This is a genomic window from Brevundimonas sp. (genome assembly GCF_032055285.1).
GTDB lineage: Bacteria > Pseudomonadota > Alphaproteobacteria > Caulobacterales > Caulobacteraceae > Brevundimonas.
The window spans coordinates 55611-108365 of sequence record NZ_DAMBRE010000007.1 but is presented as its reverse complement, the minus strand read 5'-3'; the positions used below and the strand labels follow the sequence as shown (position 1 = coordinate 108365).

The following is a 52755-nucleotide window of genomic DNA, read 5'->3' as shown; positions in this document are numbered from 1 at the left end:
GTCTGAAAGTTCGAGATGACATGGTGCCAGCACCCAAAACGTGAAGCTTGAACGAATTGGCTACTGAAACCTAGCCCGGCCGAGGCGACGCATCCGGCGCCGGACAGTCCAGGCCCTTCATCCCCATCTCGTCGAAGAAACGGCACAGCCGCCCGACCTGGGCCCATCCAGCCTCGCCCCAGGCTTCGACGGCGTTGTCGTGCAACTCGCCCGCGATCCGGCTGGTCAGCACCTCGTCCGATGGCTCCGGCTTAGGCTGGACCCTCAGGTCCTCGACAGGCGGGAGGGATGCGCCCAGTGTCCCGCAACTGGCGACAGCGGCGCCGCAGCTCACGATCATCAGGCATGCTGTCAGGAAGCGCTTCAGCGGCATGGTCTCTCTCCATTTTCCGGTTGGTGATGGTGGTGGTGTCGCTAAGGCGCTCGCCAGCGGCCGTTTCCCGCGCGCTGGAGGCCTTCGCCTCGATCTTGGCTTGCTCGGCAGCCTGCCGGTCTCGGACGCCATCAGCGCCCCGGTGTGAGCAGTAGGCGCCGAAGATCAGAAAGGCGCCGAGGACGGCCAGCGCCAGCCAGGCGGTCGGCGTGAGGGCCCGTCCGATACGCTGGATGAATGCGAGGACGATCATCGGTCAATCCTCGTCATCCGGCGCGGCCAGGAACCGTCCGATCGGGTTGCGGGGCTTGTCGTGACACTCGTTGGCGAACGTGCGCGGCTGGAATTTGAAGTCGACCGGAACCCCCGCTTTGTCCGTCAGCCACTTCGATAGGGCGCAAGTCAGGATCAACCACTTGGGTGTCAGTTCCCACGCCGCGCTGTGCAGTGGAGCGCCCGGGAACTCAGCCTCAAAAGCTTCATCCGGCATGATCATGACAAGGTCGACATCGCGCCAGTCGGGACGCTCACGAGAGCTGCCGACATGGTAGATCGTGTGATTTCCGTAGGCGCGGGTGAGAAGATTGCAGGCCAGCGACAGTTCGAATATCGCGGGGACGCCGACGTAGCTTGTCTTAGTCCGCTTCGGCTCAACGTCGGTCATCGCGCCCACTCCCCGGTCTTCTTGTGCAGCCAGGTCAGGAACTGGCCGACCGTCTTCCCTTTCAGGATCGCCGGATTGGCCTTGGTCGCCTCGGGACCAGCGATCAGATCTGCGCGAACATTCACGTCGGCGCCGATGACCTTGGCGGCCATGCCGGCTCCGAAGAAGTGCGCGGCGTAGAGCGACGCCCGGTTGATGGGGATGCCCTTGGCCTTCAGCACCGCTGCGTTTTTGGCGGTGAAGGTCTTGGCGCGGGCCAGTTGCTCTTCTGGCGAGGGCTTCAGGCCTCCGAACGCAGGGCGCAGTGTCGGACCCCAGGTCCCGCCCTCACCAATCCACGTCGAGCGGATGAACTGATACAGGCCAGAGGCGCTGGACGATTCCGCTTGGATATAGGGCCGGTCGCCACTCTCGATGCGCGACAGCATGGGCCAGTAGTCGGCAGGGATATCGCTGGCCGGGACGGTCGGGGCCACGACGCCTGCGAGGGCTGCCAGTTCGCGAACCTTGGCCTCGGTGTCTCGCCCGGCCCAGCCGTCTTCGGTCAGGCCAAAGGTGCGCTGGAACAGGCGCACGAAGTCGTCGTCGCTCATGATGCTCATGGCGAGGTCTCCAGCTCAATTTGTGAGGGTGAGTAATTTTATTTATGACCAGCGGCGGTCGTCGAGACACGGCTTTGGGAGGGGTCGCGCCAATGAAAACCGCCGTAATTCTACGCTTGGTGTCAGAGGCTCGGGGAGGAGACCAGCGGACCTGGTATGAGTTTGCGCCACTCGTGAACGGTCGCCCCCGGCGCCGACCCGATCACATGATGGCGTCGGCTGAGAGCGCTGCTAGGCGGGCTCGAGCCCATGGATTTGCGATCGATGGCGAGGTGATCGACTACCGAATTCGCTAACCTATCTGGGACTTCTCCTTGGTTATCTCGATTTTGGGCGCTGGCCGTGCACAGCGTCGAACAGGGCCTTTCGGTCCATGTCGGTCTCCATTTCAGATTGTGGGGGTTGGGGCCCGTGCGCTTAATTCCGCAGGGCCGGAGTTAGTCTTCAGCCGAGCGCACCGCTCTATGGAGAATTGCCGTGACCGACTTCACTGACATCCAACGTCGAATGCACGACCTGAACATCGACTATGCCCGCCGTGAGCCGAAAGATCCGACCCAGTGGGCGGCGCGCTATGAGGCAGTCGCCACCGAAGCGCGGACAGCCGGAATGCCTGAGGCGATAGTGTCAGATTTCGAACTGTACGAGCGGAAGAACTTCTTCGTCAGCTAGTCCGCCTCGGACTTCGCCTTGGCTATCTCGACCTCGGCTCCCTGCTTGCCGGTCTTGATCTGCTCCCACGACTTGAAGCCGTAGATGCCGCCGACAAGGACAGCGACGGCGCCGAGATAGATGGCGCCGTCGTTTCCATTCTCAACCACCCAGGCGACGCGGACGATGCCAATCGCTGCGGCACCGGACGTGGCGTAGATCGCGAACGGCCGGGCCAGATCTCCGATGAAGGCCTTCACATGGTCGAGCCGGCCGACCGGCGGCGAGATAGGGGTATCGGTCATGTCGTGGCCCTCGCATGGGCGTCGATCACGGCCTTGAGCTGCCGAACCTCGCCCTCCTTCTGTGTGACGGACGCCAGGGCAGCGTCGCGCTCGGTGCGCAGGCGGACAACATCGGCGTGGGAGATGTCGAGTTGTGCCCGCAGGTCTGCCACCAACCGCGCCTGGTCGGCCTCCCGCGCCACGGCGGCCCGAACCTCGGCTTCGGCTTCGGCCACGCGCTGGCGAAACTCGTTCAGCGTGTCCTGCATCCGCTCGATCTCTTCGCGGAGCGAGGCGGTCGTTCCGGTGAAGGCGCTGGCGATGGACGCGATGACGGCGGCCTCGCCGGTCGCTTCGTCCTTGGCGGCCGTGGCGTTCACCGCACGCTGTGAAGGCCTCTGGGCCAGGGCGGTCAGAACCCCGCCTAGACCAAGGGCGCCAATCAGGGCGGCTATGCCCTCCCACGACGCGAAGGGCACGGTGATGTGGTGGCCTGCTGACATGCGGGCTCCTACGCGAGGGATTGTGATGGTGTCCCGGCGCGAACCGGGTTCGTCAGGTCAGGCCCCGAAGGCCTTGCCCGGTCGGCGGGTGCGGACGGCCAGCCAGAAGAGGCCCGCCTCCAGGGCGGACACGCCAGACGCGCGCAGTGCGCCCATGAAGAGCCAGTCGATCACCCATTTCGGATGCTCTGCTGCGTCCAGAAGGCGGTCATGCAGCAGGGCGGCGGCGCGGTAGTCGTAGACGGTCTTGTCCATCGCGACCGGGACCTGACCCGACAGCGACCGGTGGACCGGGTTATTGGTATCCGACGCCACGCGGCTCAGGTGGGCCATGGTGCCGATGTTCACCGGCTTGGCCAGGGCCATAAGGTCGGCCATGAACGGCTGGCCGCCATCATCCCGCATCACGCGGGTGGTGATGGTGTCCAGTTCCAGCCAGGCGTCGCGCGGCAGGATCGCCGAGGGCATCCGACTGGCGACCGTTGGCGGCGAGCGTTTGGATTTCGCCGATCAGGCCATAGGCCGCGTCGGCGGTGCACAGCACCTCGACCGACAAGGGAAGGTGGGGCGATGACAGGGCGGCCATGTCAGGCGGCCTCGGCGGAAGACTGGTCGTCGTTGGCGGCCTCGGCCCGGAAGCGCTCGATGAGCGCGATGTCGGGGTTCAGGTCGGCCGCTTTGATCCGGCCACCAGAGAGGCGTTCGATTTGGAGCGCGACGCGGACGCTGGCCACGCCCGTCCGTTCGAGGGTGCTGACGTGACCCTTGCTCTTGAGCCCCACGCGCGGCGCGAAGGCTTCCTGCGAGAGGCCGAGTTCTTTGCGAAGGGCGGTGATGTCCATGCGCGAATGTTTGCATATGCCGAACATTTCAGCAAGGCAGATGTTCGGCATATGCGGACTGACGGCTTAAGCCTGTGTTTGCATACTCCGAACATGAGCACCAAGCCCCGGAAGTCGCGCCCAGCAGAGGTCTATGAGGACTATCGCTCGCGAAGCGGATGGTATCTGGCGGCATGGAGGGACTATGCCGGGCTCACCCTTGAGGATCTTGCGGCAGAGCTGGGCAGGTCGAAGGGCTATATTTCTGACCTGGAGACTGGCGCCGTGCGGACGGGACGCCCTGCTACTCGATTCAATCGCGACCTGATTGAGCAGGTCGCAGGGGTTGTCGGTACGACCGGAGGGCGACTGATCGACGTGAACCCGTTCAACCTTAATGACCAGATGGAGCGGCTTAGCTCCGTCATCGCTCGCTTAGACGAGGCTGGTCAGCAGGCGGTGTTGAGCATGGCCGAATCCTGGGCCGCGCGCACAGGCACGGACGGATAACCCATCCACTGGCTGAACCTCGGGGGAGGGGTGAATGAACGTAGCCGTTAGCGCCGGCGCCAACGCCGCGATTATCGCCAGCTTGGCGCGCAGCAAGGTCATCGAGCATTTCGAGAAGGCTGGGGCGCTGGAGCGCGAAACGGCTGTTCTGCTGCCGGCCAAGAGCCCGCGCTACACGGTCGAGGCCCTGATCAAGCACAAGGTGCTCATCCCGGCAGGCGAGGGGCTGTTCTACGTGGATCTCGACGCCAACAAGCGGTGGCTGCGTGAGCAGGGCAACGTGGCGGTCGGGGTGATCGTCGTCATGCTGCTCCTGCTGGGGATCGTGATCATCGGAGTGGCAGCGACAAGATAGTCTCGGGGAGGGGGGCTGTGAGCGATCAGTATCGAAAACGGCCTCTAAGCAGGCGGAGAGCGCGTCGCGAACGGGTGGACGCTTGGTTCGTCCGCATCTCCTGGATTGTCTCTGCCTTGTTCCTGGCCTGGATGCTGCAGCAGGCGTTCACAATGAGGCCAGTTGAGGAGCCCGTGATAGTGAGGGCGGTGGGATGATCGGAACGCTGACCGAGGCCGAACTCTGGAAGCTGGCCGCCCAGCCAGCGATCTTCGCGATCGCCATGCTGGCGTTCCTGAAAGCGTCTTGGCGGGTGCGTTTGATCGCGGCGGCAGTTGGAGCCGCAGCAGGGCTGGCTATCGGCCTGGTCGCGCTTTGGGCCCAGCGATCTGGCGCGCCCTGGTGGCTGGGTTGGGCATTTGCGGTGCCGCTGATCGCCTTGGCGGCGTGGCGTATCTATCGACGGCGTAGCCGGAGCTAACGGATAATCTGGGGGAGGGGTGATGATTGCAGAAGCCGTATTGAGCTTAAGTCTTGTATGCGATGTCACCTTCACCGTGACGGAAACTACGAGCTCGAACACGCGCCTGGACTACGGGTCTCCGTCGATTTCCACGCAGACAGAGACGCCGCGTCGGGTCACGGATCGTCTTTTCGTCGAACTGGGCGCGAATGCGAACCGGATTCGCCTGCCTAGGCAGTTGTCCCGACCCAATGAAGAAGGCTGGCGGGACCTGAAGGATTTGGACGTGGCCGATGGGGCAATAGACGCGAAGTTCACGTTCTATCCGACGGTCGGCGGGGCGGTCACTATCAACCGCATGACCGGCGAGATCCGTGCAAGGTGGGGCAACCTGCTGTTTGGCAGCAATAGTCTCGCGGGTGACTGCCGGCCGTACGAGGCGCCGACGACGCGGATGTTCTGATGGGCGGGGAGGCGGAAGCCTTCCTTGGGGGTTAGGTGGCGGCGCGAGCCGTCTCAACGTATGGGCTAGACCCCGCGGCGAGGCGTTCGCGCTTTGTCTGTCACGCTCGCCAAACAGTACGTAGCGGTTCGCCAGCGTACGCGTGAAAGGAACCGCCCCAGCGTTGACACCTTTTCTTGTCAACTGCAGGGTGAAAGTACAAACCGGCTCGGGTTCGAAATTCGTCCGCCGGTCTGGAGGACATGATGTTTAAGACATTGCGCTGTTTCGCGCGCGGGTACGACGGCAAGTACGAGGCGATTTGCATCGATCTCGACATTTCCGTTGTGGCTGGATCTCTTCAGGAAGCTCAACGCTGCCTCAACGAGGCGGTCGAGATGTACGTGCACGCCGCCATCGAAGAGCGGCCTGAGGTCGCAAAGAAGCTGCTGTCGCGGCGCGCCCCCTGGCACGTGCGGATGGGTTGGATTTGGTCCTTTGCTCTGCACATGATGATTTCTCGGCCTGCCGGCCATGACCGGACCATGCACGCTGGCTACGAGATGGCTTGCCCCGCTTAAACTGCACATTTGCTCAGGTTCTGGAGATTCTGCTTCGCAACGGTTTCGCGCTGCACAGGCAGGGGTCCGGGAGTCACCAGATTTATAGACGAGAGCTGGGCGCTAAGGTCTGGCTCGTGACTGTGGCCTGCCACAGGGCCAGTGATGACGTGCCTATCGGCACCCTCAAATCCATCATTCGGGATAGCGGGCTAAGCCAGAAGCTGTTCCGCAGATAATCAGCTCCGCACCCTCACCGGGCGGGGTTTTTGCTGTCAGTCGTCGTCCTCTTCGTCGTCGTCCGCGTCCAGATCAGCGAACACGAGCTGCATTTCGACCCGCACCTCTTCCATGGTCTGCTGGGCCCAGGCGTGAAGGGCTCGGACGGTCTTCTCTGCCGACATGGCGTCTGGTGAGAACAGGCGCTCCATGACGTCGGTCAGCGTCTGGTTTCGTCCCATGAGGACGCCAGCGCGGTAGATCGGATCGTCGGAGGGGTCGATGTCGTCTTCGTCCATGGGGCGAGGCTATCACACGACCTCGCCCTGTCACGCCGCCTCTTCGCCAGCCTCATCCTCCTGCTCAGCCAGCGGATCGATCTGGGTCCAGGTGTCGCCGTGGTCGGTGCAGTCGATCTTGAAGTATGCGGTGTCATCAAGCCAAGGGTCCCGGCCGTCGGGGTCGATCCCGGTCGCTGCACGCGGGACTGACCCGTGCTGGGCCAGCACCTCGACCTCTCCGAACAGGTCCAGGTCGGTGTCAGCCCATTGCTGATAGACCAGCACTCCATCGGCTGAGCGCGCGAGGATCTCGCCGCCTTCTTCTGCGTCCACAGCACACACGAACTCGTATCGCTGGGCTGGCTCCCGGCGATGTTCCCAGAACGGTTGCGCGTAGTAGTGCAGCCGGCGCGGCATGCCTGATCCCTCCAGAAGTTAACGTCCCAATCGCCACGCCGAACAGCGTTGAGTCAATGCGGCCAGGCTGCGGGTGCGTCCGATAGTGACGCCTGTGTGTTCGGCATATGCAAACTTTTCTCTTGCGGTCATGTTCGGCATATGCAAACTTTCTTCCATCACCGGGAGACGAACCATGTCACTCAAGACCGAAACCACTGCCCAGAAGACGGCTGCCGCTCACGTCACCTATGTGGCGTCGAAGGACCACACGTCGCAGATCGCGACCGTCCTGAACGACGAGCTGCACCGCCTTTGCTGGGGCCGCCTACACACCAGCAACCGCCCGCATGAGGGCCTGCCTGTCGTCGATGCTGACGCCGCGACCTGGATTATGGCTGAGCGGGTGAAGCTGCCCGTCGTTCGCCCGATTGATCCCGCCAACCCCTATGCGGTGTCGGGCACGATCTTGGCGGAGGCGGCCTGATGCGCCACGTCTCCAACATTCTCCCCGGCGTCATGGCCGGGATCGCCGCCGCCGCCAACGTGGAGCTGTCGCTGGTCCCGCCGTCGCGCCAGCCAATCTTTGTGGTCGAGGGCGCCAAGGTTCTGGACCGCCGCACCCGGCGTTGGATGACCGTCGATCAGGCCACGCAGGAAATGCTGCGCCTCGCCATCGAACTGGCTGCTGCCGAAGACCCCGGCCTGCTGATCCCGGTCGTCAATGCGCTGGCGTGGGCCATTCGGGACGCTCGGGAAGCCGAGAACGACCCGCTGCCGCCTGCCAGCATGGCCCGCGCGGCATGACCATGGCCGAACTTCGCACCATCCCCTCGCATCCGTGGGAGGCCGTGCGCGAACGCTATCGCGACCTGGCCGCCCAGGTGCGTCCCGGCGATCCGCGCGCCGTCCCTTTCGAGCCGCGTCGTCGGCGCTTCGCGGTCCGCACCGCCATCCAGTTTGCCGCCTGCGCGCTCTTCACCGCCGCAGTCTGGCTGATCCTTCTCAACGCCTGAACCAACCCCATTCGGAGGAGCCCACCGTGGCCCAAGCTCTGCGCTCTGTTGAAGACGAAACGCCGCAGACCGCGCTTGTCGCGCAGGTCAACGCTAACCCCGGCCTCGTCCTGTTGGACAAGGAGCGGTTCAACCAGTTCTACGAGGCCATCAAAGAGGAGACCGACAAGCTGGTCCCCGACACGACGACCGAGAAGGGGCGCAAAGAGATCGCCTCCATGGCCTTTAAGGTGGCGAAGACCAAGACCGCCATCGACGCCGCCGGCAAGCTGCTGAACGAGGAGGCGAGGGCAAAGATCAACATCGTCGACGCCGCGCGCCGCGACATCCGCGACAAGCTGGATGCCCTGAAGGACGAGGTGCGCCGCCCGTTGACCGAATGGGAGGCCAAGGAAGAGCAGCGCGTCGACGCCTGCAACGCGGCCATCGCGCGCTTCAAGTCGGCCGCTATCGTGACGCTGGAAGATACGGCCGCATCCGTCCAGGCGCGTTACACCGAGATCAAGAACACGGCGCTGGACGACGGGCAGTTCAAAGACCTGCTGCCCTCCGCTGAGCACTTCAAGGGGGCGGCCGAATTTGCTCTCGATGCAGCATTCGCCCGGCTGACCAAGGAGGAGGCGGACCGGGCCGAACTGGATCGGTTGCGCGCCGAGGCCGCAGAGCGCGCCGAACGTGAGCGCGCCGAGGCAGAAGCCAAGGCAGCCACCGAAGCTGCTGAACGCGCCCAGAAAGAAGCCGAGGCCCGCGCCGCTCGCGCCGCCGAGGAGGAGCGGGCCCGCATCGACGCCGCCGCGCAACGGGCAGAGGAAAACGCTCGCGCCGCTGAGCAGCGCAAGGCCGAGGAGGAGCGAGCCGCTGCTGAGCGCGCCCACGCCGAAGCCCTCGCCGCCGAGAAGCGCCGCGCCGATGAAGCCGAGGCCGCCCGACAGGCCGAGGCCGACCGGATCGCCCGCGAGACTGCTGCGCGTGAAGCCGATGAGAAGGCCGCTGCCGACGCAGCCGCCGCCCGCGCCGCTGACATCGAGCACCGCTCCAAGATCATGGGCGCCGCCAAGGTCGCAATCATGGGCATGGGCGTCGGCGAACAGGCCGCAATCAGCATCGTCCGCGCCATCGCCGCAGGCGACGTGCCGAACGTCAGCATCAAGTTCTGAGGCCGCTATGACCCTGCACAACCCCCTGCCCATGCCCCTGTCGGGCAAGATCAGCGAGCCGGGCATCTATGCCCTGCCCATCGAGGTCTATCACGGCCAGCCGACGGTCGGCCCGTCGATCAGCTCGTCCGGCCTGCGCACAATCTGGGCCCAGAGCCCGGCGCACTATTTCGTGGACAGCGCTCTGAACCCGAAGCGGGCGCCGCAGCCGGATCGCCCGGCCTTCGCCCTGGGCCGTCTCGCGCACAAGCTGTTGCTGGAAGGCTCGGACGGTCTGGCCGACGAGTTCGTCACCCGGCCCGAGCAATGGTCGGACTGGCGGACCAAGGCCGCGCAGGAGTGGCGCGACGGGCAGATCGCGGCGGGCAAGACAGTCATCACCGATGCCGACCTCGCCGCCGTCACCGGCATGGCCGAGAGCCTGGCGCGGCATCCGCTGGTCGATGCAGGCATCCTTGACGGCTTCGTGGAGCGGTCGCTGCTCTGGAAGGACGCCCAGACCGGTGTCTGGCTCAAGAGCCGCCCCGACGTGGTGCCGCGCGCCTCCGGCCTGTTCTCCGACCTGAAGACGACCAACAGCGTCGCGGACAGCGATCTGGAGCGGTCCCTCTCGGACTACGGCTATCACATGCAGGCTGCCCTGGTCGGCATGGCCTCCGAAGCCGTCCTCGGCCGGCCGATGGAAGAGTTCGCTCTCGTCTGGGTGGAGAAGGCGCCGCCGCACTGCGTCCGCGTCACCGTCCTGACCGGGGAAGATCTCGACCGGGGCCGCCAGCAACTGCGCCGCGCCATCGACCAGTTCGCCGAGTGCGTGGCGACCGGCGAGTGGCCGGGGCCGGGCGGATCGCGCCGTGACGCCGAGTACCTGACCCTCCCGCCGTGGGCGGCGAAGCAGATCGACCAGCGTCTCGAGGTCATCGCCGCCGAAGCCAACGACAACCATCCCCAAACTGAGGCCGCTTGAGCATGAACGCCGTCGCCACCACCCAACCGCGCCCGCAGATCATGGCGGGCGGCTCCGTCGCTGCGCTGGTCCCTCAGTCGCTCGACGAAGCCTTCCGCGTGGCACAGGCCATTGCGTCCTCCGGTCTGGCCCCGCGTGGTCTCGACAAGCCCGAGCAGGTCATGGTCGCGATCATGGCGGGCGCCGAGCTGGGCCTCGCTCCGTTCCAGGCGCTTCAATCGTTCGCCATCGTGAACAACCGCCCGACCCTCTGGGGCGACGGCCTGATGGCTGTGGCGCGCGCACAGGGCATCAAGGCGAAGGAATGGATCGACGGGGAGGGCGACACCGCTGTTGCCCATTGTGAGGTCACGCGCCCCGATACCGGCGAGACCATCGCCCGATCGTTCTCCGTCGCTGACGCTAAGAAGGCCAGCCTCTGGAACAAGCAGGGGCCGTGGCAGCAGTACCCGAAGCGGATGCTCCAGATGCGCGCCCGTGCCTGGGCCCTGCGCGATGGCTGCGCGGACATGCTGCGCGGCTTCCAGGTCCGTGAAGAGGTCGAGGACTATCAGCCCGTCCGCGACGTCACGGCCCGGCCGGCGCCCAACCTGACCGCCCGCCTGTCGGCGCCGGTCGGCGGCGCGGCAGATGCCCCGCGCGAGGGTTTCAGCGCCGTCCACGGCCTCGACCCCAACGACACGATTCCAGATTTCGACGCGGAGACCCCCTCCGACACCGCGTCGAATGAGCCCGCGTCCGATGGCTTCCCCCCGCCGCGTACGGACGCGGGCGACCCTTTCCCCGGCGACACCCCCCAAGCCGGAGAAACGACAGCCAGCGGCCCTGAGGCGGATGCCGATGAAGAGAAGTCGCTGGCTGTCGACGTCATTGCTTGGGCGGACAAGCTGATCGACGACCTGCCGTTCCTGCGGCCGGAGCAGATCGGTGCCCTCGAAACCGACCGGAAGGAGCTGGCCAAGTTTGCCGTCCTGAAGGCGACGGACATGGCGAAGGCGCGTGAGCTGGAAGCCGCCATCAAGACCGCGAAGGAGGGCTGACCGATGCCGTCAGTTCCCCGGCTGCGGCGTGGTGGTCGTCACGACAGCGGTGCCGTTGGTCGGCGGCGTGACGACGGTCTGCCGCTCGACGACGACCGGCGCCGTAACGCGCGCTTCGGCAGCCCGGGCCTCGGCCTGGGCGCGGATCGCTTCAGCGCGTGCCGTAGCGGTCTGAGCCTGAGCGATGGCGACGTCATCGCGGGTGCTGCTGATCTGGTTCTGGGTAAGCGCCGCCTCGGCCGTCTGCCTGGCGCTTTCAGCAGCAGCTTCTGCCTGTGCGACCCGAAGCTCGGAGAGGGTGGGGTCTTCCGCTGGACGGCTCAGGAAGTAGATCAGCCCGAACACGACGGCAGCCAGGAGGATGCCTACCACCCACCAAAGGGCCGTGTTGCTTTCCCGCTCGACGATGATCGTCTCGGGCGCACGGCGCACCGTGCTGCCGATGGGTGGGATCACGTTCGGGTCGTCGCGCTTGAAGTCGTCCATGGCTCTTCCTCCTCATTGCTGGGCTCAAATGGCGCAGCCCGAGCAATGGTTCCGCTTGGCCAAGCGAGGGCAGCATGAGCCGGTCCCTGTTCCAGATCGAGGCCGAGATGAAGCGGCTGCGCGACGAGCGCCGGGCGGTGAAGCGCAAGCACTTCGCCCCGGGCCACGTCCGCACCCGCTCGTTCCGCCCTGAAGGCCCCGGCCAGCGTCAGCCGCGGGAGCGCGACAACCGGCATTTGGCCTTCATCCGCCGGCTGCCCTGCGCCGCCTGCGGGATCGCCGGGCCCTGCGACGCCGCGCACCTGAGGGCAGGGGACATCACCATCGGCAAGCGCCACACCGGCAAGGCCGAGAAGCCCTCCGACCGCTGGACCACGCCCCTCTGTCGCGACTGCCATGCCCGGCAGCACGCCGGCGCCGAGCTGACCTACTGGTCCGCCCTCGACATCGACCCCTTCGACCTGTGCCAGGCCCTCTACGCCGTCTCCGGCGACACCGCCGCCGGCGAACAGATCCTCCGCAACCACCGCCCCCAGGAGTTCCAGCCATGACCACCCCAACGGAAGTGCTGGAGGCGGGGGCTGACGAGTGGTCCGCGCTCGAAAGGCTGGCTGAAGCTGCGACGCCGGGGCCTTGGTCCTATCGCGACATGACGCCGAACACCTACGGACCGGCATTTGTCGATTCCGCCGAGGTCCAAAGCTTGGCGATCTGCGGAGAGGCTGTTGGCTTTAGTGAAACGCACGGCTTCTGCCTTCAGGTAGATAGCGAGGTGCGCATGGCAAACGCCGCCTTCATTGCAGCCGCCAATCCCGAGACTATCAAACGTCTGATTGATGCTGCTCGCCAAGCCTCCCGCCGTGGGGGTGAGGCATGAGCGGGGTGAAGCATACGCCGGGGCCTTGGAGCGTGATGTTCCAGAACAGCCGCGAGCGTCGCTATTCCTGTCGGCAGCAACCCTTCTGGGAGACTCCAGTGCAAGTCGGAGAGGGCGCGACAGCAGGCAATGCGATCTGCATCGTGTACATGGGCGGTCCAGGCGCAACGGGGTCCACCCAAGAGGCCGTGGAGGCCAACGCCCGCCTGATCGCCGCCGCGCCTGATCTGCTGGAGGCGCTAGAAGCTCACCAAGGCGTTTCTCAGCTCCTCGCAGAGCTTGAGTTCTGCCTCGATGAAGAGCGAGGGGAAATCGAGCGGCAACTTCGAGACATCGAAGAGCAGGCCCGAGCCGCCATTACCCGCGCCACAGGTGACCGCCCCGAGAAGGGAGAACAACAATGACCCGCCCCGCCCCTACAGTGACCGTGCCGGTTGAGCCGACACCGGAGATGCTTCGTGCCGGCTTCCACGCCGACAATCTCGCCACAGCTTGGGCGCTCATGCTCGCAGCTGCCCCCGCCGCTCCCCAAGCCGCCGTGGTGGGGAAGCGTGATTATCCGGCCGAGTTCGAGGCGTGGTGGGCTACTTATCGTCATCGCAACCGCGACGTGGCGGACTACTCCGTCAAAAAGCAGATCGCCTTCGATGCCTTCTATTACGCCTCTCTTCGCGCCCCATCGGGCGAGCCGGAAGGCGGGGCGGTGTTGTTTGAGGTGCTGCCAGACGAGATCGACCTGTTCCGCATCATGCGCGCCGCTGGCCGCACGAACGCAGAGAAGGCCAGGGCCGTTGCAGCACATCTGCCCGCCCTCGCTACCCGCGAGGAAGCCCCGGCAGAGGCGGGGGAAGACGACGGCCTGTTCTTGCTGATGAAGCGAGACCTCTACTATCGCCCCAACGCGATGGGCTACACCGGGATCAAGGATCACGCCGGTCGCTACACCAAGGCCGAAGCGGAGAGCCACGCGGACGCCCTTTCCGGCGTCACGGCCATTGCGGCAATCGACGCGCCCGATTTCTCACCAGCCTGCTTCGACGATCTGGCGCGCGCACATCTAGCCGGAAAGCTAGAGCAGGCCACTCGCGAACTATCCGCCCTCCGCGCCCAGCCGTCAGCCCGCGACAACCGCATCTGTAGAATCTGTGATGGCGGACCAGGCAACGAAGGAGTCTGCTTGTGCGGCGAGGAGGCGTGGGAGCAGCCGCAAGCCCGCGAGGACGCGCAGCGGGTTCCGTTTGTCGTCGGTAACCAGTATCGGACACAAGGCGGCGACATGGTGCGCTTCGTTAGCGTCCACAGGGCCGGAACGTCTTACGAAACGATGGCCGACGAAGACGGCGTCCACCGCTACACCATGCGGGATTTCGGCCGCGTGACAGGCACGGACCACGACTACAGTGACCCGCGCAATACGCCGCCTCTCTACGCCCGCCCCGCCCCCGACGCGCTGCGGGTAGCGGTGGAGGCGTTGGAGGCGGCGCGTGAAGTATTGCCGGTTCGGTCGAGCCGCAGCCGTAACGTCGAGGCGAGGGCTAAGATCGACCAAGCCCTCGCCGCCCTGCAAGCCGAACAGAAAGGCGGTGCGTGATGGCCGGAAGTATCCGAGACGATCTCCAGCGCCGTGCGGAAGAGGTGGCGCAGCGCCAGAGCAACGCCGAGCACGACATTCGCGTCCTTGAGGCGATGCTAGACCGTACCGCCGCCGCGCGCGACCGTTTGGATGACGAGGCGCAGGAGCTGGTGAAGGTGGCCCAGGCTCTGGGCATGACCTTCAAAAAACCAAGCCTATACAGCTACCCTATAAACGAGCTGACTGGTGAGGATTGGAAATGACCCCTCCCATGACCCCGCGCGAGAAGGTTCGGCAGGCGATACTGGCGCACGTTCAGGGCGTCGATTCTTCGGGACGCGTTGTCGCTCGCATTGAGGGTGTTGACGAATCCACAGACGCTATCCTCACCGCCCTCGCATCCGGCTCTGGCGATCAGATTCCCGGCCCCGACGACGTGACCGCTCCGTCTCAAATGGGGTTTCTTAGCGCGCTAGGGGAGGCCGCGTGGGAACAGCCTCCCCACACCGGCTCCGGCGACCATGTGAACCATTCCGGTGACGCCACCGATATGGTCGATCATGCGGAACTGGCGAGGCTGGTTGACGATCCAGCGATGGATTTCGGCGGCTTCGGTCGATCCCGCGTTTCAGCCCTCCTCGCAGAGAACGCGGCGCTGCGGGCTGCGTGTTCCAAAAGCAATGACGAAATCAGCCAAACGCTTGGCAAGGCCCTTGGTTATCCTTGGTTCAAGGACGACCAGATCAACTTCCCCGGCGCGACCGCAGAGAATGGCGTCTGCGTTGGCGACCATGTTGCAGAAAGCCTAGCCGACGAAGCTGCACGTCGCATCACCGAAGCAGAGCGCAAGCTGGCTGAGGCGGTGGGGCTGAACGAACGCGCCGCCGATCTGATGCGGATGTGCACCGACCCTGAGCGGTTCGAGGGCGCCAGCACGCTCAACGTCTATGCGAACATGAGGTCGTGGCTCTCTGACCTCCCTCCAGCACCAGGAGCAGAAGCATGACGGCGGCGAACGACAACCGCTTCACCGTCGCCGATGTCCGGCGCGCCATCAAAGCGGCCGAGGCTGTGGGTAAGTCGGTCGCTGCCGTGGACTTTCCGAAGGAGGGCGGCTTCCGCCTCTTGCTCGGAGAGCCTGTTGCGCTCGACCTGCCTATCAGGAGCGGCGTGAACGAATGGGATGATGTTCTCGCCTCATGAAGGGCATGGCGAAGATCGATCTGAAGTACGTGAAGGTCTACAAGGATCGGCACGGACGGCTGCGTCACTATTACCGTCGGAAGGGCTTCTCCAGCGTTACGCTTCCGGGCGTTCCTGGATCTGCAGAGTTCATGGCAGCCTACGCCGAGGCCGAAGGCAGGGCGCCGCGCCAGGCTTCTCCTAAGCCGCGATCGCAGCCCCGTTCGGTTAGCGCGCTCATCATCGAGTATTACAAATCAGCCTCGTTCCTGACCCTTCGTGACAGCACGAAGCGGGGTTATCGCAACATCCTCGACCGGTTCCGGGCCAAGTATGGCGACCGCGGCGCCGCGAGCATCGAAACGCACCACCTTGAGGCCATCTTCCACGGCATGGCCGCGACGCCGGGCGCGGTGCGAAACCTGCGCAAGCGCCTGCGCAAGGTCTTCGGCCTAGCCGTTCGCTTGGGCTGGCGGCAGGACAATCCGGTCACCGAGACCGAAGGCGTCAAGACCAAGACCGAGGGCTTCACCGCCTGGAGCGAAGAGGACATCGCCGCGTTCGAGAGGCATTGGCCGTCTGGATCGCGCGAACGGCTGGCCCTGGCCCTGCTGCTTTACACCGGTCAAAGGCGGTCAGATGTTGTGACGATGGGCGGCCAGCATGTCGCCAACGGGCGTATCAGCGTGCGTCAGTTGAAGACCGATGCGCGCCTCAAGGTCCGACTTCATCCGGCGCTGCGAAACGAGATCGACGCCCACCCGGTCAGCATGACCTTCCTGACGACGCAGTACGGGGCGCCCTTCAGCGCGGCCGGCTTCACACAGTGGTTCAGGGAGAGGGCAGAGCAGGCGGGGCTTGTCGGCCGAACGCCGCACGGACTGCGAAAGGCGGCGGGGCGCCGATTGGCAGAGGCAGGCTGCACAGCCAAGGAGATCGCCGCCGTGCTGGGCCACACGACTCTGACAGAGGTAGAGCGATACACGCGCTCAGCGGATCAGGAAAAGCTGTCCGACGCCGCGATGGATCGGCTTGAAAAGTCCGAAACGGGAACGGGTGCTGTCTAACCGTCTCTGTCTAACCTTCTAACCACATTGTTTCTAAACAACAAAATAGGGGAGGTGGTAGGCCCGGAGGGACTCGAACCCCCAACCAGACCGTTATGAGCGGTCGGCTCTAACCATTGAGCTACAGGCCCCCGAAGCAGGGAGAATGTGCCTAGCAGGGGATGCGCCCGCTGCAAAGCCGCCCCGGACCTGTCGTGCTTTTCATGCCGATGAACGGAACCTGCACAGGGGGTTTTTGCGTTCGTTCAGCTTGAAACGGCCAAGGTAGGGTCGTGGCTGGCGAAGACGCCTGGCCGATGTATTTCGACGGAGACGATGATGACCCGCACCGCACGCGCCCTGATGCTGGGCACGGCCCTGATGACCCTGGCGGTTCCCGCCGTCGCCTCCGCCCAGGCTACGGGCGCTTCTCCGATGCAGGTGCACGCCATGGCGCAACAACCCGCCCTCAATCTGTCGGCCTTCGGCGAGGTCAAGGTTGCGCCGGATCAGGCGACGATCAACTTCGGCGTCGTCACCGAGGCCGCCACGGCCCAGGAGGCCATGACCCGAAACGCCCAGCAGATGAACCGCGTCGTCGCCGCCCTGCGCCGCGCCGGCATTGCTGAACGCGATATCCAGACCTCGGGTCTGAACATGTCGGCGCAGTACGACTATCAGCAGAACGAACCGCCCAAGCTGCGCGGCTATCAGGCGATGAACCGCGTCACCGTGGTTATCAACGACCTGACCAAGGTCGGAACGACCGCCGACGCCGTGGTCGCGGCGGGCGTCAACCAGATCGACGGCATCGCCTTCGGTCTGAAGGACGCCAAGGCGGCCGAGGATCAGGCGCGCCAGCTGGCCGTGCGCGCCCTGCAGGACAAGGCGCGGCTCTACGCCCAGGCCCTGGGCGTCCAGTTGGGCGGGGTACGCACCCTGACCGAGGGCGGCGGCTATATGCCCGAACCGCCGCGCCCGATGTACGCTCGCGCCATGGCCATGGACGCCGGCGGAGCCTCGACCCCGGTCTCCGCGGGCGAACTGACGGTCCGCATCGACATCAGCGGGACCTACGACATCGGCCGCTGATCGGCTGAAACCAAGACGAGGGGAGGGCCTGCCGGCGACGGCGGGCCCTTTTCCGTTTCCATTACGGCGGCTTCATTTGACGCGGGTCGCTTGCGCCCTATGCTCGCGGCAGGCCGCGCGTGGCCACTGACGGGACGGCCGCCTTTATTCATGAAACAGTTCTTCCTGACCATGCTCGGCGTCTTCGCCGGGCTCGTGGCCTTCTTCATCGTCCTGCCGATCGCGGCCCTTCTGTTCTTCGCCGCCGCCGCGGGCGCGTCCAAGCCGACCACGCCGGCCAATTCGGTGCTGGAGTTGGACCTGCGCGAGGGTTTGACCGACCAGGCCCCGACCAATCCCTTCGCCGCCTTCGGCGGGGGCGGCCTATCGGTGGTCCATATCGTCGACACCCTGGCCCAGGCCGAGAAGGATGACAGCGTCAAGGTTCTGCTGGTCCGCGCGCCCGAGACCGGCATGACCCCCGCCGCTGCCGACGAAGTGCGTCAGGCGATCAACCGTTTCCGCGCCTCGGGCAAGACCGTCATCGCCCACAGCCAGGGCTTCATGCCGATCGGCGCGGTGGTCTCCAGCTATATGGTCGCGGCTAGCGCCGACCAGCTGTGGATGCAGAACACCGCCAACTTCCAGGCGACCGGCCTGGCCAGCGACAGTCTGTTCCTAGGGCGCGCCTTCCAGAAATACGGTGTGCAGGCCGAGTTCGAGCAGCGCTACGAGTACAAGAACGCCGTCAACGAATACACCCAGAGCGACTACACTGGCCCGCACCGCGAGGCGATGGTCGCCTGGATGACCTCCATCTACGACAGCGCTCTGGCCAATACGGCGCGCGACCGCAAGACCACGCCTGAGGCGCTGAAGGCGACTATCGAGGCCGGTCCCTATTCGGCGGAGCAGGCCCTGTCGCTGAAGCTGGTCGACAAGATCGGCCAGGTCGAGGAAGCCGAGGCCGCCGCCAAGGCCAAGGCCGGCAAGGACGCCAAGATCATTAGCTTCGGCGACTACGCCTCGATGCAGGGTGCGCGCAACGGCTCGGGCAAGTCGGCCATCGCCATCGTCGGCGCAGAGGGCGCGATCACCACCGGGCGCGGCCAGAACGCCTCGCCCTTCGGCTCGGGCTCGGACATCCGCTCGGACGACACCGCCAAGGCCATCTATGACGCCATCGAGGACAAGGCGGTGAAGGCCATCGTCTTCCGCGTCTCGTCGCCGGGCGGCTCGCCGGAGGCCTCCGAGCAGATCCTGGCCGCCGTGCGCGCGGCCAAGGCGGCGGGCAAGCCGGTGGTGGTCTCCATGGGCGCCTATGCGGCCTCGGGCGGCTACTGGATCAGTTCGGAAGCCGACTGGATCGTGGCCCAGCCCTCGACCCTGACCGGCTCCATCGGCGTCTTCGGCGGCAAGTTCGTTCTGGCCGACGCCCTCGGCCGTTTCGGCCTGGACATGCGCGGCCTGTCGGTCGGCGGCGACTACGCCGACGCCTTCTCGCCGGTGCAGGGCTTCGATCAGGGCCAGCGCGCCGCCTTCGCCGCCTCGATGGACCGGGTCTACGAAGAGTTCGTCGCCCGCGTCTCGACGGGCCGCAAGCTGCCGGTCGAGCGCGTGCGCGAGATCGCCAAGGGCCGGGTCTGGACCGGAGCCCAGGCCAAGGGTCTGGGGCTGGTTGATGAACTCGGCGGTCTGAACGAGGCCGTCATCAAGGCCCGCAAACTGGCCAATATCCCAACCAGCGAGTCGGTGCGCTTCAAGCGCTTCCCCACGCCGCAGTCGCCGTGGGAGGCTCTGGCCTCGGCCTTCGGCGCCTCGGGTCAGGCGGCGGACGCCATGATCTCGGTCGGGCGCGTGATGGGCGATCCGGCCGCCCAGGCCATGCTGAACCGGGTCGAAGCCGAGCGTCTGCGCAGCCGCGGCGCTGTGGTGCTGGCCGACCAGCCGGCGTTTTGATGGCCGCAACCGCAAAAAGACCCTGACTGATGCGTGATGTCGCAGTCCATTGACCGTTCAGGTCGATGGACCGACATTGGGTTTCAGGCGTTCCTTCATCGGCGCGCCGCGAAAGGCAGTTCCATGATCCAGTCCGACCCCTTTGTTCAGATCGGCCTCAACGCCCGACGTGGCACCGGCGGCGGCCTGCTGGCGCCCTTCGTCTGGCTCGGCGGGTTGATCGCCACGGCTCTGGCCGTGACCGTGGGCGCCGTGCTGGCCGTCCTGACCGCGGCCGCCGTGGCCGTGATCGCCCTGATCGCCGGGGTGGTGGTCTTCTTCGCCGGTTTCGCCTTCCGCGCCCGTCGCGCCCGCGCCGCCACGGCCCGCCGCGACGAGGGCGTGATCGACGCCCAGAAGGTCGGCGACACCTGGGTCGCCTACGGCTGGGAACGCGAAGGGCGCTGATCGGGCGCCATGCTGAGCTTCATCGACGCCCCATCGCCTAATTTCAACGCCCGGCGCGGTCCGCCGGACATGCTGGTCCTGCACTACACCGGGATGAAGACGGCGGACGAAGCCGTCGCCCGGCTGCGCGATCCGGCGGCCGAGGTCTCGGCCCACTATGTCGTCAACGAGAACGGCGTCATCCTGCGGCTTGTGCCGGAAGAGCGCCGCGCCTGGCATGCCGGTCGCGGGGCCTGGCAGGGCGAGACCGACGTCAACGCCGCCTCGATCGGCGTCGAGATCGTCAATCCGGGCCACGAGTTCGGCTATCGCGCCTTTCCGGAGGCTCAGGTTCAGGCGGTGATCGCCCTGGTCGCCGACATTCGCTCGCGCTGGACCATCCCCGATGTTCGCATCGTGGGCCATTCCGACACCGCCCCGGATCGCAAGCAGGATCCGGGCGAGCTTTTCCCGTGGAAGCGTCTGGCCGAAGCCGGGCACGGCCTGTGGTTCGACCCCGCGCCCGAACGCGTCGCCGCCCTCGGCGCCGACCTGTCGCCGGGCGACGAGGGGCTGGGCGTCATCGTCCTGCGTTCCGGCCTGCACCGGCTGGGCTACGGCCTGAAGCCGGGCGGCGACTACGACGACGAAACCCGCCTGACCGTCGAGGCCTTCCAGCGTCACTGGCGGCCCGACCGCATCGACGGGATCGCCGACGGCGAGACCCGCGCCCGCCTGGTTGGCCTGTTGCAACTGGCCTCGGCCGAGAGCGTGACGGGCGTGCTGGATTGAGCGGCGCGCCGGACCCGGTCGCGGTGCACAAGGCGGCGGTGCGGGCCGAAGTCGAGCGGCGCGGCCTGGCCTCCTTCATGAATGCGACGAAATGGGCCGAACTGAAGCGGGCGGTCATGATTGAACTGCCCTTTGTTCCCGCCGCCCAACGCCAGGACGTGCTCAAACCGCCGGAGCGGCTCGCTGGCGTTCATGACTGTTGGCAGGGCCATCATTGGGATCACGAGACGATCCAGCCCTTTTACTCGATCGAATGGTTGCGACTCATTCCTCGCTATTACGAGTTCACCGGTGCTCTGACGCCGTATCGGGTCGCGGGCGATTGCACCGACCAGTTGCGCGCTATTCTGGAGCGGCTGAACATTCCCTTTCGGGAGGATCGCGAACGCACCTTCTGGCTTTACGGCTACGCTTCCGCCGATCCGGCGACATTGACGCCGCCGTCCGAAACGCGCACTTAGCCCCCGCCAGACGGCCGGGCGGTCGCGGCGAGAGCTTGCTCTTGTCGAGGAAAGTCCGGGCTCCACGGTGAAGAGGCGGCGGGTAACTCCCGCCCGGGGCGACCCGAGGGATAGCGCCACAGAAAGCAAACCGCCTGGGCTCCGGCCCGGGGAAGGGTGAAAGGGTGGGGTAAGAGCCCACCGCGTCGGCGGCAACGTCGGCGGCATGGCAAGCCCCGCCTGGAGCAAGACCGAATAGGGACGTCGCGCGGTTTCGGCCGCAGGGTTCACCGCCCGAGGCGTCCGGGTAGGTCGCGAGAACCGTCCAGCAATGGGCGGTCCAGAGGAATGATCGTCACCGCCTTTCGGGGCGGAACAGAACCCGGCTTACAGGCCGTCTGGCATATTCTCTTGGGCCTATCGGCCTTCGGCCTGCTTGAGGCCCGTTAAGCTTCTCCCTCTCCCGGCGGGAGAGGGCTTGAGCCTCCAAGAGCGAAGCGATTGGAAAGGCGAAAGGGTGAGGGGCTACGTTGTCATTCGGCGTTAGCCGTAGTGCCACGGCTCACGCCGACGGCAGCCAGGAAACCCTCATCCGGTCCTGCGGACCACCTTCTCCCATCGGGAGAAGGGATGAGGCGTTGCGCCATTAACCCCTGCGTTGAAAACATGGCGGAAAAAGCCGTCCACAGGTTGTGAATACTCTTGATGTTGCTTGTATGTTCTCATTTTACACTTGGTTTCGGGTTCGGCGAACTGCAAATTTGGTTAAAGGGTGTCAACTAATCCCATTGAGGCCCATCTGATCCCATGCTATCCCACAACCTCATGAGTAGGGGCTGTGGCCCGACGCGTGGTGTCATCAACGGATTTCAGGGACGGGCCGAGGGGCTCGATTGGGGCAGGGCGTGTTTCTCTCGACCTACGAGAAGCAGCTGGACGGCAAGCGCCGTCTCCTGATCCCCCAGGAATTCCGCACGGCTGAAAACGGCGCCGAGCACGGCGTCTTCTGCTTCCCCTCCATCGAAGCCGACTGCCTGGAAGCGGGCGGCGACAAGCTGTTCGCCGAATATCGCGCCGTCATCGAAAGCCTGCCCTTCGGCGATCCCTATCGCTCGGCGCTGGAGGCCTCGATCTTCGGCGAGCAGAAGCCGCTGTCCTATGACTCGGCGGGCCGCATTACCCTGCCGGAGCACCTGTGCGCCGAGGTCGACCTGTCCGACACGGTCGTCATCTATGGCGTCGGCGAACGTTTCCAGATCTGGAACAAGGACAAGTGGGCCGCGCACCGCGCCGAGCAGCGCCGCATGGCGCGCGAGGGTCTGAAGCAGTTCGGTGAAATGCGCCGTCAGGCTTCGGCGGTGAAGATCGGGGGCGCGGCATGACGTCTCCGCACGCCCCTGTCCTTTTGGCCGAGGTCCTTGAGGCGCTGAATCCGCAGCCGGGCGACGTGATCATCGACGCCACCTTCGGCGCCGGCGGCTACACCCGCGCCATTTTGGATCGCGGGGCTCAGGTCATCGGTCTGGATCGCGATCCGACCGTCCAGCCACACGCCGACGCGGTCGCCGCCGCCTATCCGGGCCAGTTCCAGCTGATCCGCACCCCCTTCGCCGGTCTGGCCGAGGCCTTCGCCGAGAGCGGCGAGGCCCAGCTGAACGGCGCCGTCTTCGACATCGGCGTCTCGTCGATGCAGCTGGATCAGGCCGAGCGCGGCTTCTCCTTCATGCGCGACGGGCCGCTGGACATGCGCATGGGCGATACGGGCGCGACCGCCGCCGACATCGTCAACACCTGGGATCACGGGCCGCTGGCCCATATCTTCAAGCAGTACGGCGACGAGCGTCAGTCGGGCCGGGTGGCGACCGCCATCCTGCGCCGCCGCGTCGAGCAGCCGTTCAGCCGCACCCTGGATCTGGCCGAGGTGGTCGAAAAGGCTCTGGGCGGTCGTCGTGGCGCGGCCATCCATCCGGCCACCCGGGTGTTTCAGGCCCTGCGCATCGCCGTCAACGATGAGCTGGGTCAGCTGGAGCGCGGTCTGGAAGCCGCCGAGGCGACCCTGGCACCGGGCGGCCGTCTGGTCGTCGTCACCTTCCACTCGCTGGAAGACCGCATCGTCAAGGCATTCCTGACCGAACGCACCGGCAATGCGCCGGGCGGTTCGCGTCATGCGCCCGTCGCGGTCGAGACCCGCAAGCCCAGCTTCGACCTGATGTTCAAGGGGGCGAAGGAGGCGGGCGAGGCCGAGCTGGCCGCCAATCCGCGCGCCCGTTCCGCCCGGTTGCGCGCCGCTGTCCGCACCGAGGCTCCGGCCTGGGGCAGGATCGGGGGAGGGCGTTCATGATCGCTGTTCCCGTTCCGGTGAAGCGCCTGTTCGACTGGAAGGTCCGCGGCGTGCGCTGCGTCGAGATCATCGGCGTGGTCTGCGTCGCCGCCCTGGTCTTCTCGGTCTACATCGCCAAGGCCGCCGCCGCCCGCGAAAGCGCCGAGATCAGCCGCATCGAGAGCGAGATCCGCGAGAACCGCCAGCGCGTCCGCCTGCTGCGCGCCGAGGCGACCCGCCTGGAGCAGCCTGCGCGGCTGGAGGCCCTGTCGCGTGAAATCGGCCTGGGGCCGGTTGATGTGAAGAAGCAGGCGGTCGAGACCGGTCTGCCCGCCATCGCGCCGCCTCCGCCGGTCGTCGCGGCGCCCGCGCCTGTGGCGGCTGCGCCCGCCGCGCCTGCTGCTGAACCCGTCGCCGTGGAGAGCCTGCATTGAGCGTGCATGATCACCACGGCATGGACTATCGCCGCCCTGCGCCCGGTCGGCCTCAACCTCGTCCGCAAGGCCCGTCGGTGGGGGGGCTGTTCGCCGCCTGGGGCCGCTGGGTCGCCAACTGCGTCTGGTGGATGGAGCACTCGTTCGAGCGCGCCCGCGCCGACGGCCGTCCCGAAGAAGACACCCGCGTCCGCATCTTCCTGATCCTGGCGGTCTTTTCGGCTGTCTTCGCCTGCCTGGCTCTGGGCGCGGCCCACGCCGCCCTGTTCGCGCCGCGCGGCGCGGCGGGCGCGGGCTTCAATCCGAACGCTCTGACGCGCGCCGATCTGGTGGACCGCAACGGCCAGCTTCTGGCCACCAACATCACCCACTACGGCCTCTACATCGACCCGCGCGAGATCTGGGATCCGGCTTCCGCCAAGGCCCAGCTGCGTCGCGCCCTGCCGCGCGTCTCGGCTAATCGTCTGGACCGCGTTCTGGGCGGCGAGCGTCGCCTGTTGGTCCTGAACGGCCTGACCCCGTCCGAGCGCAGCGCGGTGCACGCCCTGGCTCTGGGCGGCGTCTCGTTCGAGCCCGAAGACCGCCGCGTCTATCCGCTGGGGACCTCGGCTGCCCACCTGATCGGCCGCGCCGACACGGGCGGCGAGGGCGTGTCCGGCACGGAGCTGGCCTTCAATCAGGAAATCCGTGCCGCGGGCGCCGCGGGCGAGGACTTCCAGCTGTCGATCGATCTGCGCGTCCAGGGCGTGGTCGAGAACGAACTGGCCATCGCCGCCGAGGAGCATAAGGCCAAGGGCGCGGTCGCCGTGGTGGCCGACGCCCAGACCGGCGAGATTCTGGCCATGGCCAGCTGGCCGACCTACGACGCCAATCGCCGCAACAGCGCGCCTGAAGAGGCCCTGCTGAATCGCGTCACCTCGGCCCACTATGAAATGGGCTCGGTGTTCAAGAGCTTCACCGTCGCCGCCGGCATCGACACCGGTCGGGCCGACATGAACACCCTGTTCGACGCCTCGCAGGCCCTGCAGATCGGCAAGCGTCGCATCACCGACTTCCACGCCACCAACAAGGTGCTGACGCTGGAGGAGGTCTATCTGCACTCGTCCAACATCGGCACCTCGCGCCTGGCGGTCGAGATGGGCGGCGATGTGATGCGCGACTACTTCCGTCGTCTGGGCCTGCTGGACGCCGCCCCGATCGAGCTGAAGGAATCGGCCAGCCCGCCTCGGGTGCGCAAGTGGGACGACACCACCCTGGCCTCGCTGTCCTTCGGCTACGGCATCATGATCACGCCGATCCAGTATGTGGCGGCCTATGGCGCGCTCGTGAACGGCGGCCGCTATGTCCAGCCGACCCTGCGCAAGGGCGGGCGTCCCAATGCGCCGACCCATCAGGTTGTCTCGCCCGAGACCTCGGCCACTATGCTGGACCTGATGCGCCGCAACGTGACGCGCGGCTCGGGCCGCTTTGCTGATGCGCCGGGCCTGCGGGTCGGCGGCAAGACCGGCTCGGCCAACAAGCTGGTCAATGGCCGCTATAATCCCGCCGTCGCCGTCGGGTCCTTCGCCGGGGTCTTCCCCGCTGACGGCCCGGTGACGGCCAAGCGTTACACCGTCTTTGTGCTGATGGACGAGCCGGGCGTCTTCCCGCGCACCGGCGGTTATGTGGCGGCGCCCGCCGTGGGCCGCATCGCCGACCGCATCGCTCCCTTCCTGGACGTTCAGCGCAAGGCTGACCGCTGGTCCACCGCCCTTGGGGAAAAGATCCCCGAGTTCGAGGACGTCGAAGGGGACGGCCGATGAGCGCCCTTCGTCTGTCAGAACTGCTGCGCCGCGACGTCGCCTCGGACCCCGAGATCACGGCCGTCACGGCCGACAGCCGCAAGGTGGTCCCCGGCGCCCTGTTCGTGGCCCTGCCGGGCGCCTCGGCCGACGGCCGCGCCTTCATTCCGCAGGCCCTGGCCAAGGGCGCCGCCGCCATCCTGGCGCCCGCCGACACACCGGCCGGCGCCGCGCCCCTGCTGGTCGCCTCGGGCGACGTGCACCGTGCCTATGCCCTGGCCGCGCGCAGCTTCTACGGCTCCCAGCCCAAGACCTGCGTCGCCATCACCGGCACCAACGGCAAGACCTCGGTCGCCAACTTCTGCCGTCAGATCTGGGCCGGTCTGGGCCTGAAGTCCGCCAGCATGGGCACGCTGGGCGTTGTCGGTCAGAAGGGCGACAGGACCTACGCCCTGACCGGCCCAGGCCTGACCAGCCCCGACGCCGCCGACGCCGCCCGCCTGCTGGCCGAACTGGCCGCCAAGGAGGTGACCCACCTGGCGCTGGAGGGCTCGTCGCACGGCATCGAGCAGCGCCGTCTGGACGGGGTGGCGATCCGCGCCGCCGGTTTCACCAACCTGACCCAGGACCACCTCGACTATCACGGCACGATGGAGGCCTACCGCGCCGCCAAGCTGCGCCTGTTTGAGGCCCTGCTGCCGCGCGGCCGCACCGCCGTCCTGAACGCGGACTCGGACGCCTATTCGGCCTTCGCCTCGGCCTCGATCATGGCCGGTCTGGGTGTCATGGGCGTGGGCGAGCGCGGGCGCGACCTGAGCCTGCTGGCGCGCCGGGCCACGCCGGAAGGCCAGCGCCTGACCATCGACGCGCGCGGCCGGATCCACGACATCCTGCTGCCCCTGGCCGGCGCCTTCCAGGCCTCGAACGCCCTGGTGGCGGCGGGGCTGTGCATCGCGGGCGGCGAAGACCCGGACCGGGTCATCCCGGCCATGGAGTTCATTCGCGGCGCCCAGGGCCGTCTGCAACGCATCCCCGGCGAAGGCGCGCGCGGCGGCGAGGTCTATATTGACTACGCCCACACTCCCGACGGTCTGGAGACCGTGCTCAACGCCCTGCGCCCGCACGCCACGGGCCGTCTGATCGTCGTCTTCGGCGCCGGCGGCGACCGCGACCGCGCCAAGCGGCCGATGATGGGCGAGATCGCCGGGCGTCTGGCCGACGTGGCCATCGTCACCGACGACAATCCGCGCTCGGAAGACCCCGCCGCCATCCGCGCCCAGGTCCGCGCCGGCTGCCCCGACGCGCTGGAGATCGGCGACCGCCGCGAGGCCATCCGCCACGCCGTATCGCTGATGCGCGAAGGAGATGTGGTGGTGATCGCCGGAAAAGGGCATGAACAGGGACAGATCGTCGCCGGGGTCGTGCATCCCTTCGACGACGCCACCGAAGCGACCGAAGCCCTGCGCGATCATGCCTGACACCCAAACGCCGCTCTGGACCGCCGAAGCCATCGCCTCGGCGACCGGCGGCCAGCTCCACGGACCCGATGCTGATGTTTCGGGCCTGACCTACAATAGCCGTGAAATCCAGCCGGGCGACCTCTTCCTGGCCCTGCACGGCGCGCGCGACGGGCACGAGTTCGCCGGGGCCGCTTTTGCGGCGGGCGCCACGCTTGCTCTGGTCGACCGTCCGGTCGAGGGCGGACCCTATGTTCTGGTCCCCGACACCCTGAAGGGGCTGGAGGCCTTGGGCGTCGCCGCCCGCGATCGCGCCCGCCTGCGCGGCGCCGTCACCGGCAGCGTCGGCAAGACCAGCGTGACCCAGGCCATCAAGGCGGGCCTCGATCTGGCGGGATCAAGCCACGCCTCGATCAAGAGCTACAACAACCACATCGGCGTGCCCCTGACGCTGGCGCGGATGCCGCAGGGCACGGATCGCGCCGTGTTCGAGATCGGCATGAACCATCCGGGCGAGATCGGGCCGCTGTCGGCCTTTGTCCGTCCGCACGCCGCCTGCGTCACCACCGTCGGCCCGGTCCATATCGAAGCCTTCGCCGACGGCGAGGCGGGCGTGGCGCGCGAAAAGGCCGCCATCTTCCAGGGGCTGATCCCCGGCGGCGTGGCCGTGGTCAACGCCGCCGACGCTCATGCCGACATCGTGCGTCAAGGCGCGCTGGACGCCGGAGCCAAGCTGCGCACCTTCGGTCGCGACGCGGGCTGCGACGCCCGCCTGCTGGACTTCGTTCCCGACAGCGAGGGCGCGACGGTCGTCGCCGAACTGGACGGCCGGCGCATCGAATATCGCCTGGCCCAGTCGGGCGTGCACTGGGGTCTGAACAGCCTGTGCGTCATCCTGATGCTGCAGGCGCTGGACGTGTCGCTGGATACCGCCTTGCAGGCCCTGGCCGGCTTCCAGCCCCTGGCCGGGCGCGGGCAGATGAAGACGGTCGCCATCCCCGGCGGCGCCTTCACCCTGATCGACGAGAGCTACAACGCCAATCCCCTGTCGATGAAGGCGGGCTTCGTCAGCCTCGGCGCCAAGCCCGTGGGGCAGGGCGGCCGCCGCGTCGTCGTCCTGAGCGACATGCTGGAACTGGGCGACCACAGCCGCGCCCTGCACGAAGGTCTGGTCCCGGCTATCGCTGCGGCGGGTCTGGATGTGGTTCATGCGGCCGGACCGCAGATGCGCCAGCTTTACGACATCCTTCCGCCCTCGCTGCGGGGCCAATGGCGCGAAACCGCCGCCGAACTGGCCGCCGAGGCCGCCGATCTGGTCCAGCCCGGCGACGTGGTCATGGTCAAGGGATCGAACGGGTCGAAGGCCGCCCTGGTCGCGGCCGCGCTTGCAAAACTCGGCGTCGCCGAACAAGAGGCGCGCGTCGCCGTCGAGGCCCAAGGGAAGCCTGCCTGATGTTCTACCTGCTCTATCTCTATTATGCGGACATCGCGCAGGAATATCCGCTGCTGCACCTGATCCAGTATCAGACTGTGCGCGTCGCCCTGGCCATGGCCACGGCCATGATCGTCGCGGTCGCCATGGGCAGCCGCTTCATCAACTGGATCCGCGCCAAGCAGGGCCGGGGCCAGCCGATCCGCGAGGACGGCCCGGTGTCCCACCTGTCCAAGGTCGGCACGCCCACCATGGGCGGTCTGATGATCCTGGCGGGCATCGGCGTGGCCGTGCTGCTGTGGGGCGACCTGACCAACCCCTATATCTGGATCGTCTCGGGCGTGACGGCGGCGTTTGGCGTGCTGGGCTTCATCGACGACTACGCCAAGGTGACCAAGCAGACCTCGGCGGGCCTGACCTCGAAACAGAAGCTGGCGGCCCAGGCCGTGGTGGCCGTGATCGCGGGCGTGCTGACCGTCGTCTGGATGACCTATTCGCCGACCTCGCCGGGGCTGGAAACCTCGATCGCCTTCCCCTTCCTGAAAGCCATTCTGCTGAACATCGGCTGGTTCTATGTGGCCTTTGCGGCCTTCACCATCATCGGCTTCTCCAACGCCGTGAACCTGACCGATGGTCTGGACGGCCTGGCCATCGTGCCGGTGATGATGGCGGCGGGCGCCTTCGGAATCATCTCCTATCTGGTCGGCAACTTCCTGTTCGCCGACTATCTGCAGGTTCACCACGTGCCCGGCGCGGGCGAGCTGGCCATATTCTGCGCCGCCATGATCGGCGGCGGCATGGGCTTCCTCTGGTACAACGCCCCGCCGGCCAAGATCTTCATGGGCGACACCGGTTCGCTGGCCCTCGGCGGCGCCCTGGGCTCCATCGCCGTGGCCACCAAGCACGAACTGGTGTTGGGCATCGTCGGCGGCCTGTTCGTGGTCGAGGCGGCCTCGGTGATGATCCAGGTCGGCTACTTCAAGCTGACCGGCAAGCGCATCTTCCTGATGGCGCCGATCCACCACCACTTCGAGAAGATGGGCTGGCCGGAATCGACCGTCGTCATCCGCTTCTGGATCGTCGCCGCCATGCTGGCCCTGGCCGGTCTGGCCACGCTGAAACTGCGCTGATCCCATGATCCCGGTTCCCGGCTTCGAGGGGCGTCGTGTCGCGGTCTTCGGCCTGGGCCGGTCCGGGATCACCGCCGCGCGCGCGCTTCAGGCCGGCGGCGCCATCCCCATCCTGTGGGACGATGGCGTCTCGGGCCGGATGCAGGCCGAGGCCGAGGGCTTTTTGGTCGAGGACCTGACCCGCGCCGACTGGTCGGGCTTCGCCGCCCTGGTCCTGTCGCCGGGCGCGCCCCTGACCCATCCCAAGCCGCACTGGACCGTCGAGCGCGCCCATGCGGCGGGCGTGCCGGTCATCGGCGACGTCGAGCTTTTCGCCCGCGCACTGCACGCCTTGCCTGAGGGCCGGCGCCCGCACGTCGTGGCCATCACCGGCACCAACGGAAAGTCCACAACCACGGCCCTGATCGGCTGGGTGCTGAAGTCGGCGGGGCTGAGCGTCCACATCGGCGGCAACATCGGCATAGGGGTTCTGGCCTTGCCTGCCCCGACGCCCGACGCCGTCTATGTCATCGAGGTCTCGTCCTATCAGCTGGACCTGACCACCAGCTTCGCGCCCGACGTCGCCATCCTGACCAACATCAGCCCCGACCATCTGGACCGCCACGGCGGCATGGAAGGCTATGTCGCCGCCAAGCAACGCATCTTCCAGGCGCAGAGCGCGGACGCGCTGGCCCTGGTCGGCGTGGACGAGGACTGGGGGCAGAGAATCGCGGCGGACCTGCGCAAACTCGGACACCGCGTCTGCACGGTTTCCACCTCCGCTCATCCCCGCGGAGGCGGGGACCCAGTGAGAGCCGCGCACGCAACGCCGACCGAACCTCTGCAGCCAAAGAACTGGGTCCCCGCCTCCGCGGGGATGAGCGGGATAGAGGCTGAGCCCGGCGCATTGCTGACTGATGGCGAGGTGCTGGCTGACCTGTCCGCTGCCCGCTCGCTGCCCGGTCGTCACAACGCCCAGAACGCCGCCTTTGCCTATGCCGCCGCCCGTGCGCTCGGCGTGTCGCATGAGGCAGCGGTCGAGGGGCTGCTGACCTTCCCCGGTCTGGCGCACCGCATGGAGGCCGTGGGCCGTCTCGGTTCCATCCGCTTCATCAACGACTCCAAGGGCACCAACGCCGACGCCGCGCGTCAGGCCCTCGCCTCCTACCCATCGGTGTTCTGGATTGCGGGCGGCAAGGCCAAGGAGGGCGGCATCGACAGCCTGCGCGACCTCTTCCCCCATGTCGCCAAGGCCTATCTGATCGGCGAGGCCGCCGACGCCTTCTCCGTCACACTGGCCGACACGCCGCATGTCGTGGCCCACACCATGGAGCGCGCCGTCGAGCTGGCCGCCGCCGACGCCGCCAAGGCCGGGGGAGAGCAGGTCGTCCTGCTGTCGCCCGCCTGCGCCAGCTTCGACCAGTTCCCTGACTTCGAGGTGCGGGGCGAAGCCTTCCGCGCCGCCGTCCTGGCGCTGGGCGCCAAGCCGGAGCCCGCCGCATGAGCCAGAGCTACAGCCACCCCTTTTCGCGCAATGATCAGAGCCTGATCGCGCGCTGGTTCTGGACCGTGGATCGCGGCCTGCTGGGCGCGGCCCTGACGCTGGTGGCGCTGGGCGTGTCGCTCAGCTTCGCCTCCAGCCCCGCCGCCATTCTGGCGGATGAATCGATCACCGATCCCTTCCACTATTCGTGGCGGATGATCGTCTGGGCGAGCATGGGCACGGGCCTGATGCTGACCACCTCTCTGCTGTCGCCGCGTGGCGTCCGGCGGATCGCGGTCCTGGCCCTGTTCGGGGCCATTGTGGTCATGGCGGCCCTGCCCTTCATCGGCGACACGGTGAAGGGCGCCGCGCGCTGGGTGAACCTCGGCCCGTTCAGCCTGCAACCGTCAGAGTTCGCCAAGCCCGGTCTGATCGTCTTCGCCGCCTGGATGTTCGCCGAGGCGCAGAAGGGGCAGGGGGTGCCGGGCGTCAGCATCGCCTTCGGTTTCTGGGCCCTGACCGTCGGCCTCTTGCTGATCCAGCCCGACATCGGCCAGACCTTGTTGATCACCACCACCTTCATGGCCGTCTTCTTCATGGCTGGGGTGCCGCTGAAATGGGTGGCCGTCATCGCCGCCATGGGGGCGGGCGGGGTGGTGTCGCTCTATTTCACCTTCAGCCACATGCGCGATCGCCTCAGCCGCTTCCTGTCGCCCGAGACGACCGACACCCACCAGATCGATCGCGCCTCCGAGGCCATTCGCGCTGGCGGCCTGGTCGGGCGCGGCATCGGCGAAGGCGTCATGAAGCGCCGGGTGCCCGACCTGCACACCGACTTCATCTATTCGGTCGGCGCTGAGGAGTTCGGCCTGATCCTGTCGCTGTTCATGATCGGCCTCTACGCCTTCATTGTCATCCGCGGCATGCGCAAAGCCATGAAACTGAACGACCCGTTCGAGCAGACGGCCGCGGCGGGCCTGTTCATGCTGATCGGGTTGCAGGCCTGCATCAATGTGGCGGTGAACCTGAACCTGATCCCGACCAAGGGCATGACCCTGCCCTTCATCAGCTACGGCGGCTCGTCGATGATGGCCATGGGCCTGACCATGGGCTTCGCCCTGGCCCTGACCCGCCGTCGTCCGGGGGCCTATGAGCCGGGCTCCAACATCTCCCCGCCGCGTCGTCGCCTGCTGCCCTGACGCGTTTTCGTCATCCCGGAAGCCCGAAAGGGCTATCCGGGACCGCTCCATACGCCGCGCCTGTGGCGGTCCCGGCTCTCCGCCTACGGCCTCGGCCGGGATGACTGTCTGATTTGAGGGTCCCATGACCGAGAAGAACAAGGTCTGCGTCGTCGCCGCCGGAGGCACTGGCGGCCATATGTTCCCCGCTGAGGCTCTGGCCCGCGAACTGGCGTCGCGCGGCTGGCGTGTGGTCCTGGCCACCGATGCGCGCGGCGAGCAATACGCCCACGCCTTTCCCGCCGAGGAGCGTCTGGCGCTGGACGCCGCGACCGGCTCGGGGCCCATTGGAATGCTCAAGGCCGGTCTGGCCATCTGGCGCGGGGTAGGGCAGGCGAAGTCAGCTTTTGACCGCACCGGCGCGGACGTGGTCGTCGGCTTCGGCGGCTACCCGTCGGCCCCGGCCCTAGTCGCCGCCATTCTGCAGAAGCGCCCGACCCTGATCCACGAACAGAACGCCGTCCTGGGCCGCACCAACCGGATGCTGGCCCCCCGCGTCGGCGGCGTGGCCTCGGCCTTCCCCACGCTCGGCCGCGCGCCCGAGGCGGTGAAGGCGCGGGCCCAGGTCGTCGGCAACCCGGTCCGCCCCGATATCCGCGCCCTGTTCGACCGCGCCTATGTCGCGCCCGATGGCGACGGCCCGATCCATGTCCTGGTGACCGGCGGCAGTCAGGGCGCCCGCATCCTGTCCGAGACCGCGCCCCGCGCCCTCGCGGCCCTGCCTGAGGCCATCCGCAGCCGCCTGAAGGTGCAGCAGCAGTCGCGGCCCGAGACGCTGGAAAGCGCCCGCCAGATCTATCTGGAGGCGGGCATCGACGCCGAGGTCGCCCCCTTCTTCCGCGACATGGCCGACCGCCTGTCCAAGGCGCATCTGGTCATTGGCCGGGCGGGGGCCTCGACCTGTTCGGAACTGGCTGTGGCGGCCCTGCCGTCGGTCCTGATCCCGCTCAAGATCGCCATGGACGACCACCAGACCCTGAACGCCCGCGCCCTGTCCGAGGCCGGCGCCGCCCGCGTCATCGCCGAGGACGATCTGACGGTCGACAGCCTGACCGCCGCCCTGACCGAGGTCCTGTCGGACCCGGCGCACCTGGCCGCCATGTCCGCCGCCGCCCGCTCCGTCGCCATCCCCGACGCCGCCGCCCGCCTGGCTGATCTGGTCGAAGCAGCGGCGCGCTGAAGCGCCGCACGGCCTTGGGTCGGGCGGCAAAGCTGGCTAGGCTCCCGCCATGCCCCAGTTCGTCGTCGACCTGACCAACAACGTCTTCGCCCTGTGGAACCAGTTCCACTGGCTGCCCGAATGGGCCGTGATCTCGATCATCACCGCCGTCTTCGTCTTCATCGGCTGGGCGGCCAATCAGGTGGTCTTCGCCCTGCTGAAGCTGGCGGTGCGCAATCGCGATGTCTTCTGGAAGGGGATGCTGGGCCGCGCCCGGCTCAAGGTCCGTATCGCGGTGATGATCATCGCCCTGGCCCTGGCGGTGACGGTGTCGCCGCTGGACCCCGAGCCGTCGCTGCTGATCCGGCGCACCCTGTTGTTCGGCTTCATCCTGGTGTGCGGCTGGATGCTGGCCGGGGCGGTGGACATGGGCGCCGTTGTCCACCTCAAGAAGTTCAATATGGACACGGAGGACAACCTCCTGGCCCGCAAGCACGTCACCCAGACGCGCATCCTGCAGCGGGTGGCGGCCATCCTGATCGGACTGATCACCCTGGGGCTGGCGCTGATGACCATTCCGGGGGTGCGCCAGTGGGGGCTGTCCCTGCTGGCCTCGGCGGGGGTGGTGGGCATCGTCGCCGGTCTGGCCCTGCAACCCTTCCTGACCAACCTGATCGCCGGCATCCAGATCGCCACGGCCCAGCCGATCCGCCTGGACGACGCCGTCATCGTCGAGGGCGAATGGGGCCGGGTGGAAGAGATCACCTCGACCTATGTCGTGGTCAAGCTGTGGGACTGGCGGCGCATGGTCCTGCCCCTGACCTACTTCATCCAGAAACCGTTCCAGAACTGGACCCGCGACGACAGCCGCCTGATCGGGGTGGCCTTCCTCTATGTGGACTATGAGGCGCCGATCGATCGGCTGCGGGTCAAGCTGGAATCCATCGCCCACGCCTCGCCCCTGTGGGACGGCGACGTGGTGGCCTTGCAGGTCACCGACATCACTGACCGCGTGGCCCAGGTCCGTTGCCTGACCAGCGCCAAGAACGCCTCGGTGGCCTTCGACCTGCGCTGCGAGGTGCGCGAGAAGATGCTGGCCTTCATGCGGGACGAATGCCCGCAGGCCCTGCCGAGGGACCGGGTGGACCTGGATCGGAACGGTCGCGGAATTCTCCCTCCCCTTCATGGGGAGGGTGGCTGACGCGCAGCGTCAGACGGGTGGGGGCGCTTCGGCAAAGCAAACGCCACGCCTCGCATCGTCAAGCCCTCCCCACCCGGTCGCTGCGCGACCACCCTCCCCATGAAGGGGAGGGAGAAGGGCTGTCAGTCCTTCATCCGTTCGCGCCCGATGCGCACGGCCTCGGCCGTGCTGACCGCATCCGCCGTCCGCGTCTCCACCCCACAGGCCACCGCCGCCAGTTCCGCCGCATCTCCGCCCGGCGCGATGGCGTAGGGCGCGGACTTCGTCGGCGTGATCGGCCCCTCGGACCCGTCGGCTTTCAATGACGCGAAGTCGAGCCTATCCGCCGTCTGCGCCGCGCAGTCGAACCGCCACCAGGACCAGCCGCCGGCATAGGCCACGCCGCCGATCACCATGTCCTCCTCGCTCACCTGCAAGGACCGCATCCGCACGCCTTCGCCGTCGGGCGTCAGCGAGGCGGCGTCGGCGAAGACGGCGAACCGTCCCACGCCGGTCAGGACCAGGGCGTGGTCCTGGGCCGTCGCGCTGGTCGCGCACAGGGCGAGGGCGACCGTCAGGACCATCAGGGCTCGCGTCATCGTGGCATCCTGTGTTTCGTTAACCGCATCCGCAAACCACGTGTTGAGACGCCGCGTCTATAGCCAAGCCATGTATCAGGAACCGCTCGGAGTCGACGCCGCCCTCGCCCCGCCTGATCGGCGGGCGCATGAACGACGTCCGTTCCGCCAGACGCGCCGACCTGAGGAACGCGTCCGCATCCTAGGCGAGACCGTTGATCTGATGCGGCTTGAAGAAGTCCTGCTGCACGTCGAGCGCTGCATCGAGGCGGGCGCGCGCAGCATCATCGCCAACCACAACCTGCACAGCCTCTATCTGCTGCCGCGCACGCCGGGGATGCGTCGGCTTTATGATCTGGCCGACGTGGTCGAGCTGGATTCCACCCCTCTGATTCATTTCACCCGGCTGCTGGGCCTGCACAGCCGGCCCTTCCACCGCTGCACCTATCTGGACTGGCGCGACCAGTTCTGGAGCATGGCTGACCGTCAGGGCTGGCGCGTCCTCTATGTCGGCGGCGCGGACGGGGTGGCGACGACGGCGGCGGAACGTCTGGCCGCGCGTTATCCGGGGGCGGCGATCAAGGGTCTGTCCGGCTATTTCGACGCCACGCCGGGATCGACGGGCAATACCGCCGTCCTCGCCGCCGTGCGCGAGTTCCAGCCCAATGTCCTCTTCGTCGGCATGGGGATGCCGCGTCAGGAGTTGTGGATCGCTGACAACATCGAGGCCATGCCTGACGCCGTCATCCTGCCGGTCGGCGCGGCCTTCGACTATGAGGCGGGCGTGCAGAAGACGGCGCCCCGCTGGATGGGGCGGCTTGGCGTCGAATGGCTGTTCCGCCTGTTCGCCGACCCGAAACGCCTGTTCACCCGCTACTGCGTCGAGCCCTGGTTCCTGATCGGCCCGGCCCTGGGCGACGTGCGGGCCGCGATGCGGCGCAAGAAGCGCTGAACCTCTTTCCTCCCCACCCGGTGGGGAGGGGGACCGCGTAGCGGTGGAGGGGCTTTTGCGTTTGAATGAAGCGGCCCCTCCGTCACGGTTGCTTCGCGCCCGCGCCCCCTCCCCATGAAATGGGGAGGAGAAGCCGTGGCGTTTCTACGCCGCCACGATCTGCTCGGCCTGTTTCAGGTTGACGCTGACCAACTGGCTCATGCCGCGCTCGGGCATGGTGACGCCGTAGAGGCGGTCCATCCGGCTCATGGTCACCGGGTTGTGGGTGATGACGATGAAGCGGGTGTCGGTGCGGCTGCGCATCTCGTGCAGCATCCGGCAGAAGCGGTCGACGTTGGCGTCGTCCAGCGGCGCGTCCACCTCGTCCAGCACGCAGACGGGGGCCGGGTTGGCCAGGAAGACGCCGAAGATCAGGGCCGCCGCCGTCAGGGCCTGCTCGCCGCCGCTCATCAGGCTCATGACCGACAGGCGTTTGCCCGGCGGACAGGCGTAAATCTCCAGCCCCGCCTCCAGCGGATCGTCGCTCTCGACCAGCTTCAGCTCCGCCTGACCGCCGCTGAACAGGGCCTCGAACAGGGCCTTGAAGTTGGCGTTGATGACGTCGAAGGCCGCCACCAGCCGCTCGCGGCCCTCGGCGTTCAGCTCGTCGATGCCGTCGCGCAGCTTGGCGATCGCCTGGGTCAGGTCGATCCGTTCCGACTTCATGGCCCCCAGACGTTCGCCGTACTCGGCGGCCTCTTCTTCGGCGCGCAGGTTCACCGCGCCCAAAGCCTCGCGTTCGCGCTCCAACCCGGTCAGCAGGCTCTCGGCGCCGGCCGTGTCCGGCGGACGGGCGATGGCGTCGTCGATCAGCTTCTGACCCAGTTCGTCGGGCGACATCTGCGCCGTCTCGCGGACATTGGCCTCGGCCTCGGCCAGGCGCTCGCTCGCGGCCTCGGCGCGGGCGGCCAGACCAGCGCGGGCCTCGCGCGCGGCGCCGGCGGCGGCCTCGGCGGCGCGGCTGGCGCGGTCGCTCTCGCCTGCTGTGCTCTCGGCCAGCGACAGGGCCTCGGCGGCGGCGCTCTTGCGCGTCTCGGCGGCGATCAGAGCGTCCATCAGCGTCCCGCGCTGCTCGGCGAACCCCTGCGGCGCGATCTCGGCCTGCGTCAGCAGGGCGGCGGTCTTGTCGGCGTCCTTGCCCAGGGCGGCGACGCGGGCGGCGCTTTCCTTCGAGCGCCCGGCCCAGCCCTCGTGGGCGCGGGTCAGGCTGCCCAGACGCTGTTCTCGCCCGGCGCGGTCGCGGGCCTCCTCGTCGCGGGTCGAGCGGGCGGTCTGGGCCGCTTGCCGGGCCGCGTCGGCGGCGACGCGGGCGGCGGTCAGTTCGTCGCGCAGGCCGGCGATGGTCTCGGACGGGGCCTCCACGCTTTGCGCGGCCTCCAGCGCGGCTTTCGCTTCGGCCACCTCGCCGTCCAGCCGGGCGACGGTCTCGTCCAAGGCTTGGGCGCGGGCCTCGCGGCGGGTCTGGTCGCGCATCAGGCTCTCGACCCGGTCGCGCGCGGCGACCACGGCCTTGTCGGCGGCGAAGGGTTTGAGACGGGCGGCCTTCACCGTCTCCTCGGCGGCGCGGAAGGCTTCAGTGGCGGCCTTCTGGGCGGTCTGCGCGGCCTCCAGCGCGGGCTTGCCCGTGTCGATCTCGGCTTCCAGCTCGGCCAGACGCGTGCGCTGGGCCAGCCGCACGGCGGCAGGACGCGGGGCCTCGGCGCGGCTGACGAAGCCGTCCCAGCGATAGAGGTCGCCTTCCACAGTCACCAGACGGGCGCCTGTCGGCAGGGTCTTGGCCAGACGCGGGGCTTCGGACTGGCTGGCGACGACGCACAGGGCCAGACGCGCGGCCAGTTCGGCGGGCGCGGTCACATGGGCGGCCAGCGGCGTCACGCCTTCGGGCCAGGCCGGGGAGGGCGCGTCGGCGCCGGCCCAGTGGGCGGCGGCGCGGGCGTCCAGCGCCGCGTCCAGATCATCGCCAAGGGCGGCGGCCAGTGCGGCCTCATAGCCCTTGGCCGCCGACACCTTGTCGAGTGCGGGCGGGTGATCGCGCTTGCCGGTGACCAGCAGTTGCGCCAGGCCCCGCGCCTCGGTCTGCAACCGGCCCAGCCGGTCCTCGGTGGCGCGAGCAGTCGTGCGGGCCTCGGCCTCGACGCGGGCCAGGTCGCCGCGCGCGGCTTCTGCGGCCTCGACAGCCTCGCGGGCGGCGGTCAGGTCGGCCTGCGCTGTTTCCAACGTGGTGCGGGCGACGGCCAGTTCCGGCGTCTCGAGCGGGCCCAGGGCTTCACGCTCGCGCCTAGCCTGATCATGCTGGCCGACGACGCGAGCCAGCCGGGCCTCGGCGTCGCGTTTGCGGGCGCTCTCGGCGTTGGCGCGGGCCTCGACGGCGGCCAGGGTGCCGGCCAGACGCTCGACCTCGGCGTCGGCGGCCTTGCGGGCGTCCTCGGCGGCCTGCAGGGCCCTTTCCAGTTCCGGCCCGCGCTCGGGCGCGGCGGCGATCTCGGCCTTCAGCTTCGTCAGTTCGTGGTCCAGCCGGTCCAGCTCGCGCCGGGCGTCGGCGGCCATCCGCGCCTCGCGCTCGACATCGGCGGCGATGCGCGCCGCTTCGGCTTTCAGGCGCTCGACCTCGGCGCGCGCGGCCTGTTCAGCCATGTCGAGGCGGTCGCGCTCCAGCGTGGCCCGGTGCAGCAGGGCGCCGGCCACGGCGTCTTCTTCGCGCGCGGGCTTCATCGCCTCTTGCGCCTTCAGGGCCTCTGCCTCGGCCCTGGTCGCGGCGGCGCCGGCCTCGGCCACGGCGCGGTCGGCGTCGCGCAACTCCTGGGCCGCGACCTCGGCGGCCGCCTTGGCGTCGTTCCAGCGCACATAGAGCAGGGCGGCCTGCAGGGCGCGGATCTCGGCCGAAATCTTCTTGTACTTCTCGGCCTGACGCGCCTCGCGCTTCAGCCGGTTCAGCGTTGTTTCGAGCTCGCGCCCAATGTCGTCCAGCCGATCGAGGTTGGTCTCGGCGGCCTTCAGGCGCAGTTCGGCCTCGTGGCGGCGGGTGTGCAGACCGGCCACGCCGCCCGCTTCTTCCAGAATCCGGCGACGGTTCTGCGGCTTGGCGGCGATCAGTTCGGAGATCTGGCCCTGGCGCACCAGGGCCGGGCTGTTGGCCCCGGTCGAGGCGTCGGCGAACAGCAGCTGGACGTCGCGGGCGCGGACCTCCTTGCCGTTGATGCGATAGGTCGAGCCCTGGCCCCGGTCGATGCGGCGCGAGACTTCCAGAACGGGAGAGTCGGTAAAGGGCTGGGGCGCGCGTTTCTGGGCGTTGTCGATGGTCAGGACGACTTCGGCGTGGCTGCGCGGCGGACGGCCCGCGGCCCCGGCGAAGATGACGTCGTCCATGCCCTGGCCGCGCATGGCCTTGGCCGAGTTGGCGCCCATGACCCAGCGCAGGCTTTCCAGCACGTTGGACTTGCCGCAGCCGTTCGGCCCGACCACCCCGGTCAGGCCGGACTCGATTTGAACTTCCGCCGCGTCGACGAAGGATTTGAAGCCGACGAGCTTCAGTCTCTGGAACTGCATCGGCGGGGGCTTAGCGCCCCTTGAGCAGCGGGTCTATGGCTGCCGACAGGGTTTCCAGAGAATGATCCAGGGTGCGACGACCGTTGACGAAGAAGGTCGGGGTGCCATCGACCCCAGCGGCCACGGCGGTCTCGATGTCGTGTTGCAGAGCCTGGCCTGTGGCGGGGTCGGCCAGGCAGGCTTCGACCTGGGCCTGGGTGCGGCCGCTGACGCCGATGGCGCCCATGTACCATTGCCGGGCGTTGCCGCTGGCGAAGGCGGCGGCCTGGCCCGCCATGAAGTGATGGGCCACGTCGAAGAACCTGCCCGGCGCGGCGCAGCGGCCGATGGCGGCGGCGGTGGCGGCGATCTGAGCGGGTTGGGTCGGCATGTCGCGGAACACCAGCTTGACCTTGCCGGTGTCGATATAGCGGGCCTTGAAGGTCGGCAGGACGTCGTTGGTCCAGTCGGCGCAGTGGCTGCAGGTGAAGGAGGCGTACTCGATCACGGTCACCGGGGCGTCGGCGCGGCCCAGGACGCGGTCGGCGGCGGTCACGGCCGGCACAGCGGCGACGGTCGTCGTCGCGGTCGCGGCGGTGGGCGAGGTTTCGGCGGCGACGACGGGCAGGGCCGCCAAGGTCAGGGCTGCCGTCAGGGGCAGGGTGCGCCACAGGGTCTTCATGGTCATTTCGCGCTCAAAAGAGGGTCGATCCGTTGCGACAGGCCGTCCAGCGAGCGATCGGCCACGACCTCGCCGTTGATCATGAAGGTCGGCGTGCCGGTCACGCCCGCATCCTGGGCCGCCTTGATGCGTTTCTCTATTGCGGCCACGCCGGCCGGGTCGGCGACGCAGGTCTGGAACTGGGCCTCGCTCAGCCCGGCCTCGCGCGCGGTGCGCAGCAGGATGTCGCGCGGCGGGGTGCCGGAATGCAGTTCGGGCAGGGACCGCATGATCTGGTCGATCACGTGGAAGTACTTGTCCTCGCCCGCGCAGCGCGCCAGCAGGAAGCCGGCGACGGCCACGTCCTGGGGCGGGGTGGGGAACTCGCGGAAGACGTAGCGCACCTTGCCGGTGTCCACGTACTTGGCCTTGAATTGGGGCCAGACCTGCTCGTTCCAGGCGGCGCAGCCGGAGCAGGTGACGGAGGCGTATTCGACCACCGTCACCTTGGCGCCCTCGGGCGCGCCCAGAGCCATGTCGCCCTCGGCGGGGGCCGTATCCTTGCCGCTACAGGCCGTCAGCGCCAGTACGGCGCTCAGGGTCGCAGCCCCGATCAGCTTCCTCAACATGTCCACGCCCCCGCCTGGTTGGAGTTATTTCTTGGCCAGTTCCGCGTCGATGGCTTCCGACAGGCCCGACATCGAGCTGTCCAGCACCTTGGTGCCGTTGACGAGGAAGGTCGGCGTGCCGGTCACGCCGGCGTCGATGCCGGCCTTGATGCGGTTGCTCATCTCTTCGATGGCGGCCTTGTCGCTGATGCAGGCCTCGGTCTGTTCCTGGCTCAGGCCAGCGGCGGCGGCGGCGCGGAACAGGGTGGTGCGCGGGGCCACGCCCGCCATCCATTCCTTCTGGCTGGCCATGATGTCGTGGACGACGTCGAAATACTTGTCCGGGCCGGCGCAGCGCGCGATCAGGAAGCCGGCGACGGCGATGTCCTGCGGCGGGGTCGGGAACTCGCGGAAGACGTAGCGCACCTTCTTGGTGTCCACGTACTTCGTCTTGAATTCGGGCCAGACTTCCTCGTTCCAGACGGCGCAGTGACCACAGGTGACCGAGGCGTATTCCACGACCGTGACCTTGGCGTCTTCGCCCGCGCCGACGCTCATGTCGCCCTGCGCGGCGCCGCCCGACTTGGCGGTGCAGCCGGCGACCGTGGCCATGGCGGCCAGGGCGGCGGCGGTCAGGGCCGCGCGGCGGCTCATCGAAGCGTAACGGAACGTAGCCATGGGGCGTCCTTGGGCGAAATGTGACTCGGAAGGATGGCGCGATTCCCTAGGGCGCGCGCGATCCGCATACTTGTCGAGAACAGGTGCGGCGAAGGTTTGTCAACGGCGCTCGTTTTCAGGAGGCTGCGACAGCACGGCCCGACCCAGTTTACGCAGGGCGGCTTTCAGGCTGTCGGGCGCGTCCTCGACAGCGGCGGCCAGTTCGGCTTCGACCGAGGCGGGCAGGGGCGGCAGGACCACCTTGCCGCGCGCACGGGGCTTGGCGCCCGCCACGGGCAGGGGCTTCACCGGTCCCTGGGCGATGCGCAGCTTCTCGACCGATCCGGCGCCGAGGAACAGGTTCACGCGTTGGATGATGTCTTCGGACTGATGCTGGACCAGCAGGGCGGCGGGGCCTGCCACGCGCAGCTCCAGCGTGCCGCCCGCGCCGCCGCGGCCCTTGGTCAGCTTCTGCGGGCGGGTGACGCGGGCCAGTCGCTCGCCGACGATCTCGATCCAGCGCGGCTCCAGGGCGCCGGCGCCGCGTCCGAACTGGGCGTCCAGCTTCTTGATCAGCGGGGCCAGCGAGCGACCGGCCGGGGGCGGCGGGCGCAACTGCGGGCGCGTCCGGCGTCGGGCCAGGATTTCGCGGGCTTCGCTTTCAGTGGGCAGAGGACGACGCATTCGTCCTATATACCGCGACCCATGCCCGACGTCCCCTCCCTCCGCGCCGCCCTGCTCGATTGGTACGACGCCCATGCGCGGACCCTGCCGTGGCGTGCGCCGCCGGGGTCGGGGACCCGCACCGACCCCTACCGGGTCTGGTTGTCCGAGGTCATGCTGCAACAGACGACGGTGCCGCACGCCGCCCCCTATTTCGAGCGCTTCACGGCGCGCTGGCCGACGGTCGGCGATCTGGCGGCGGTCGAGGATTCCGAGCTGATGGCCGCCTGGGCGGGGTTGGGCTACTACGCCCGCGCCCGCAACCTGCTGGCCTGCGCGCGAGCGGTGGCCAGCGATCATGGCGGCGTGTTTCCCGATACCGAGGCGGCCCTGCTGGCCCTGCCGGGGGTGGGGGCCTACACCGCCGCCGCCGTGGCCGCCATCGCCTTTGACCGGCCGGCCAATGTCGTGGACGGCAATGTGGAGCGGGTCATGAGTCGGCTGTTCGCGCTGGAGGCGCCTTTGCCCGCCGCGCGACCCGAGTTGAAGCGGCTGGCGGCCCTGTTCGTCAGCGACGATCGGCCCGGCGACTGGCCCCAGGCCTTGATGGATCTGGGCTCGGGCGTCTGTCGGCCCAAGTCGCCGTCGTGCGAGGTCTGCCCTCTGGCCTTCGGTTGCGAGGGGCAGAAGACCGGGGCGCCTGCCCGCTATCCGTTGAAGACCAAGAAGGCCGAGCGCCCGCACCGCCACGGCCACGCCTTCGTCCTGCGCGACGGCGCGGGCCGGGTTGGTCTGGTGCGCCGACCGGACAAGGGCTTGCTCGGCGGCATGCTTGGTCTGCCGACCTCGGACTGGAGCGCGGCCCCCATATTTCAGGCCCCTGTCGCCGGTGCCTGGACCGAGGCGGGGGCGGTTGAGCACGTCTTCACCCACTTCAGCCTGACCCTGACCGTCCATGTCGGGGCGGGCGATGGCGACTTCCTGTGGACCGAGGCGAACGAGGCTCTGGCTGCCCTGCCGACCGTGTTCCGCAAGGCGCTGGAGCGCGGAATGGCGGCCTAGCCCGTCACCCTCAGGTTGACCGTGCCCCGCCGCTCGCGCGGGATGACGACGACGTGGTTGTTCAATCTCTGGAAGGTCAGGTCGATGGCGCTGTCGCCGACCTCGAGGTCCAGGATCGACATCTGATGAAGCCCTGTCGGCATGGCGGGGTTGGACACCTCGACCAGCCCCTCGGCGGCGTTGACCGACACGCCCAGCACGGCCTTTAGCATCAGGAAGACAGACCCCGCCGCCCAGGCCTGGGGCAGGCAGGCGACCGGATAGGCGATGGGCGGCTCGCCCGTCTCGCGCACGAAGCCGCAGAACAGTTCCGGCAGACGCAACTGGAAATGGGCCGCCGCGCCAAAGACCTCGCCCAGCAGCATGGAGACAGCCTGTCGTTCGCCGTAGCGAGCCATGCCCGCCGCCGCCATGGCCGTGTCATGCGGCCAGACCGAGCCGTTGTGATAGCTCATGGGATTGAAGCGGGCCTGACCCTTGGCCAGGGTCCGCAGGCCCCAGCCTGAACGGAACTCCGCCGTCAGCATCCGCCGCGTCACCTGCCGGGCGCGCTCAGGCGACGGCAGGCCGCTGAACAACAGGTGCCCGGCGTTGGAGCCGATCGCCCGCATCTGCCGCCCGTCGCCGTCCAGGGCCACGGCGTAGAAGTTCTGGTCCTCCATCCAGAACCGCTCCTCGACCAAGGTTCGGACGGCCTCGGCTCGCGCCCGCCACTGTTCGGCGCGGTCATCGCCCAGGCGGGCGCCGATTTCCGCAAGGGCCTTCCACGCGGCGAAGGCGTAGCCCTGGACCTCGAGCAGGGCGACAGGGCCCTTGGGGAAGCGGCCGTCCAGGTCGAAGATGGAGTCCTCGCTATCCTTCCAGCCCTGGTTGGACAGGCCAGTCTCGGCGGCGCGAGCGTAGTCGATCAGACCGTCGCCATTGCTGTCGCCATAGTCGCTCATCCAGCCCGCCGCCGCGATCAGGTTCGGCCACAGGGCGCGGATGGTCCCATAGTCGTTGGTGCGTTTGGCGTAGGCGCCGGCCAGGGCGATGAACAGGCAGGTGGTGTCGACCCCGCCGTAGTAGAGGCCGAAGGGCACCTCGCCGAGGGCGCTCATCTCACCGCCGCGGGTTTCATGCATGATCTTGCCGGGGGCGGAGTCCATGAAGGGGTTGAACTCCGTCGCCTGCCGCGCCGCCAGATAGGTCAGCACCCCCTTGGCCAGGCTGGGGTCGATCCACAGCATTTGCCAGGCGGTGATGATGCCGTCGCGCCCGAACGGGGTCGAGAACCAGGGCACCCCGGCATAGGGGTAGGCGCCGGTCGGCAGGTCGGTGGTCAAAAGGGCCACGTCCGTTCGCGACTGCCGCAGCCAGTCGTTGACGCGCGGGTTGCGCGCCGCCTGGACGCTGGCCCCGCGCCGCATCCGTCGGCGCATGGCCAGGCGGGCCTGGATGGAATTCCAGCGCCAGCGCTCCTGATCGGGGGCGTCGCAGGCATCCAGGCCGCATTCAACATAGAGGTCCAGCTTCCTGCCCTTGGGCAGGCTGAACATGAACTCGGCCCGGTTGGCGCTGAGGCGGGCAGGCGGCTCGGAAAAGGCCAGGCAACTGGTCCGCAGCACCTGATCCAGTCCGGTGTAGCTGAAGCTGACGCGGCGGCCGTCCATGACCGGGGCGTGGACCTCGCCGCGCGTCAGGCGGGGCGTGCCGCGCACCTGGAAGATGTCGGCGAAATCGGCTCCGAACTCGAACGACAGCGGCAACAGGATGTCTTCGATGCCGTGGTTGACCATCCGCACCCGTTCGAACAGCCTCTTGTCCCAGAGGAAGCGCCGCCGCTCCAGATGCAGCACCCCCGCCGGGGCTGAGCGCCCGCCCATGGGCGGCAGGGGTCGGTTGGTCGAATGGCAGGTGAAGAAGACATTGTCCTCGGTCACGCCGGAACTGAGTCGCGACGGTCGCGCCCGCCCCACGGTCAGGACGAAGTGCGACAGCAACCGCGTGTCCCGATCGAACAGGCCGTCGGCCCCGCTTTTGACGTCGCCCCAGTGGTCCGCCACCAGAAAGGTGTCGGCGTCCTTGAGCGCCATCAAGGTCTCGAGGCCGTCCTGATCGCTGTTGTCGGCGGCGGTAGTCTGGACCGAATAGGCGTCGTCCATGGTCTGCCTCGCTTCTGACGAAGGTCGCTCAGCCGCCCCTGAAGGAAATGGCCGAACGGGCGAAGGGTTCAGCCGAGGGCGGCGAAGCTGTGATCCTCGCCGGCGATACGAACCCTGGGCCGCGCTGCGTCCAGCACATGGGCGGCATAGGGTCGCCGGGCCAGAAGGTCGCCGTAGACGTCGAGATAGCGCCGGGCCATGGCCGTGGCCGAGAAGCGCAGGTCGAACCGCGCCCGGATCGCCTCGCGGTCCAGCGCCTGCGCCCGCCCTGCGGCGGCCACGGCCTGATCCATCGTATCCACCAGGAAGCCGGTGGCCCCGTCTTCGATGATCTCGGGCGTCGAGCCGCAGCGGAAGGCGACGACCGGCGTGCCGCAGGCCATGGCCTCGATCATCACCAGGCCGAAGGGCTCGGGCCAGTCGATGGGGAACAACAGGGCTCCGGCTCCGCCCAGGAAGGCCGACTTATGCGCGTCGCCGATCTCGCCGACGAACTCGATCAGGGGATTGCCCTCGACCAGGGGCCTGATGACCGTCTCCCAATAGGCCGCGTCGGCGGCGTCGACCTTGGCCGCGATCTTCAGCGGCTTGCCCAGACGCGTGGCGATCTCGATGGCCCGGTCCGGGCGCTTCTCGGGCGAGATGCGGCCGAGGAAGGCCAGGTAGCCCTCCGACTTCGGCGAGAAACGATAGAGGTCCCCGGGCATCCCGTGATGCACCGTCGCCTTCCAGTTGGCGGCGGGCAGAGGGCGGCGCTGATCGTCGGAGATGGAGACCAGGCCGAACTCTGACCACTGAGCATAGACCTCGGGCAGGTCCTTCAGGTCGAGGCGCCCGTGCAGGGTCGTCAGGGTCTTGTCCGCCAGGTCGCGGAAGAAGGGGAAGTGGACCATGTCGGTGTGGAAGTGGATGACGTCGAAGTCGTCGGCGCGATCCAGCACCTCGGCCAGCATGGTCATGTGGGCGGCCAGGTCGGACTTCAGCGGCTCAGGGTCCAGACGGATGGCCTGATCGCGCACCGGGATCAGCCGCGCCCGCGTCTCGGCTTCGGCGCTGGCGAACAGGGTCACCTCATGGCCCAGTTCGACCAGGGCGTCGGTCAGGTGGGCGACGACCCGCTCGGTGCCGCCGTAAAGGCGCGGCGGCACCGCCTCGTAGAGGGGCGTGACCTGGGCGATCTTCATCATCCGACTCCCGCGCCCCCGCTGGCGCACTGGAATCGTCAACACGGGTCAATGACCGGGGTTCCAGCTTGGCTGAAACGATAGTCGAAAGCTTTACAGTGACTTGCGCCTACTGCATCCCGGCGCGGATCTCGGCGCGCAGGGCGTCGATGGGGCGCAGGCCCGTGTCGGTCTTGAAGCGCCAGTAGGTCCAGCCGTTGCAGGCCGGGGCGTTTTCCAGCAGGGCGCCCAGCTTGTGGATCGAGCCGGTCATGGAGCCGGACACCAGCGAGCCGTCGGCGCGCACGCGGGCCTCATGGTCGCCCTTGGGGCAATACAGTTTGTCGCCCGGGGCCAGCAGCCCGGCTTCGACCAGGGCGCCGAACGGCACCTTGGGTTCGGCCTTCTTGGAACCGGTGACGACCAAGTCCTCGGGCGCGGCGGGGATGACCGCCTTGATGCGCTTCTCGGCCAGTTTGGCGTAGGTCTCGTCGCGTTCGATGCCAATGAAGTGACGGCCCAGGCGCTTGGCTGCGGCCCCGGTGGTGCCGGTGCCGAAGAAGGGGTCCAGCACCACGTCGCCGACGCGGCTGGCCGACAGCAGCACCCGGTGCAGCAGGGCCTCGGGCTTCTGCGTCGGGTGGGCCTTGTCGCCGTTCTCGTCCTTCAGGCGCTCGTTGCCGGTGCACAGGGCCAGGGTCCAGTCCGAGCGCATCTGGGTGTCTTCGTTGAAGGCCTTCAGCGCATCGTAGTTGAAGGTGTAGCGCTTCTGCTCGCGCGACTTGGCGGCCCAGATCAGGGTCTCGTGCGCATTGGTGAAGCGCGTGCCCTTGAAGTTCGGCATGGGGTTGGACTTGCGCCAGATGATGTCGTTCAGCACCCAGAAGCCCAGGTCCTGCATCGCCGAACCGAGGCGGAAGATGTTGTGATAGCTGCCGATGACCCAGAGCGAGCCCTCGTCCTTCAGCACCCGGCGGCACTCGCCCAGCCAGGCGCGGGTAAAGGCGTCATAGGCGGCGAAGCTGTCGAACTTGTCCCACTCGTCGTCGACCGCGTCGACCTTGGAGTTGTCGGGACGCAGCAGATCGCCGCCCAGCTGCAGGTTATAGGGCGGATCGGCGAAGACCATGTCCACCGACTTGTCCGGCAGGCCCTTCAGCACCTCGATGCAGTCGCCACGCAGGATGACGTCGGTCTTCAACTCGGACATGGAAAAGCGGCCCCGGACAGATGAGGGGCTTATGGTGAATCCTTACGGTTAAGGCGGAGTAACCAAACTTAAGATCCCGACAGATCGAGAGAATCCTTTGCCCGCGCGGACGACAGGCAAAGATGGTGCAAATCGCATCCCGTCTGAGCTATGAGGCGAGGATGATCGCACGCCTTCGCCCCGTTCCGTTCGCCCTCGGGCCTGTCCACTTCGTCGGCATCGGCGGCATCGGCATGAGCGGCATCGCCGAGATCATGCTGAAGATCGGCTATCAGGTGTCCGGTTCGGACGCTAAGGCCAGCGCCAACACCGAGCGGCTCGAGAAGCTGGGCGCCCGCATCTACATCGGCCACGACGCCGCCCATGTGACCGAGGGCGTCTCGGCGGTGGTCTATTCCACGGCGGTCAAGGCGACGAACCCGGAGCTGGTCGTGGCGCGCGAGCGTCGCATTCCCCTGGTGCGCCGCGCCGAGATGCTGGCCGAGCTGATGCGCCTGCAATTCTCGGTCGGCGTCGGCGGCACCCACGGCAAGACGACGACGACCTCGATGGTCGCGGCCCTGCTGGACGCCGGTTCGCTGGACCCGACGGTGGTCAACGGCGGCATCATCAACGCCTATGGCACCAACGCCAAGGTGGGTGAGGGCGACTGGATCGTGGTCGAGGCCGACGAGAGCGACGGCTCCTTCCTGCGCCTGAAGTGCACGGTCGCGGTCATCACCAACATCGACCCGGAACACCTGGACCACTACGGCGACTTTGACGCGGTCAAGAAGGCTTTCTGCGACTTCATCGAGGATATTCCCTTCTACGGCTTCGGCGTGGTCTGTCTGGACCACCCCGAGGTGCAGAAGCTGGCGGCCCAGATCGATAACCGCCGTCTGGTCACCTACGGCCTGAACCCCCAGGCCATGGTGCGCGCCGAGAACGTGCAGATGTCGCCCGACGGCTCGCGCTTCGACGTGGTCATTCAGGGCCAGGGTCTGGCCGCGCTGGACGAGCCGACCCGCATCGAGGGCCTCTATCTGCCCATGGCCGGCTGGCACAATGTGTCCAACTCTCTGGCCGCCATCGCCGTGGCGCGCGAGCTGGGCGTGGATGACGACTCCATCCGTCAGGGTCTGGCCGGCTTCGGCGGGGTCAAGCGGCGCTTCACCACCACGGGCGTGGTCGGCGGCGTGCGCGTCATCGACGACTACGGCCACCACCCGGTCGAGATCGCCGCCGTGCTGAAAGCCGCCCGTCAGGTGGTCCAGTCGGCCGACAATCCGGGCCGCGTCATCGCCGTGGTCCAGCCGCACCGCTACACCCGCCTGCGCGATCTGATGCAGGACTTCTCGACCTGCTTCGCCGACGCCGACAGTGTTCTGGTCGCCGACGTCTATCCGGCGGGCGAGCAGCCGATCGAGGGCGTCGACAAGCACGCCCTGGCCGAGGGCATCCGCCGCTATGGCCACCGTCAGGTCGCCGCCCTGGAAAACGCCGCTGTCCTGCCGCGCGTCATCAAGGACGAGGCCAGGCCGGGCGATCTGGTCGTCCTGCTGGGCGCCGGCGACATCACCAGCTGGGCCTACGCCCTGCCGGCGCAACTCGAAGCCCTCGGCTGAGGCTTTCCACCATCCGCTCATCCCCGCGGAGGCGGGGACCCAGTGTTTTGGCCTCAAGCCGCGACGCTCAGGGTCTTGCGCGGAAATGCTCAACCGGGCATCGCAGTAGCTCTTACTGGGTCCCCGCCTCCGCGGGGATGAGCGGAAATAATGATGTCCTGGCGCGATAATCTCCCGACCGTGCGCGGCAAGCTGCTGCTAAACGAGCCGCTGGGGCCCTACACTTGGTTTCGCGTGGGCGGGGCGGCGGACGCCCTGTTCATCCCGGCGGACGCCGAGGATCTGGCCGACTTCCTCAAGGCCCTGCCGGAATCCGTGCCAGTCACCATCATCGGCGTCGGCTCCAACCTGATCGTGCGCGACGGCGGGGTCGAGGGCGTTGTGATCCGTCTGGCCGGGCGCGCCTTCGCCGCCATCACGACCGAGGGCGACACCATCACCGCTGGCGCGGGCGCGCTGGACTCGATGGTTGCCAAGGCTTCGGCCAAGGCAGGCATCGCCGGGCTGGAATTTTACGCCGGCATTCCCGGCACCATCGGCGGCGCCCTGACCATGAACGCGGGCTGCTATGGTTCCGAGACCAAGGACGTTCTGGTCTCGGCCTGGGGTCTGACGCGTCAGGGCGAGCGGATCGAGCTGGCTCTGGCCGACTTCGGCTACACCTATCGCCACTCCAACGCCCCGGCGGGCGTCATCTGGATGGAGGCGACCTATCGTGGCGCGCCCGACGCGCCCGAGGCCGTCACCGCCCGCATCAACGAGATCACCAGCCGCCGCGAGACGACCCAGCCGATCCGCGAGAAGACAGGCGGCTCGACCTTCAAGAACCCCGAGGGTCACTCCTCGTGGAAACTGGTCGATGAGGCCGGCTGGCGCGGCAAGCTGCACGCCGAGACCGGCGGTGGCGCCAAGTTCAGCGAGCTGCATTCCAACTTCATGATCAATCCGGGCGAAGCCACCGCCGCCGACATCGAGGGCCTGGGCGAAGCCGTCCGCGCCGATGTTCTAAAGAAGACCGGCGTCCAGCTGGACTGGGAAATCAAGCGCATCGGGCGGAAGTAAAAGCCCTTCTCCCCTTGAGGGAGAAGGTGGCCCGTCAGGGCCGGATGAGGGGTGTCGGCGCGACATTTCCATCCAATCGACAACCCAGCTTCCGCGCACCCCTCATCCGTCTTGCTCCGCAAGCCACCTTCTCCCTCAAGGGGAGAAGGAAGGCGCTTAAATTCGTCACCCGACCCGCTATCGTTTCCAACCGGTTAACCGTATTCAGGGCATAGGGGCGGGCTAGTAGTCGGATCGTCCCATGCGCGCGCCCCTGAACACTCTTCACGTCGCTGTCCTGATGGGCGGCCTGTCGTCGGAACGCGAGGTTTCGCTGTCCTCGGGCCGTGGCTGCGCCGACGCCCTGGAAGGGCAGGTCGCCAAGGTCACGCGCGTCGACGCTGGCCGCGATCTGGCCCAGGTGCTGACGGCCCTGAAACCCGACGTCGTCCTGAACGCCCTGCACGGCAAATGGGGCGAGGACGGCTGCGTTCAGGGCATCCTCGAGACGCTGAAAATTCCCTACACCCACTCCGGCGTCCTGGCCTCGGCCCTGGCCATGGACAAGGACAAGTCCAAGGCCGTGCTGCGCGCGGCGGGCGTCATCGTGCCCGGCGGCGGTCTGTTCGACCGGCATGAGGTCGCGCGCGGTCACGTCATCCCGCCGCCCTATGTCATCAAGCCCAACGCCGAGGGGTCTTCGGTCGGCGTCTATGTGGTGCACGAAAGCGCGGAATCTCCCCCTGTCGAGGTGGGCGCCCCGGAGTGGACCTATGGCGACCTGGTCATGGTCGAGCCCTTCATTCGCGGCAAGGAGCTGGCCGTCACCGTTCTGGGCGAGGCGACCGGCCCGCGCGCCCTGACCATTACGGACATCACACCGACCAAGGGCTTCTACGACTATGAAGCCAAGTACGCCGAGGGCGGCTCCAAACACGTCCTGCCCGCCGAACTGCCCGCCCATGTCTTCGAGAAGGCCCTGCGCCAGTCCGAACTGGCCCACGCGGCCATGGGCTGTCGCGGCGTGTCGCGAGCCGACTTCCGTTATGACGATGTTAACGACGTTCTCGTTCTTCTGGAGGTCAACACCCAGCCCGGCATGACGCCGACCTCGCTCAGTCCCGAGCAGGCGGCCTATGTCGGGATGGCGTATCGTGATCTGGTTCGGTGGATGGTGGAGGACGCCTCATGCCCGCGGTAGTGCGCGGCGGTCGGCGACAGGGCGCGACGAAGGGCCGGGGGCCGGGCTCCCGCAACGCCCCGGCCACGCCGGGCAAGGTCGCCGCCATCGGTCGGTTGGACTTGTCGCCGCGCGCGGTCCTAATCTCCATCGTGGCGGGCGTCTTGGTGCTGGGCGGGGTCCTGGCGACCGGGGCGCGCGCCGAGCGCATTTCCAACTCGGTCTCCAACAAGTTCGACAGCGTCACCTCGGGCATGGGCCTGAAGGTCAAGCAGGTTCACGTCACCGGCGCCTCGCCCGAGGCCAGGGCGGCGATCCAGCAAGCCGTCGGCGTCAGCGCCGATCAGCCCATCGTCAGTCTGGATCTGAACGCCGTGCGCGACCGGGTGCAGGCCGTGGGCTGGGTCAAGGAGGCGCGCGTGGTGCGCCTGTTGCCCGACACCCTGATCGTCGACGTCAAGGAACACGACCGTCTGGCCGTCTGGCAGACGGGCGGCCACGCCTATGTCATCGACAGCAGCGGCAAGGTCATTCCGGGCGCCGACGCCGGCCGCTATTCCAAGCTGCCGCTGGTTGTCGGCAAGGGCGCCGATCAGACCGCGTCTGAAATCCTGCCCCTGCTGGCCCAGCGTCCGCGCCTTATGGCGCGCATCGAGGCCCTGGTCCGGGTGGACGAGCGCCGCTGGGACCTGCGCCTCAAGGACGGCAGCCTGATCCAGCTGCCCGCCGTCGATCAGGACAGCGCCCTGATCCGCCTCGACGCGCTGGATCAGCGCGAACGCCTTCTCGATCTGGGCTTCGCCCGGGTCGATCTCCGCACGCCCGAGGAGGTCGCCGTCCGGCCCTCCGAAGGCGCCGTCTGACACGACTATTCAGGATACGCACCATGGCCGGACGCAGCCGAGACACGAACACGGACCAAGCCAAGGGCGCCCCGCGC

63 protein-coding genes, 1 tRNA gene and 1 other RNA gene (1 of these 65 cut by a window edge) are annotated in these 52755 nt (G+C 67.7%); 45 read left to right on the top strand and 20 right to left on the bottom strand.

The genetic code is table 11. The features are described from left to right. Nucleotides 1–70 precede the first annotated feature (70 nt). From RTY13_RS15220 to RTY13_RS15210, 3 genes are all read right to left on the bottom strand, one after another. Nucleotides 71–373, bottom strand: a complete 303-nt coding sequence (locus RTY13_RS15220) for a hypothetical protein (RefSeq protein ID WP_312784666.1) — start codon at nucleotides 371–373, stop codon at nucleotides 71–73. Between the two features lie 256 nt (nucleotides 374–629). Further along, complete coding sequence (locus tag RTY13_RS15215) at nucleotides 630–1037, bottom strand: hypothetical protein (RefSeq protein WP_312784665.1); 408 nt, start codon at nucleotides 1035–1037, stop codon at nucleotides 630–632. Beyond that, nucleotides 1034–1639 carry a hypothetical protein gene (locus RTY13_RS15210; RefSeq protein ID WP_312784664.1) on the bottom strand — a complete coding sequence of 202 codons (606 nt, stop codon included), beginning with the start codon at nucleotides 1637–1639 and terminating at the stop codon, nucleotides 1034–1036. Before RTY13_RS15210 ends, RTY13_RS15215 begins: the two co-directional genes overlap by 4 nt. A 477-nt stretch (nucleotides 1640–2116) precedes the next feature. Here RTY13_RS15210 and RTY13_RS15205 point away from each other — a divergent pair, with 477 nt between their 5' ends. Beyond that, nucleotides 2117–2311 carry a hypothetical protein gene (locus RTY13_RS15205; protein ID WP_312784663.1) on the top strand — a complete coding sequence of 65 codons (195 nt, stop codon included), beginning with the start codon at nucleotides 2117–2119 and terminating at the stop codon, nucleotides 2309–2311. On the opposite strand, the gene RTY13_RS15200 is transcribed toward RTY13_RS15205, so the two are convergent. The 4 genes from RTY13_RS15200 to RTY13_RS15185 all read right to left on the bottom strand — a co-directional run bounded on the left by RTY13_RS15200 (nucleotide 2308) and on the right by RTY13_RS15185 (nucleotide 3919). Beyond that, on the bottom strand, nucleotides 2308–2595 hold the full coding sequence (locus RTY13_RS15200; protein ID WP_312784662.1) for a hypothetical protein: 288 nt from the start codon (nucleotides 2593–2595) through the stop codon (nucleotides 2308–2310). The two genes, RTY13_RS15205 and RTY13_RS15200, sit on opposite strands and share 4 nt — an antisense overlap. Continuing rightward, nucleotides 2592–3077: a hypothetical protein gene (locus RTY13_RS15195; protein WP_312784661.1), complete on the bottom strand. Its 486-nt coding sequence runs from the start codon at nucleotides 3075–3077 to the stop codon at nucleotides 2592–2594. Before RTY13_RS15195 ends, RTY13_RS15200 begins: the two co-directional genes overlap by 4 nt. Before the next feature lie 57 nt (nucleotides 3078–3134). Next, the gene (locus RTY13_RS15190; protein WP_312784660.1) at nucleotides 3135–3545 is read right to left on the bottom strand and encodes a major capsid protein; all 411 of its coding nucleotides are present in this window, start codon (nucleotides 3543–3545) and stop codon (nucleotides 3135–3137) included. Between the two features lie 119 nt (nucleotides 3546–3664). Further along, nucleotides 3665–3919, bottom strand: coding sequence for a hypothetical protein (locus RTY13_RS15185; protein WP_312784659.1), 255 nt, complete (start codon nucleotides 3917–3919; stop codon nucleotides 3665–3667). A gap of 93 nt (nucleotides 3920–4012) precedes the next feature. Between RTY13_RS15185 and RTY13_RS15180 the strand changes: the two genes are divergently transcribed. The 6 genes from RTY13_RS15180 to RTY13_RS17720 all read left to right on the top strand — a co-directional run bounded on the left by RTY13_RS15180 (nucleotide 4013) and on the right by RTY13_RS17720 (nucleotide 6446). Further along, the gene (locus RTY13_RS15180) at nucleotides 4013–4408 is read left to right on the top strand and encodes a helix-turn-helix transcriptional regulator (RefSeq protein WP_312784658.1); all 396 of its coding nucleotides are present in this window, start codon (nucleotides 4013–4015) and stop codon (nucleotides 4406–4408) included. 34 nt (nucleotides 4409–4442) lie between these two features. Next, nucleotides 4443–4763: a hypothetical protein gene (locus RTY13_RS15175; protein WP_312784657.1), complete on the top strand. Its 321-nt coding sequence runs from the start codon at nucleotides 4443–4445 to the stop codon at nucleotides 4761–4763. A 193-nt stretch (nucleotides 4764–4956) separates the two neighbouring features. Next, on the top strand, nucleotides 4957–5223 hold the full coding sequence (locus tag RTY13_RS15170) for a hypothetical protein (RefSeq protein ID WP_312784656.1): 267 nt from the start codon (nucleotides 4957–4959) through the stop codon (nucleotides 5221–5223). 22 nt (nucleotides 5224–5245) lie between these two features. Continuing rightward, nucleotides 5246–5668 (top strand): hypothetical protein, encoded by a 423-nt coding sequence (locus RTY13_RS15165; RefSeq protein WP_312784655.1) that lies wholly within the window; start codon nucleotides 5246–5248, stop codon nucleotides 5666–5668. 245 nt (nucleotides 5669–5913) lie between these two features. Continuing rightward, complete coding sequence (locus RTY13_RS15160) at nucleotides 5914–6228, top strand: hypothetical protein (RefSeq protein ID WP_312784654.1); 315 nt, start codon at nucleotides 5914–5916, stop codon at nucleotides 6226–6228. Then, nucleotides 6216–6446, top strand: coding sequence for a type II toxin-antitoxin system HicA family toxin (locus RTY13_RS17720; RefSeq protein ID WP_409450320.1), 231 nt, complete (start codon nucleotides 6216–6218; stop codon nucleotides 6444–6446). The genes RTY13_RS15160 and RTY13_RS17720 overlap by 13 nt, the downstream gene beginning before the upstream one ends. Before the next feature lie 36 nt (nucleotides 6447–6482). On the opposite strand, the gene RTY13_RS15155 is transcribed toward RTY13_RS17720, so the two are convergent. Next, nucleotides 6483–6725 carry a hypothetical protein gene (locus tag RTY13_RS15155; RefSeq protein WP_312784653.1) on the bottom strand — a complete coding sequence of 81 codons (243 nt, stop codon included), beginning with the start codon at nucleotides 6723–6725 and terminating at the stop codon, nucleotides 6483–6485. A gap of 30 nt (nucleotides 6726–6755) precedes the next feature. Next, on the bottom strand, nucleotides 6756–7124 hold the full coding sequence (locus RTY13_RS15150) for a hypothetical protein (protein ID WP_312784652.1): 369 nt from the start codon (nucleotides 7122–7124) through the stop codon (nucleotides 6756–6758). 175 nt (nucleotides 7125–7299) lie between these two features. On the opposite strand from RTY13_RS15150, the gene RTY13_RS15145 reads away from it, so the two are divergent. The 6 genes from RTY13_RS15145 to RTY13_RS15120 are packed head-to-tail and all read left to right on the top strand — an operon-like array spanning nucleotide 7300 to nucleotide 11280. Then, nucleotides 7300–7590 carry a hypothetical protein gene (locus tag RTY13_RS15145; RefSeq protein WP_312784651.1) on the top strand — a complete coding sequence of 97 codons (291 nt, stop codon included), beginning with the start codon at nucleotides 7300–7302 and terminating at the stop codon, nucleotides 7588–7590. Continuing rightward, on the top strand, nucleotides 7590–7910 hold the full coding sequence (locus RTY13_RS15140) for a hypothetical protein (RefSeq protein ID WP_312784650.1): 321 nt from the start codon (nucleotides 7590–7592) through the stop codon (nucleotides 7908–7910). The genes RTY13_RS15145 and RTY13_RS15140 overlap by 1 nt, the downstream gene beginning before the upstream one ends. Before the next feature lie 2 nt (nucleotides 7911–7912). Continuing rightward, entirely contained in the window at nucleotides 7913–8119 is a 207-nt protein-coding gene (locus RTY13_RS15135) for a hypothetical protein (RefSeq protein WP_312784648.1), read from the top strand. A gap of 26 nt (nucleotides 8120–8145) precedes the next feature. Beyond that, on the top strand, nucleotides 8146–9276 hold the full coding sequence (locus RTY13_RS15130; RefSeq protein ID WP_312784647.1) for a hypothetical protein: 1131 nt from the start codon (nucleotides 8146–8148) through the stop codon (nucleotides 9274–9276). A 7-nt stretch (nucleotides 9277–9283) separates the two neighbouring features. Further along, a complete protein-coding gene (locus RTY13_RS15125; protein WP_312784646.1) occupies nucleotides 9284–10240 on the top strand; it encodes a PD-(D/E)XK nuclease-like domain-containing protein in 957 nt (318 codons plus the stop codon). A 2-nt stretch (nucleotides 10241–10242) separates the two neighbouring features. Next, nucleotides 10243–11280, top strand: a complete 1038-nt coding sequence (locus RTY13_RS15120) for a hypothetical protein (RefSeq protein WP_312784645.1) — start codon at nucleotides 10243–10245, stop codon at nucleotides 11278–11280. Nucleotides 11281–11289: 9 nt separating this feature from the next. Here the strand turns inward: RTY13_RS15120 and RTY13_RS15115 are convergent, their stop codons facing one another. Beyond that, entirely contained in the window at nucleotides 11290–11766 is a 477-nt protein-coding gene (locus RTY13_RS15115) for a hypothetical protein (RefSeq protein ID WP_312784643.1), read from the bottom strand. A gap of 74 nt (nucleotides 11767–11840) precedes the next feature. Between RTY13_RS15115 and RTY13_RS15110 the strand changes: the two genes are divergently transcribed. From RTY13_RS15110 to RTY13_RS15075, 8 genes are read left to right on the top strand one after another with little or no spacing between them, the layout of a single operon-like run. Then, the gene (locus RTY13_RS15110; protein WP_312784641.1) at nucleotides 11841–12317 is read left to right on the top strand and encodes a hypothetical protein; all 477 of its coding nucleotides are present in this window, start codon (nucleotides 11841–11843) and stop codon (nucleotides 12315–12317) included. After that, nucleotides 12314–12643 carry a hypothetical protein gene (locus tag RTY13_RS15105; protein ID WP_312784639.1) on the top strand — a complete coding sequence of 110 codons (330 nt, stop codon included), beginning with the start codon at nucleotides 12314–12316 and terminating at the stop codon, nucleotides 12641–12643. Before RTY13_RS15110 ends, RTY13_RS15105 begins: the two co-directional genes overlap by 4 nt. A gap of 35 nt (nucleotides 12644–12678) precedes the next feature. Continuing rightward, entirely contained in the window at nucleotides 12679–13047 is a 369-nt protein-coding gene (locus RTY13_RS15100) for a hypothetical protein (protein WP_312784637.1), read from the top strand. Then, complete coding sequence (locus RTY13_RS15095; protein ID WP_312784635.1) at nucleotides 13044–14234, top strand: hypothetical protein; 1191 nt, start codon at nucleotides 13044–13046, stop codon at nucleotides 14232–14234. Before RTY13_RS15100 ends, RTY13_RS15095 begins: the two co-directional genes overlap by 4 nt. Beyond that, nucleotides 14234–14479: a hypothetical protein gene (locus RTY13_RS15090; protein ID WP_312784634.1), complete on the top strand. Its 246-nt coding sequence runs from the start codon at nucleotides 14234–14236 to the stop codon at nucleotides 14477–14479. Before RTY13_RS15095 ends, RTY13_RS15090 begins: the two co-directional genes overlap by 1 nt. Nucleotides 14480–14487: 8 nt before the next feature. Then, nucleotides 14488–15222 (top strand): hypothetical protein, encoded by a 735-nt coding sequence (locus tag RTY13_RS15085; protein WP_312784633.1) that lies wholly within the window; start codon nucleotides 14488–14490, stop codon nucleotides 15220–15222. Continuing rightward, a complete protein-coding gene (locus RTY13_RS15080) occupies nucleotides 15219–15419 on the top strand; it encodes a hypothetical protein (protein ID WP_312784632.1) in 201 nt (66 codons plus the stop codon). The genes RTY13_RS15085 and RTY13_RS15080 overlap by 4 nt, the downstream gene beginning before the upstream one ends. A 5-nt stretch (nucleotides 15420–15424) precedes the next feature. Beyond that, nucleotides 15425–16465 (top strand): site-specific integrase, encoded by a 1041-nt coding sequence (locus RTY13_RS15075; protein WP_312784631.1) that lies wholly within the window; start codon nucleotides 15425–15427, stop codon nucleotides 16463–16465. A gap of 55 nt (nucleotides 16466–16520) precedes the next feature. Here the strand turns inward: RTY13_RS15075 and RTY13_RS15070 are convergent. Further along, a tRNA-Ile gene (locus tag RTY13_RS15070) sits at nucleotides 16521–16596 on the bottom strand. Between the two features lie 187 nt (nucleotides 16597–16783). Between RTY13_RS15070 and RTY13_RS15065 the strand changes: the two genes are divergently transcribed. The 17 genes from RTY13_RS15065 (at nucleotide 16784) to RTY13_RS14985 (ending at nucleotide 34746) form a co-directional block, all read left to right on the top strand. Next, nucleotides 16784–17536, top strand: a complete 753-nt coding sequence (locus RTY13_RS15065) for an SIMPL domain-containing protein (RefSeq protein ID WP_312784630.1) — start codon at nucleotides 16784–16786, stop codon at nucleotides 17534–17536. Between the two features lie 150 nt (nucleotides 17537–17686). After that, nucleotides 17687–19474: a signal peptide peptidase SppA gene (gene sppA, locus RTY13_RS15060; RefSeq protein ID WP_312784629.1), complete on the top strand. Its 1788-nt coding sequence runs from the start codon at nucleotides 17687–17689 to the stop codon at nucleotides 19472–19474. A gap of 123 nt (nucleotides 19475–19597) precedes the next feature. Further along, nucleotides 19598–19921 (top strand): hypothetical protein, encoded by a 324-nt coding sequence (locus tag RTY13_RS15055; protein WP_312784627.1) that lies wholly within the window; start codon nucleotides 19598–19600, stop codon nucleotides 19919–19921. Between the two features lie 9 nt (nucleotides 19922–19930). Further along, entirely contained in the window at nucleotides 19931–20692 is a 762-nt protein-coding gene (locus RTY13_RS15050; RefSeq protein ID WP_312784625.1) for an N-acetylmuramoyl-L-alanine amidase, read from the top strand. After that, nucleotides 20689–21153, top strand: coding sequence for a DUF6678 family protein (locus tag RTY13_RS15045; RefSeq protein ID WP_312784623.1), 465 nt, complete (start codon nucleotides 20689–20691; stop codon nucleotides 21151–21153). The genes RTY13_RS15050 and RTY13_RS15045 overlap by 4 nt, the downstream gene beginning before the upstream one ends. 6 nt (nucleotides 21154–21159) lie before the next feature. Next, nucleotides 21160–21538: RNase P RNA component class A (gene rnpB, locus RTY13_RS15040), an RNA gene on the top strand. 499 nt (nucleotides 21539–22037) lie between these two features. Further along, on the top strand, nucleotides 22038–22514 hold the full coding sequence (locus tag RTY13_RS15035) for a division/cell wall cluster transcriptional repressor MraZ (protein ID WP_312784621.1): 477 nt from the start codon (nucleotides 22038–22040) through the stop codon (nucleotides 22512–22514). Beyond that, nucleotides 22511–23473 (top strand): 16S rRNA (cytosine(1402)-N(4))-methyltransferase RsmH, encoded by a 963-nt coding sequence (gene rsmH / locus RTY13_RS15030; RefSeq protein WP_312784619.1) that lies wholly within the window; start codon nucleotides 22511–22513, stop codon nucleotides 23471–23473. The genes RTY13_RS15035 and rsmH overlap by 4 nt, the downstream gene beginning before the upstream one ends. Beyond that, the gene (locus RTY13_RS15025) at nucleotides 23470–23886 is read left to right on the top strand and encodes a cell division protein (RefSeq protein WP_312784617.1); all 417 of its coding nucleotides are present in this window, start codon (nucleotides 23470–23472) and stop codon (nucleotides 23884–23886) included. Before rsmH ends, RTY13_RS15025 begins: the two co-directional genes overlap by 4 nt. A 20-nt stretch (nucleotides 23887–23906) precedes the next feature. Further along, on the top strand, nucleotides 23907–25688 hold the full coding sequence (locus RTY13_RS15020; protein ID WP_312784680.1) for a penicillin-binding protein 2: 1782 nt from the start codon (nucleotides 23907–23909) through the stop codon (nucleotides 25686–25688). After that, nucleotides 25685–27145 (top strand): UDP-N-acetylmuramoyl-L-alanyl-D-glutamate--2,6-diaminopimelate ligase, encoded by a 1461-nt coding sequence (locus tag RTY13_RS15015; RefSeq protein ID WP_312784616.1) that lies wholly within the window; start codon nucleotides 25685–25687, stop codon nucleotides 27143–27145. The genes RTY13_RS15020 and RTY13_RS15015 overlap by 4 nt, the downstream gene beginning before the upstream one ends. After that, complete coding sequence (murF, locus tag RTY13_RS15010; RefSeq protein WP_312784613.1) at nucleotides 27138–28577, top strand: UDP-N-acetylmuramoyl-tripeptide--D-alanyl-D-alanine ligase; 1440 nt, start codon at nucleotides 27138–27140, stop codon at nucleotides 28575–28577. The genes RTY13_RS15015 and murF overlap by 8 nt, the downstream gene beginning before the upstream one ends. Continuing rightward, nucleotides 28577–29686, top strand: coding sequence for a phospho-N-acetylmuramoyl-pentapeptide-transferase (mraY, locus tag RTY13_RS15005; RefSeq protein ID WP_312065654.1), 1110 nt, complete (start codon nucleotides 28577–28579; stop codon nucleotides 29684–29686). Before murF ends, mraY begins: the two co-directional genes overlap by 1 nt. A 4-nt stretch (nucleotides 29687–29690) precedes the next feature. Further along, nucleotides 29691–31169, top strand: coding sequence for a UDP-N-acetylmuramoyl-L-alanine--D-glutamate ligase (gene murD / locus RTY13_RS15000; RefSeq protein ID WP_312784610.1), 1479 nt, complete (start codon nucleotides 29691–29693; stop codon nucleotides 31167–31169). Further along, nucleotides 31166–32347, top strand: a complete 1182-nt coding sequence (locus RTY13_RS14995) for a putative peptidoglycan glycosyltransferase FtsW (protein ID WP_312784609.1) — start codon at nucleotides 31166–31168, stop codon at nucleotides 32345–32347. The genes murD and RTY13_RS14995 overlap by 4 nt, the downstream gene beginning before the upstream one ends. 124 nt (nucleotides 32348–32471) lie before the next feature. Further along, nucleotides 32472–33566 (top strand): undecaprenyldiphospho-muramoylpentapeptide beta-N-acetylglucosaminyltransferase, encoded by a 1095-nt coding sequence (gene murG, locus RTY13_RS14990; protein WP_312784607.1) that lies wholly within the window; start codon nucleotides 32472–32474, stop codon nucleotides 33564–33566. Nucleotides 33567–33615: 49 nt separating this feature from the next. Then, nucleotides 33616–34746, top strand: a complete 1131-nt coding sequence (locus RTY13_RS14985; protein WP_312784606.1) for a mechanosensitive ion channel family protein — start codon at nucleotides 33616–33618, stop codon at nucleotides 34744–34746. A gap of 122 nt (nucleotides 34747–34868) precedes the next feature. On the opposite strand, the gene RTY13_RS14980 is transcribed toward RTY13_RS14985, so the two are convergent. Further along, a complete protein-coding gene (locus tag RTY13_RS14980) occupies nucleotides 34869–35324 on the bottom strand; it encodes a hypothetical protein (protein ID WP_312784604.1) in 456 nt (151 codons plus the stop codon). A 202-nt stretch (nucleotides 35325–35526) separates the two neighbouring features. Between RTY13_RS14980 and RTY13_RS14975 the strand changes: the two genes are divergently transcribed. After that, complete coding sequence (locus tag RTY13_RS14975; protein ID WP_312784602.1) at nucleotides 35527–36255, top strand: WecB/TagA/CpsF family glycosyltransferase; 729 nt, start codon at nucleotides 35527–35529, stop codon at nucleotides 36253–36255. A 144-nt stretch (nucleotides 36256–36399) separates the two neighbouring features. Here RTY13_RS14975 and RTY13_RS14970 read toward each other — a convergent pair whose 3' ends face one another. The 5 genes from RTY13_RS14970 to RTY13_RS14950 all read right to left on the bottom strand — a co-directional run bounded on the left by RTY13_RS14970 (nucleotide 36400) and on the right by RTY13_RS14950 (nucleotide 42429). Continuing rightward, nucleotides 36400–39840, bottom strand: coding sequence for an AAA family ATPase (locus RTY13_RS14970; RefSeq protein ID WP_312784600.1), 3441 nt, complete (start codon nucleotides 39838–39840; stop codon nucleotides 36400–36402). Nucleotides 39841–39850: 10 nt separating this feature from the next. Beyond that, nucleotides 39851–40507, bottom strand: a complete 657-nt coding sequence (locus tag RTY13_RS14965) for a thioredoxin domain-containing protein (protein ID WP_312784598.1) — start codon at nucleotides 40505–40507, stop codon at nucleotides 39851–39853. Beyond that, a complete protein-coding gene (locus RTY13_RS14960) occupies nucleotides 40504–41109 on the bottom strand; it encodes a DsbA family protein (RefSeq protein ID WP_312784596.1) in 606 nt (201 codons plus the stop codon). Before RTY13_RS14960 ends, RTY13_RS14965 begins: the two co-directional genes overlap by 4 nt. A 24-nt stretch (nucleotides 41110–41133) precedes the next feature. After that, the gene (locus RTY13_RS14955) at nucleotides 41134–41766 is read right to left on the bottom strand and encodes a DsbA family protein (RefSeq protein WP_312784594.1); all 633 of its coding nucleotides are present in this window, start codon (nucleotides 41764–41766) and stop codon (nucleotides 41134–41136) included. A gap of 99 nt (nucleotides 41767–41865) precedes the next feature. Then, entirely contained in the window at nucleotides 41866–42429 is a 564-nt protein-coding gene (locus tag RTY13_RS14950; protein WP_312784593.1) for a DciA family protein, read from the bottom strand. Between the two features lie 21 nt (nucleotides 42430–42450). Here RTY13_RS14950 and mutY point away from each other — a divergent pair, with 21 nt between their 5' ends. Further along, on the top strand, nucleotides 42451–43470 hold the full coding sequence (mutY, locus tag RTY13_RS14945) for an A/G-specific adenine glycosylase (RefSeq protein WP_312784591.1): 1020 nt from the start codon (nucleotides 42451–42453) through the stop codon (nucleotides 43468–43470). Here mutY and RTY13_RS14940 read toward each other — a convergent pair. The 3 genes from RTY13_RS14940 to RTY13_RS14930 form a co-directional block, all read right to left on the bottom strand. Continuing rightward, nucleotides 43467–45614, bottom strand: a complete 2148-nt coding sequence (locus RTY13_RS14940) for a glycogen debranching N-terminal domain-containing protein (RefSeq protein WP_312784589.1) — start codon at nucleotides 45612–45614, stop codon at nucleotides 43467–43469. The two genes, mutY and RTY13_RS14940, sit on opposite strands and share 4 nt — an antisense overlap. A gap of 68 nt (nucleotides 45615–45682) precedes the next feature. Next, complete coding sequence (locus RTY13_RS14935; protein WP_312784587.1) at nucleotides 45683–46798, bottom strand: glycosyltransferase family 4 protein; 1116 nt, start codon at nucleotides 46796–46798, stop codon at nucleotides 45683–45685. 109 nt (nucleotides 46799–46907) lie between these two features. Beyond that, nucleotides 46908–47987, bottom strand: coding sequence for a site-specific DNA-methyltransferase (locus tag RTY13_RS14930; RefSeq protein WP_312784585.1), 1080 nt, complete (start codon nucleotides 47985–47987; stop codon nucleotides 46908–46910). 161 nt (nucleotides 47988–48148) lie between these two features. Between RTY13_RS14930 and murC the strand changes: the two genes are divergently transcribed. From murC to ftsA, 5 genes are all read left to right on the top strand, one after another. Continuing rightward, nucleotides 48149–49594 carry a UDP-N-acetylmuramate--L-alanine ligase gene (gene murC / locus RTY13_RS14925; RefSeq protein ID WP_312784583.1) on the top strand — a complete coding sequence of 482 codons (1446 nt, stop codon included), beginning with the start codon at nucleotides 48149–48151 and terminating at the stop codon, nucleotides 49592–49594. A 153-nt stretch (nucleotides 49595–49747) separates the two neighbouring features. Continuing rightward, complete coding sequence (murB, locus tag RTY13_RS14920; RefSeq protein ID WP_312784581.1) at nucleotides 49748–50656, top strand: UDP-N-acetylmuramate dehydrogenase; 909 nt, start codon at nucleotides 49748–49750, stop codon at nucleotides 50654–50656. Between the two features lie 241 nt (nucleotides 50657–50897). Further along, a complete protein-coding gene (locus RTY13_RS14915; protein WP_312784579.1) occupies nucleotides 50898–51836 on the top strand; it encodes a D-alanine--D-alanine ligase in 939 nt (312 codons plus the stop codon). Continuing rightward, nucleotides 51824–52678 carry a cell division protein FtsQ/DivIB gene (locus RTY13_RS14910; protein WP_312784577.1) on the top strand — a complete coding sequence of 285 codons (855 nt, stop codon included), beginning with the start codon at nucleotides 51824–51826 and terminating at the stop codon, nucleotides 52676–52678. The genes RTY13_RS14915 and RTY13_RS14910 overlap by 13 nt, the downstream gene beginning before the upstream one ends. A gap of 23 nt (nucleotides 52679–52701) precedes the next feature. Continuing rightward, on the top strand, nucleotides 52702–52755 hold the 5' portion of the coding sequence (ftsA, locus tag RTY13_RS14905) for a cell division protein FtsA (protein WP_312784575.1). It continues 1272 nt past the right edge of the window; only the first 54 of its 1326 coding nucleotides appear in the window; it begins with the start codon at nucleotides 52702–52704; its stop codon lies off the right edge, out of view.

Excerpts from the sequence above, each read along its gene's own strand:
- RTY13_RS14970 (WP_312784600.1), bottom strand. The coding sequence starts at position 39,840 with ATGCAGTTCCAGAGACTGAAGCTCGTCGGCTTCAAATCCTTCGTCGAC.
- murF (WP_312784613.1), top strand. The coding sequence starts at position 27,138 with ATGCCTGACACCCAAACGCCGCTCTGGACCGCCGAAGCCATCGCCTCG.
- RTY13_RS15150 (WP_312784652.1), bottom strand. The coding sequence starts at position 7,124 with ATGCCGCGCCGGCTGCACTACTACGCGCAACCGTTCTGGGAACATCGC.
- RTY13_RS14985 (WP_312784606.1), top strand. The coding sequence starts at position 33,616 with ATGCCCCAGTTCGTCGTCGACCTGACCAACAACGTCTTCGCCCTGTGG.
- RTY13_RS15050 (WP_312784625.1), top strand. The coding sequence starts at position 19,931 with ATGCTGAGCTTCATCGACGCCCCATCGCCTAATTTCAACGCCCGGCGC.
- RTY13_RS15100 (WP_312784637.1), top strand. The coding sequence starts at position 12,679 with ATGTTCCAGAACAGCCGCGAGCGTCGCTATTCCTGTCGGCAGCAACCC.
- murD (WP_312784610.1), top strand. The coding sequence starts at position 29,691 with ATGATCCCGGTTCCCGGCTTCGAGGGGCGTCGTGTCGCGGTCTTCGGC.
- RTY13_RS14940 (WP_312784589.1), bottom strand. The coding sequence starts at position 45,614 with ATGGACGACGCCTATTCGGTCCAGACTACCGCCGCCGACAACAGCGAT.
- mutY (WP_312784591.1), top strand. The coding sequence starts at position 42,451 with ATGCCCGACGTCCCCTCCCTCCGCGCCGCCCTGCTCGATTGGTACGAC.
- RTY13_RS14975 (WP_312784602.1), top strand. The coding sequence starts at position 35,527 with ATGCGGCTTGAAGAAGTCCTGCTGCACGTCGAGCGCTGCATCGAGGCG.
- RTY13_RS15195 (WP_312784661.1), bottom strand. The coding sequence starts at position 3,077 with ATGTCAGCAGGCCACCACATCACCGTGCCCTTCGCGTCGTGGGAGGGC.
- murB (WP_312784581.1), top strand. The coding sequence starts at position 49,748 with ATGTCCTGGCGCGATAATCTCCCGACCGTGCGCGGCAAGCTGCTGCTA.
- RTY13_RS15140 (WP_312784650.1), top strand. The coding sequence starts at position 7,590 with ATGCGCCACGTCTCCAACATTCTCCCCGGCGTCATGGCCGGGATCGCC.
- RTY13_RS14930 (WP_312784585.1), bottom strand. The coding sequence starts at position 47,987 with ATGTCCGAGTTGAAGACCGACGTCATCCTGCGTGGCGACTGCATCGAG.
- RTY13_RS14965 (WP_312784598.1), bottom strand. The coding sequence starts at position 40,507 with ATGACCATGAAGACCCTGTGGCGCACCCTGCCCCTGACGGCAGCCCTG.
- murG (WP_312784607.1), top strand. The coding sequence starts at position 32,472 with ATGACCGAGAAGAACAAGGTCTGCGTCGTCGCCGCCGGAGGCACTGGC.
- mraY (WP_312065654.1), top strand. The coding sequence starts at position 28,577 with ATGTTCTACCTGCTCTATCTCTATTATGCGGACATCGCGCAGGAATAT.
- RTY13_RS15185 (WP_312784659.1), bottom strand. The coding sequence starts at position 3,919 with ATGGACATCACCGCCCTTCGCAAAGAACTCGGCCTCTCGCAGGAAGCC.
- RTY13_RS15015 (WP_312784616.1), top strand. The coding sequence starts at position 25,685 with ATGAGCGCCCTTCGTCTGTCAGAACTGCTGCGCCGCGACGTCGCCTCG.
- RTY13_RS15135 (WP_312784648.1), top strand. The coding sequence starts at position 7,913 with ATGGCCGAACTTCGCACCATCCCCTCGCATCCGTGGGAGGCCGTGCGC.
- RTY13_RS14915 (WP_312784579.1), top strand. The coding sequence starts at position 50,898 with ATGCGCGCGCCCCTGAACACTCTTCACGTCGCTGTCCTGATGGGCGGC.
- RTY13_RS15200 (WP_312784662.1), bottom strand. The coding sequence starts at position 2,595 with ATGACCGATACCCCTATCTCGCCGCCGGTCGGCCGGCTCGACCATGTG.
- RTY13_RS15020 (WP_312784680.1), top strand. The coding sequence starts at position 23,907 with ATGGACTATCGCCGCCCTGCGCCCGGTCGGCCTCAACCTCGTCCGCAA.
- RTY13_RS14995 (WP_312784609.1), top strand. The coding sequence starts at position 31,166 with ATGAGCCAGAGCTACAGCCACCCCTTTTCGCGCAATGATCAGAGCCTG.
- RTY13_RS14980 (WP_312784604.1), bottom strand. The coding sequence starts at position 35,324 with ATGACGCGAGCCCTGATGGTCCTGACGGTCGCCCTCGCCCTGTGCGCG.
- RTY13_RS15075 (WP_312784631.1), top strand. The coding sequence starts at position 15,425 with ATGGCGAAGATCGATCTGAAGTACGTGAAGGTCTACAAGGATCGGCAC.
- RTY13_RS15115 (WP_312784643.1), bottom strand. The coding sequence starts at position 11,766 with ATGGACGACTTCAAGCGCGACGACCCGAACGTGATCCCACCCATCGGC.
- RTY13_RS15220 (WP_312784666.1), bottom strand. The coding sequence starts at position 373 with ATGCCGCTGAAGCGCTTCCTGACAGCATGCCTGATGATCGTGAGCTGC.
- RTY13_RS15180 (WP_312784658.1), top strand. The coding sequence starts at position 4,013 with ATGAGCACCAAGCCCCGGAAGTCGCGCCCAGCAGAGGTCTATGAGGAC.
- RTY13_RS14935 (WP_312784587.1), bottom strand. The coding sequence starts at position 46,798 with ATGAAGATCGCCCAGGTCACGCCCCTCTACGAGGCGGTGCCGCCGCGC.
- RTY13_RS15175 (WP_312784657.1), top strand. The coding sequence starts at position 4,443 with ATGAACGTAGCCGTTAGCGCCGGCGCCAACGCCGCGATTATCGCCAGC.
- rsmH (WP_312784619.1), top strand. The coding sequence starts at position 22,511 with ATGACGTCTCCGCACGCCCCTGTCCTTTTGGCCGAGGTCCTTGAGGCG.
- RTY13_RS14950 (WP_312784593.1), bottom strand. The coding sequence starts at position 42,429 with ATGCGTCGTCCTCTGCCCACTGAAAGCGAAGCCCGCGAAATCCTGGCC.
- RTY13_RS15090 (WP_312784634.1), top strand. The coding sequence starts at position 14,234 with ATGGCCGGAAGTATCCGAGACGATCTCCAGCGCCGTGCGGAAGAGGTG.
- RTY13_RS15125 (WP_312784646.1), top strand. The coding sequence starts at position 9,284 with ATGACCCTGCACAACCCCCTGCCCATGCCCCTGTCGGGCAAGATCAGC.
- RTY13_RS15025 (WP_312784617.1), top strand. The coding sequence starts at position 23,470 with ATGATCGCTGTTCCCGTTCCGGTGAAGCGCCTGTTCGACTGGAAGGTC.
- RTY13_RS15095 (WP_312784635.1), top strand. The coding sequence starts at position 13,044 with ATGACCCGCCCCGCCCCTACAGTGACCGTGCCGGTTGAGCCGACACCG.
- RTY13_RS15155 (WP_312784653.1), bottom strand. The coding sequence starts at position 6,725 with ATGGACGAAGACGACATCGACCCCTCCGACGATCCGATCTACCGCGCT.
- RTY13_RS15145 (WP_312784651.1), top strand. The coding sequence starts at position 7,300 with ATGTCACTCAAGACCGAAACCACTGCCCAGAAGACGGCTGCCGCTCAC.
- RTY13_RS15085 (WP_312784633.1), top strand. The coding sequence starts at position 14,488 with ATGACCCCGCGCGAGAAGGTTCGGCAGGCGATACTGGCGCACGTTCAG.
- RTY13_RS15190 (WP_312784660.1), bottom strand. The coding sequence starts at position 3,545 with ATGCCCTCGGCGATCCTGCCGCGCGACGCCTGGCTGGAACTGGACACC.
- RTY13_RS15055 (WP_312784627.1), top strand. The coding sequence starts at position 19,598 with ATGATCCAGTCCGACCCCTTTGTTCAGATCGGCCTCAACGCCCGACGT.
- RTY13_RS14960 (WP_312784596.1), bottom strand. The coding sequence starts at position 41,109 with ATGTTGAGGAAGCTGATCGGGGCTGCGACCCTGAGCGCCGTACTGGCG.
- RTY13_RS15080 (WP_312784632.1), top strand. The coding sequence starts at position 15,219 with ATGACGGCGGCGAACGACAACCGCTTCACCGTCGCCGATGTCCGGCGC.
- RTY13_RS14910 (WP_312784577.1), top strand. The coding sequence starts at position 51,824 with ATGCCCGCGGTAGTGCGCGGCGGTCGGCGACAGGGCGCGACGAAGGGC.
- RTY13_RS14955 (WP_312784594.1), bottom strand. The coding sequence starts at position 41,766 with ATGGCTACGTTCCGTTACGCTTCGATGAGCCGCCGCGCGGCCCTGACC.
- murC (WP_312784583.1), top strand. The coding sequence starts at position 48,149 with ATGATCGCACGCCTTCGCCCCGTTCCGTTCGCCCTCGGGCCTGTCCAC.
- RTY13_RS15110 (WP_312784641.1), top strand. The coding sequence starts at position 11,841 with ATGAGCCGGTCCCTGTTCCAGATCGAGGCCGAGATGAAGCGGCTGCGC.
- RTY13_RS15105 (WP_312784639.1), top strand. The coding sequence starts at position 12,314 with ATGACCACCCCAACGGAAGTGCTGGAGGCGGGGGCTGACGAGTGGTCC.
- RTY13_RS15065 (WP_312784630.1), top strand. The coding sequence starts at position 16,784 with ATGACCCGCACCGCACGCGCCCTGATGCTGGGCACGGCCCTGATGACC.
- RTY13_RS15160 (WP_312784654.1), top strand. The coding sequence starts at position 5,914 with ATGTTTAAGACATTGCGCTGTTTCGCGCGCGGGTACGACGGCAAGTAC.
- RTY13_RS15215 (WP_312784665.1), bottom strand. The coding sequence starts at position 1,037 with ATGACCGACGTTGAGCCGAAGCGGACTAAGACAAGCTACGTCGGCGTC.
- RTY13_RS15170 (WP_312784656.1), top strand. The coding sequence starts at position 4,957 with ATGATCGGAACGCTGACCGAGGCCGAACTCTGGAAGCTGGCCGCCCAG.
- sppA (WP_312784629.1), top strand. The coding sequence starts at position 17,687 with ATGAAACAGTTCTTCCTGACCATGCTCGGCGTCTTCGCCGGGCTCGTG.
- RTY13_RS15210 (WP_312784664.1), bottom strand. The coding sequence starts at position 1,639 with ATGAGCATCATGAGCGACGACGACTTCGTGCGCCTGTTCCAGCGCACC.
- RTY13_RS15165 (WP_312784655.1), top strand. The coding sequence starts at position 5,246 with ATGATTGCAGAAGCCGTATTGAGCTTAAGTCTTGTATGCGATGTCACC.
- RTY13_RS15120 (WP_312784645.1), top strand. The coding sequence starts at position 10,243 with ATGAACGCCGTCGCCACCACCCAACCGCGCCCGCAGATCATGGCGGGC.